This window comes from Amycolatopsis dongchuanensis (genome assembly GCF_039542405.1).
Classification (GTDB): Bacteria; Actinomycetota; Actinomycetes; order Mycobacteriales; family Pseudonocardiaceae; genus Amycolatopsis_E; species Amycolatopsis_E sacchari.
Genome location: NZ_BAABIB010000058.1, coordinates 1 through 45,666, shown reverse-complemented (window position 1 = coordinate 45,666; position 45,666 = coordinate 1). Strand labels below are relative to the sequence as shown.

The window sequence follows — 45,666 nt, the reverse complement described above, 5'->3', positions numbered from 1 at the left end:
CGGAGGACCGTTGACCACCTGTCTCGCTCGCCTGATCGCCCGGTTCGTCGCCACCTGCTCCGACTGCGGAGCCCGCATCCCGGCCGATCAGGTCATGTGCTCCATCTGCGCCAACAAGTAGCCGCCACCGTCTGGAAAGGACACATCACCGATGGGAAGCAACAAGGGACTCGTGCACCGCGGCTCCAAGTCCTGGTGGACCGGTGACTTCAAGACTCTGTGCGGCCTGGTGATCCCGGCCGGGACCGGAAAGTCCCCGTGGTTCACCAAGCCCGCCTGCCCCACGTGCGAGGCCGCCGTCGCGGCCCGCAAGCGCAAGTAGCGCACCGACCCTGCCGGGCCGTCCGTCCGACTCGCCTCCGGGCGGCCCGGCAGCACCACCCCGTCGTCCGCGTTTCGTTGCTAGGAGAGGTTGTTCGATGAGCACCGCGACCACCGCCGATCGGAACCCGTTGCAGGAGTGGGCGCTGTTCCTCGCTGAGCAGGGCTGGCCCGTGTTCCCGCTCCGTCCGCTGACGAAGCGGCAGCCTGCCGTGAAGGACTGGGAGAACCGCGCCACCGCCGACCCCGCCCGTATCCGCCGCTGCTGGGAGGCCGACCGGTGGAACATCGGCCTCGCCACCGGTCCGGCCGGTCTGGTCGTGGTGGACCTCGACCTGCCCAAGGAGGGGGAGTCCGGTCCGGATGGCGTGGCCGCGCTCGCCGAGCTGGCCGCCGAACGGGGCGGCCCGGTGCCGGACACGTTCACCGTCGCCACGCCGTCAGGCGGTCGGCACCTGTACTACCGGGCCCCGGCCGGGGTGCGGTTGCGCAACAGTCAGGGTCAGCTCTGCCCGTGCGTGGACACGCGGGCTGGGGGCGGATACGTGGTGGGGCCGGGGTCGGTCACGGCGGAGGGCGGCTACGAACTGCTCGATGAGCGCGCCCCTGCCGAACTGCCAGGGTGGTTGGTCCAGGTGTGCGCCGAAAAGGCGTCTCCGGCGATCTCAGCGCCCGTTCAGATCCGCTCTGCCAACCCGACCGCGTACGGGTTCGCCGCGCTCCGGGGTGAGTGCCAGCGCGTGCGAGACGCCAAACCAGGCACGCACAACGGCGTGCTCTCGTCGGCTGCCTACACCATCGGCCGCAAGGTCGGGGCCGGGCTGGTCGACCACGCCACCACCCGCGCCGAGCTGATCGCGGCCGGGGAGACGCTGATCGGTTCTGCGCACTGGCCGCCGAACGCGCGCGAGGTTGCTCGCGTGGTGGACGCCGGACTGGCCAAGGGCGCGAGCAATCCCGTTCGTAGGAAGGAGGTCGCCTGATGACGCATCCCACCGACGCCACGTTGCATGCGATCGACGACGCCATCGGCACCGACGACACCGACCCGCGCGGGACGTGCAGCCAGTGCGGCCGGCCGCTGGGCAACTCGCCCTCGGACGACTTCTGCTCGGAGAACTGCCAAGCCGTCTGGCGCGCTGCGAACGCGACCGTCCTGCCCGGACATGAGGTGCTGGACCGGGTGCGGGACATCGTGTCCCGGTTCAACGTCTTCCCCTCCGAGCACTGCGCGCCGATGCTCGCGCTGTGGTACGCCCACACCCACGCCGCGGACCACTTCTACGTCACGCCCCGCCTGATCCTGTCCAGCGTCGAACCCGGGTCCGGCAAGACGCGCGTGCTGGAGGTGGCGCAGTACCTCGTGCGGGCACCGGAGATGACGTTCTCCGCGACCACCGCCGCCCTGTTCCGCATGGTGTCCGAAGGCCCGATCACCATCCTGTTCGATGAAGTGGACACCATCTTCAACGCCAAGGGCGGCAACAACGAAGACCTCCGCGGCCTGCTCAACGCCGGGTACAAGCGCGGTGCGGCCGTGGCCCGCTGCGTCGGTGACGCCAAGGCCATGAAGGTGCAGCGGTTCCCGGTGTTTGCTCCGGCTGCGCTCGCCGGGATCGCCGGGAACATGCCCGACACCATCACCACCCGCGCCATCACCATCCACATGAAGCGCCGACGTGCCGACGAAGAGGTTGAGGAGTTCTGGGAGGAGGACGTCGAACGCGAGACCGCACCGCTGCGTGAGGCGCTGGCGACGTGGGTGGGGTCGGTGACCGACAAGATCAGCCGGGGTCGCCCGACGATGCCGCCTGGGGTGCGTGACCGCGCGGCGGAGATCTGGCGTCCGCTCATCGCGATCGCCGACGCGGCAGGGGGGCACTGGCCGGACACGGCCCGCGCCGCCTGCGTGCACTTCATCGAGGTCGCCAACGCCGACCACAACGGCGGCGGACAGCGCATGCAACTGCTTGCCGATCTGCGCGACCTGTTCACCGCCCGCGACACGGACAAGCTGCCGACCACCGAGATCCTCGCCGCGTTGCACGAGATGGACGAAGCGCCCTGGGGCGACCTGGACGGCAGGCCGCTCGATTCCCGACGCCTCTCCGCGTTCCTGAAGCCCTACGGCGCGAAGCCGAAGGACATCAAGCTCCCCAACGGCACCGTCGTCAAGGGCTACCGCGCCACCGGTCCCGGCGGACTCGCCGACGCCTGGCAGCGCTACCTGCCTCCAAGCGCTACCTCCGCTACCTCCGCGACCGTGCAGGTCAGGACGGTAGCGGATACGGGGGAGGTAGCGGATACAAGCGCTACCTCCGGAGCGTCACCACCGATCACGGACGGTAGGTAGCGGATCTAAGCGCTACCACCCCCGTATCCGCTACCCCTCTGACCTGCGAAGTAGCGCAGGTAGCGCAGGTAGCGGCAAAACGCCGCCAGCCCATCCGCTACCCCGACGACGGGAGGACCGATGACGCGATTCGCCGACCACGCCGCGCACGTCCGCGAGGGAGTACTACGCACGATGGCTACGCCAGCCCGCTACCTGACTGTCAAAGCGTTCTGCGATCTGATGGGTATTTCACGCCGCACCTTCCAGGAATGGCGAGCAAAGCAGACCGCGCCGAAGTGTCTGAAGCTGCCGAATGGCGAGCTTCGCATAAGTATCGCTGAGTACGACCGTTGGGTTTCCCGTCTTGAGGAGGCAGCTTGAGTTTCGATCAAACCAGTTTGTCCGTGCGAATCTGGGGCATCGAAACGTACAAGGGCAAGACGAAGTCGACGTACTGGGTGCGCTGGCGAGTTTCTACTAAGCGGTTCAAGGAGCCTTTCAGTACGAAAGCGCTCGCCGAAAGCTTCCGGTCGAGGCTTCGCACTGCTGCGAGCAATGGCGAGGCGTTCCGCCTCAGTGATGGTCTGCCTGTCTCAATGGTGCGCCCAGAGCAGGAAATGGACTGGTACACGTTCGCTCGCAAGTACGCGGACATGAAGTGGCCGAAGGCTGCTGCTACATACCGGCGGACCATTGCGGAGGCGTTAACGGCGATTACGCCGGTTATGTTGAGTAACGGTGCTGGCCGACCCGATGAGAAGAATATCCGATCGGTCCTGAACCGCTGGGGATTCAACACCCAAGCGCGCGACGGTGAAAAATCCGAGTGGGCGGAAGCGACGTTGCGATGGATCTCTCGGAACTCGCTTCCGTTGGCCGAGGTGATGCGACCCGAGACTGCACGGAAACTGCACGATGCTGCGGTAAGCAGGGTTGATGGGAAACCCCTCGCCCGCTCGGTTGCTCGGCAGCGTCGCATGATCCTCAACAACGCGCTCAGTTACGCTGTCGAACTCGGACTTATCCCCGAAAACCCAGTAAGGGAGATCAAGTGGACGGCACCGAAACCGTCCCGTGTCATAGATGTCCGGCGAGTTGCGAACCCCGTGCAAGCACGCACCCTGCTGCACGCGGTCAAGAGGCAGAAGCCGAGCGGGGAACGGTTGTATGCTTGCTATGCGACGATGTATTTCGCCTTGGCCCGTTCTGAGGAGGCGCTGAATCTTCGCGAACCGAATCTTTCGCTGCCGCAGCCAGAAGTGGACAAGGAAACCGGGGAGCTGGTTTACGGGTGGGGAAAGATCTGGCTCGAAGAGGCGACGCCTCACGCTGGAAAGGCGTGGACGGACAGCGGCAAAGCACGCGACGAGCGCGGACTTAAACACCGGGAACGAGGCGAAGGACGCTGGGCACCTTGTCCTCCCGAGCTGACCGCAATCCTTCTCTGGCACCTCGAAACCTTTGGGGTCGACGATGAGAAGCGTCTGTTCCGTGGCGTTCGTGGGGGAGAGGTTCCGCTGATCACCTGGAACCGCGTGTGGCAGGCCGCTCGGGGGTATGCGTTCACCGAGGAGGTAGCGGCGACCCCGCTGGCACGTAGGCCATATGACCTCCGGCATGCGGGAGTTTCTGCGTACCTCGGCGGCGGAGTGTCGCCGACGACGGTCGCTGAGTGGGCTGGGCACTCGGTGGAGGTGCTGTTGCAGGTCTACGCGAAGTGTCTCCACGGCCAGGATCGGTTGGCCCAGGAGCTGGTTCAGGCGGCGCTTGGGCACCGTCGCCGGTAGCTAGGATCGCTCGGCACGTCTTCGGCACAACCAGCCGCGTACGGCTGCCGTGGGCTGCACTCCACTGCACACCTGGTGATCGCCCCCTGCCAGCGTCCCCGCTGGTCAGGGGGCGAATCGCCGAGGTGGCGAATGGTGCCCCCGGCAGGATTCGAACCTGCGACACCCGCTTTAGGAGAGCGGTGCTCTATCCCCTGAGCTACGAGGGCTTGCCGGCGTCACTCTACCGGCCTGCGGGGCCGCCCACGAGGGGGCTCCCGGTGAAACACGGTGCGGGCGAACAGCGTATCGACTCCAGCGCTACCACTGGGTAACCTTCCGTGACGGACGCGGAAACCCCGCTCCACCGAACCACCGGAGGGCCCGTTGATCAAGCTGGTTTTCGCTGACGACGAGGAGTTGGTGCGGTCCAGTCTGCGCGGGATGATGGCCGGCGCCCCGGACATCGAGGTGGTCGGGGAGGCCGTGGACGGGCGTTCCGCCGTCGAGGCCGCGCGCCGCCTCCAGCCGGACGTCGTGCTGCTCGACATCAAGATGCGCGCCCCCGACGACGGGATCCGCGCCCTCCGCGCGATCCTCGCCCTCCCGACACCCCCGACCGTGGCCATGCTCACCACCTTCGACATGGACGAGTACGTGAGCCTGGCCCTGCGCCTGGGCGCCAACGGGTTCCTCCTGAAGGACATCGAGCCCGCCGCCCTGCTGCGCGCGGTCCGCGACCTCGCCCGCGGCGGCGCCGTCCTCGACCCCGGCGTCGCGGCCCGCATGGTGCGCGCCCACCGCGAGGGCCAGCGCGCCGCCCAGCCCGCGCGCAAGCTCCTGGCCAGCCTCTCCGAACGCGAACGCGAGGTCGTCGCCCTCATCGGGCAGGGGCTGTCCAACGCCGAGATCGGCGGCAAGCTCCACCTGTCCGAGGCCACGGTCAAGGGCTACGTCTCCGCGGTCCTGTCCAAGATCGGCGCCGCCAACCGCGTGCAGGCCGCGCTGCTCGCCTACCGCGGCGGACTCTTGGACCAGCTCTAACACCTTCTCAGGCGAGTCTCAGCACCGTCGGTAACACTGTCCACATGCGCATACTCGTTGTCGACGACGATCGGGCGGTCCGGGAGTCGCTCCGGCGCTCGCTGGAGTTCAACGGCTACCAGGTCGACCTCGCCGGCGACGGTGCGCAGGCACTCGAACGGGTCATCAACGACCGGCCCGACGCCATGATCCTCGACGTCATGATGCCCCGCCTCGACGGCCTCGAGGTGGCCCGCCGCCTGCGCAGCACCGGCGACGACCTGCCGATCCTCGTGCTCACGGCCCGCGACACGGTGTCCGACCGCGTCTCCGGCTTGGATGCCGGGGCCGACGACTACCTCCCGAAGCCCTTCGCGCTCGAAGAGCTCCTCGCGCGCCTTCGCGCCCTGCTCCGCCGCGCCTCCCGCGAGGAACAGGCGGGCGCCAACGCGGAGCAGCTCACCTTCGCCGACCTGACGCTCGACCCCGGCACCCGCGAGGTCCGCCGGGGTGAGCGCGAGATCAGCCTCACGCGCACCGAGTTCGCCCTGCTCGAACTGTTCATGTCGTACCCGAAGCACGTCCTCACCCGCAGCCGCATCCTCGAGGAGGTCTGGGGCTACGACTTCCCGACCTCGGGCAACGCGCTGGAGGTCTACGTCGGGTACCTGCGCCGCAAGACCGAGGCCGGCGGCGAGCCCCGGTTGATCCACACGGTCCGCGGAGTCGGCTACGTGCTCAGGGAAACCCCGCCGTGAGCCAGATCCTGACCGAACCGGTCAGCGTCGTCGACGTCGGCGAACGCAGGCCCCAGCGCCGCATCTCCCTGCGCGCCCGGGTCTCGCTGCTCGCCGCGGCGTGCGTCGCCGGGGTGATGGTGCTGGTGTCGCTCGGCGCGTACATCACGGTCTACAACAACCTCTACCAGCAGGTCGACGACAACCTGCAGGTCCGTGCCATCGCCGCCGCGCAGACCCCGCAGGTCCGGCAGGGCATCCAGGAGTTCCCCGGCGCGCTCCTGAGCAGCACGGACATCCAGATCTGCCTGCTGGATTCCGACGGCAGGCTCACCCTGCCGCCCGGCGGGCGCCAGCCCCCGGTCGGGCAGACCGAAATCGCCGTCGCGCAAGGCGCCGCGTCCTCCTCGATCCGCACGGACGACAAGACCGACATGCGCGTCGTCTCGCTGCACTACGGGCCGGGGCAGGCGCTCGTGCTCGCCCAGTCGCTCACACCGACCGAGCAGACGCTCAACCAGCTGGCGATCGTGCTCATCCTGATCGGTGGCGGCGGCATCATCGTCGCCGCGCTCGCCGGGACAGCCGTGGCGCGCACGGGGCTGCGGCCCGTCGAACGGCTGACGTCGGCCACCGAATACGTCGCCCGGACGGGTGACCTGCGTCCGATCCCGGTGAGCGGTGACGACGAGCTGGCCCGGCTGACCACGAGCTTCAACACGATGCTCGGCGCCGTCGCCGAGTCGCAGGAACGGCAACGCCGCCTGGTCGCCGACGCCGGGCACGAGCTGCGCACCCCGCTGACCTCCCTGCGCACCAACCTGGAGCTGCTGCTGTCGGCCAACCGGGTGGGCGCGCCGACGCTGTCCGAGCAGGTCAGGAAGGACATCGAGACCGACATCAAGGCGCAGCTGGACGAGCTGACGCAGCTCATCGGCGACCTCGTGGAGCTGGCGCGGCAGGACGAGCCGCGCACGGACTTCGAGCGCGTCGAGATGATCGAGGTCATCGAGCGGGCGCTGGACCGGGCCCGCCGCCGTGCCGGCGAGATCGAGTTCGACGTGCAGCTGCAGCCGTGGGTGCTCACCGGCGACCACAGCTCGCTGGAGCGCGCGGTGCTGAACCTGCTGGACAACGCCGTGAAGTTCTCGCCGCCGCGGTCCACCGTGCGGGTCCGGATGTACCCGCTGGGCGACGGCACCGCGGTGATCGAGGTCGCCGATTCCGGCCCCGGTATCGCCGAGGCCGACCTGCCCAAGGTGTTCGACCGCTTCTACCGCTCCTCCGAGGCGCGCACCCTGCCCGGTTCCGGCCTGGGCCTGTCCATCGTCAAGCAGGCCGCGGAACGGCACGGCGGCACGGTCTACGCCGGCCGCGCCCCCGAGGGCGGCGCACTGCTGACCATCCGGCTGCCGGGAGCACCCGCCTGAGCGAGATCCCCGCGATGTTTATTCGTGTAGGATTTTGTGTAGTTGGCGAGCGAGGGAGCGAAGGTGCTGGCGCGGCAGCGGCAAGCGGTGATCCTGGAGGAGGCCCGGCGCACGGGCGCGGTCCGGGTCAGCGAGCTGGTCGCGCGGCTCGGCGTCTCCGACATGACGATCCGCCGTGACCTCGACGTGCTGGCGAGCCGGGGACTGGTCGAGAAGGTCTACGGCGGCGCGACGGCGAACCTCGGCAAGAGCACCGACGAGCCGGGCTTCGAGGCGAAGTCCGAGCAGCAGCAGGCCCAGAAGGAGGCGATCGCCGCGCTCGCGGCCGGGCTGGTCCGGCCGGGCACCGCGATCGGGATCTCCGCGGGCACCACGACGTGGACGTTCGCCCGCGCGCTGGACTCCGTGCCGGGGCTGACGATCGTCACGAACTCCATCCGGGTGGCCGACGTCCTGCGTGAGTCCGGGCAGCCGGAGCGGACGGTCGTGCTCACCGGGGGCGTGCGCACGCCGTCGGACGCGCTGGTCGGCGGTGTCGCGGTGGCGAGCCTGCGGCGGCTGCACCTGGACCAGGTGTTCCTCGGGGTGCACGGCATGGCCGAGGGGCCGGGGTTCACCACGCCGAACCTCGACGAGAGCGAGACCAACCGCGCGCTGGTCGAGGCGGGCCGCAAGCTCGTCGTGCTCGCCGATCACACCAAATGGGGCATCGTCGGCATCTCCACGATGGCCGATCTCGAGGAAGCGGACGTCGTGGTGAGCGATGACGGGCTCCCGGCCGCCGCCCGCGAGACACTGGCCGAGCACGTGGGCGAGCTGGTGGTCGCCGACGTGAACGAGGCGGAGGAAAGTTGATACGCACGGTCCGGCACCTCGCCGACGGCAGGGAGATCATCTACTACGACGAAGCGCCGCACGCGCGCGACGCCGTGGACACGCGCGACCTGCCGCCGGTCGCGGCGAGCTCGGAGATCCGCCGTGACCCGTTGTCCGGCGAGTGGGTCGCGATGGCCGCGCACCGGCAGACCCGCACGTACAAGCCGCCTGCCGACCTGTGCCCGCTGTGCCCGAGCAAGCCGGGCAAGCCCAGCGAGATCCCCGAGTCCGATTATGACGTCGTGGTGTTCGAGAACCGGTTCCCCTCGTTCTCCCAGCACGTCAGCGGCGAAGCGTCCAGTGTGGACGGCGCTGGCCTCGTGCCCACGGCGCCGGGTCGCGGCCGCTGTGACGTCGTGTGCTTCACCAGTGACCACAACGGCTCCTTCGCGACGCTGAGCCCGCGGCGGGTGCGCACGGTCGTGGACGCGTGGGCCGACCGCACCGCATCCATGTCCACTCTGGACGGTGTGGAGCAGGTCTTCCCGTTCGAGAACCGGGGTGAGGAGATCGGCGTGACGCTGTCCCACCCGCACGGGCAGATCTACGCGTACCCGTTCGTCACGCCCAAGACCCGCCGCGCGCTCGACACGGCCCGCGCCTACCAGGCCGAACACGGGCGTCCGGTGCTCGGCGACGTGCTCGCCGCCGAGCGTGAGGCGGGGACGCGGGTCGTCGCGCAGGGGGAGCACTGGACGGCGTTCGTGCCGCCCGCCGCGCGCTGGCCGGTGCACGTGCTGCTGGTGCCGCACCGCCAGGTCCCCGACATCCCCGCGTTGTCCGACGCCGAGCGCGACGACTTCGCCGAGGTCTACTTGCAGGTCCTGCGCCGCTGCGACGCGCTGTACGACCGGCCGCTGCCCTACATCGCGGCGTGGAACCAGGCGCCGGTGCGTGTCGACCGCGAGCTGGGCTGGCTGCACCTGGAGCTGTTCTCGATCTTGCGCACGAAGGACAAGCTGAAGTACCTGGCCGGCTCGGAGTCGGGCATGGGCGTGTGGATCAACGACGCCACCCCGGAGCAGATCGCGGAGCGGCTGCGGGCGGCGCACCCCTGATCTTCCCGGCATACTCATGTCGGACCCTCAGCTTGGGCTCAGCCAGCTCTCAGGACCGACCGACATGGTGAGGACATGACCGAGAACGACCCCAGCGCACCGCACGGCGGCGGTGCCCCCCGGGACCCGCAACCGGAGCAGCGTCCGGCGCAGGAGGACGCGAGCACGCCCCCGCGGGGTACGTCTTTCGGTGGGGAGCAGCCGAGCCCCTGGTCGGCACAGGGCCAGCAGCAGGCGTACCCCTGGACGTCGCCGTCGCAGACCGCACAGCACCCGTACCAGACCGCCGCGTACCCGACGACGCAGCAGCAGGCCGCGATTCCGCAGCAGCGCAAGGGATCCGGCCGCCTCGTCGCCGGTGTGGCGGTGCTCGCGCTCGTCGTGGGCGGCGCGGCCGGTGGCGCGGGCGGCTACTTCGCCTCGCAGAACTCCGGGGGTGGCGTCGCCTACAACGCGCTGAACCAGCCGGTGCCGAACCAGCAGACCAGCGCGGCGCCGTCCGGCAGCGTGGAGGCGGTGGCGCAGAAGGTTTCGCCGAGCGTCGTCGAACTCGTCGTGTCCGGCAGCCAGGAGCAGGGCGAGGGCTCGGGCTTCGTGTTGTCGACCGACGGCTACGTCCTGACGAACAACCACGTCGTGGAGGTCGCCGCGAACGGCGGCAGCATCCAGGCGGTGTTCCAGGACGGCACGAAGGCGACGGCGACGATCGTGGGCCGCGACCCGACGACGGACGTCGCCGTGGTCAAGGTGCAGGGTGCGAAGAACCTGACCCCGGTGTCGCTCGGCAACTCCGACGACCTGCAGGTCGGGCAGTCCGTCGTCGCGTTCGGTTCGCCGTTCGAGCTGGCGGGCACCGTGACGTCGGGCATCGTGAGCGCGCTGCACCGGCCGGTGCGCGCCGGCGGCAGCAGCGGTGACCAGACGACGGTGATGAGCGCGATCCAGACGGACGCCGCGATCAACCCGGGCAACTCCGGCGGTCCGCTGGTCAACCTGTCCGGGCAGGTCATCGGCATCAACTCGGCGATCTACAGCCCGCAGTCCTCCGGCGGTTTCGGTCAGCAGACCGAGGCGACCAACGCGGGGATCGGGTTCGCCATCCCGATCAACCAGGCGCGGCGGACGGCGCAGGAGATCATCGACTCCGGCAAGGCGACCCAGACCTACATCGGTGCCGGCGTGAGCGACGCCCAGTCCGGTGGTGCGCTGATCCAGTCGGTGCAGGCCGGCAGCCCCGCCGAGCAGGCCGGGCTCAAGGCGGGCGACGTGGTGACGAAGGTCGACACCCAGGTGATCAACGACGCGGACGGCCTGATCGCCGCGGTGCGCACCAGGGCGCCGAACGACAAGGTGACTTTCACGCTCAGCGACGGCCGCACCGTGCAGGTGACGCTCGGCGGCCAGCCGGTCGAGGTGAAGTAGACGCTCGGCCGCGCAGGCGGCCGAGACCAACTCCGGGCTCCCGGCGGGTTTTCCGCCGGGAGCCCGTTTTTTTCACCGCACCAGCTCCGTGAAGTGCCGTGAGCCGTGGGCGGCCGTCCACCCGATCCGCAGCGCGGCCGCGTCCGCGATGCCGCCGAGCGCGCCGACACCCAAGCGCGCCCAGGGAAACCAGGCCCCGTCGCCGATGCGCACCCGGTCACGGCTGGCGACCCGGCCGGGTTCGAGCTCGACCAGCACCCGCCCGCCCGGGGCGAGGAGATCCCTGACCCGCCGCAGCAACGCGACGGGATCACCGCCGATGCCGATGTTGCCGTCGGCGAGCAGGGCGTGCCGCCAGCGCCCTTCGCCCGGCAGCCGCCGGAAGACGTCCCGGCGCAACGCGGTGCCGCCACGCTCGCGGGTGAGCCGGACGGCGGTGGGGGACACGTCGATCCCCAGTGACGGGACGCCACGGGCGGTCAGCTCGGCGGTGAGCCTGCCGGGGCCACAGCCGATGTCGAGCGTCGGGCCCGCGCACCGGGTGAGCATCAGCTCGTCGCCCTCGCCCGGTTCGGCACGCCAACGTGCGGTGGGGAGCTCGATCCGTTCGCCCGTGGCGAGTTCCAGCACACAGGTGCGGCTCAGCAGCGCGGCGTCGAAGGGGGTCATGGCGTGACCGCCGCGACCGCTTCGGCGAACCGCCCGCCTGCCAGGCGCGCGACGCGGCGGGCGTCCATCATCGTGTCCACATCGGACAGACGCCGTAGGTCGGTGGGGACGAGACCGGCTTCGCTGAGGGCAATACGGGTGCGTTGTCCGGTGTCGGGGCGGGACATCGGCACCCCGGTGAGCACCTTCGCGTCAGCGGCGTCGGTCACGCCGAGCGCCCACCACCCGCCGTCCTCGGCAGGGCCGAGCACGGTGCCGTGTTCGTCGAGCGCCGCGGCGGCCTCGGCGAGGAGGTCCGGCGTGACCTGCGGGGTGTCCATGCCGATCTGCAGCACCGGGAGGCCATCCGGGCTCGCGTCCTGGTGCGCGTTGGCGAGCCGCTCGCCGAAGGTTTCGCCGCGCTGTTCGACCACGGTCAGCGGCCACAGCGCGTGCACCAGCTCGGCGCCGCGGGCGGCGCGCCGGAAGTCGCCGGTGGCCGCGACGACGGGCACGGCGCCCGGTGTCGCGACGACGGCGTCGAGCGTGTCGAGCAGCGCGGCGGCCGCGATGTCGGCGGCCTGCGCGGGGGTGGCCGGCGGGCAAAGGCGTGTCTTCGCGAACCCGGGCACCGGCGCCTTGGCGACGACGAGCAGGCAGAAGGTCATCGGCGCAGCACCTTCGCCATGTCGCGAACGGCACGCGCGGTGCCGCGGAGCGAACCGGAGACCTTCGACTTCGTGCCGGCGGCGCGCGGCCGGTACGCGACGTCGAACTCCTCGATCGCCAAGCCCGCGCGCCCGGCCTTCACGAGGAGTTCCAGCGGGTAGCCGAAGGCGCGGTCGGTGACGTCGAGGTCCAGCAGCGCCTGCCGTCGTGCCGCGCGGATCGGTGCGATGTCGTGCACGGGCACGCCTCGTCGGCGCAGGAGCCGGGCGAGGATGTGGTTGCCCAGCCGGGCGTGCCACGGCCACACGTCTCGTGCGATGGGCATTCGACGACCCACGGCCAGGTCGGCGCCGCGTGCGACGGCTCCGGCCAGGCGCGGCAGGTCCGCGGGGTCGAGGGAGCCGTCGGCGTCGAGGAAGCAGACGATGTCGGTGGTGGCGTGTTCGAGGCCGGTGTGCACGGCGGCGCCGTAGCCGCGGCGGGGTTCGTGCACCACCTTGGCGCCCAGCGCGGCGGCGATCTCCGGTGAGCCGTCGACGGAGCCGTTGTCGACCACGATCGGCCGGAACCCGGGTGGCAGCGCACGGAGCAGGCGGGGCAGGGCCGCCGCCTCGTCGAGGCACGGCAGGACGGTGTCCGCGTTCATGGGCATCGACGTTAAGTCCGGGGTGGACAGAGCGGAACCGTTGCGGCGCTTACCGAAATCTGACGTGCTCGGGTTCTTACCGTTGTCTTACGGTGGCTGTCGGTGGTGCGGGGTAGCGTGCAGGATGTGGTGGTGACCGAGTCTGGCCGCGTGCTCGTCGTGGACGACGACGAGACGGTGCGCGACGTCGTGCGGCGGTACCTGGAGGCGAGCGGCTGCACGGTCGAGGTCGCCGGGGACGGGGCGGCGGCGCTGCGGGCGTTCGCCGAGCGGCCGGCGGATCTGGTGGTGCTGGACGTGATGATGCCGGGCCTCAGCGGTCTGGAGGTGTGCCGCCGGTTGCGGCGGTCGAGCCAGGTGCCGGTGGTGCTGCTGACCGCGCTCGGTGAGGAGGAGGACCGGATCGCGGGGCTGCGGCTCGGTGCGGACGACTACGTGACTAAGCCGTTCAGCCCGCGCGAGCTGACGTTGCGGGTCGGTTCGGTGTTGCGGCGGGCGCGGATGCCGAGCGTGGAGCCGGTCGCCGCGGAGGTGTCGGACGGCGATCTGCGCCTCCAGCCAGGCGCCCGCCTGGCGACGCTCCGGGGGGTCGAGGTGCCCCTCACGTCGCGGGAGTTCGACCTGCTGGCGTTCTTCCTGGCGCACCCGGGTGTCGCGTACTCGCGGGCCGACCTGCTGGAAAAGGTGTGGGGCTGGGACTTCGGCGACCAGTCCACGGTGACGGTCCACGTCCGCCGCCTAAGGGAAAAGATCGAGCGCGACCCAGCGAAGCCAACCCGCATCGCGACCGTCTGGGGCGTCGGGTACCGCTACGACCCGGTGGGGACGTGAGGGGTTCGCGGGGGTCTGGGGCGTGCGGCCGCCGCTTGCGGAGGCTGGGTGCCGGGGGTGGCTGCCGGGGCCGGCACCCAACCTCCGGGCCCCGGTTCATCCCTGGCGCCGATCGTCCCTCGGCGGCGTGCTGTCGGGGTTCATCCCGGCGCCGACGGCGCTCGGCGGTGCGCCCCTGGTTCATCCCGGTGCCGAAGGCCCGCGGCGGCGCGCCTTGGGTTCATCTTCGGCCCGACCGCCCTCGATGGCGCGCCTTGGGTTCATCTCCGACCCGACCGCCCTCGATGGCGCGCCCTGGGTTCATCTTCGACACCGATGGCCCGCGGTGGTGGGCCCCTGCTTCATCCGGTGCCGATGGCTCTCGGCGGTGCACTGGTTTACCTTCGCCGCCGACTGCCCTCGGTGGTGCGCCCTGGGTTCCTCTCCGGCACCGATGGCCCGCGGTGGTGGGCCCCTGAGTTCATCCCGGTGCCGATGGCTCTCGGCGGTGCGCCCCGGTTCACCTTCGCCACCGACTGCCCTCGGCGGCGTGCTGCGGAGGGGCTGCCTGCCGCGTTTGTCGCCGGGGCGTGCCCCTCGGCTTGCCCCCGTGCCGGGCCTCGGCCAAGGCTTGTTTCCGCGCCAGCGAACCTCCGCCGTCCGCGGCCCGCGATGCCGGTCAGCTTCCGCGCCCGGTTCCACGACCACGTCCCTCAACCGTCCGCCGTCCCCGGTGCCTGCCGCCAGCTTCCCGCCCCGGCAGCCCGGCCCCCGGTCCCCGATCGGCGCAAGATGAGCCTCGCGGGAGGAGAGCGCGATGATCGAATCCGGTGAGTCGTTCGGCCAGATGCTCGCGCACGTCTGGCACATCCTGCCGCTGGCCGTGGCGTTCACGCTGCCGGTCGCGCTCGTGGGAGGCCTCGTCCTCTACTGGCTCCGGCGCGGGTCCCTCACCACGACCCTCACCGTCCTTGTCCTGATCCCCGTCCTCGCCACACTCACGGGTGTACTCGCCATCAGCGGGTTCATGTTCACCCCGGCGCTGATGACCATGCTGCTCGTCTGCCTGCTCGTCGCGCTCGTCACCGTGCCCGCGGCGGTCCTGCTCGGCCGGGTCATCGCGCGGCGCAGCGTGTGGGAGCGCGAAGCCCGCGAGCGCGAACGCGCCGGGGAGGCGGCCCGGCGCGATCTGGTGGCGTGGATCAGCCACGACCTGCGCAGTCCGCTCGCCGGCATCCGCGCGATGGCCGAGGCCCTCGCGGACGGCATCGTGTCGGAGAAGGACGAGGTCGCCGACTACGCGAGCCGCATCAACGGCGAGACCGCGCGGCTGTCGGCCATGGTCAACGACCTGTTCGAACTCTCCCGCATCACGGCGGGTGCGCTGCGCCTGACGATGTCGGCGGTGCCGCTGCAGGACGTGGTGAGCGACGCGCTCGCGGCCCAGACCGTGGTGGCGAACCAGAAGAAGGTGCGGGTCCTCGCGGACGCGGACGTCTGGCCCGTCGTCACGGGCAGCGATCCCGAACTGGCGCGCATAGTCCGCAACCTGGTGTCCAACGCGATCCGGCACACCCCGCCGGACGGCACGGTGGCGATCCGCGTCGGCGTCGAGGGCGAGGAGGCACTGCTTTCCGTCGACGACGGGTGCGGCGGCATCCCCGAGGACGAGCTGGACCGCGTCTTCGACGTCGCGTTCCGGGGGACGCAGGCCCGGACCCCTGACCGCTCGGGTAGCGCCGGCGGCGGGCTTGGCCTCGCGATCGCCAAGGGGCTCGTCGAGGCGCACCGCGGGCGCATCCACGTCCACAACCACGGCGACGGCTGCCGGTTCGAAGTCCGGCTGCCCCTCGCCGCTAGCTGACCGGCGCGCGGAGCGGATCGGTGGCGAAGGCCTCGATCCCCGCCTCGAACGGGACAACCGCGCGGAAACCGAGCAGTTTCGAGGCCCGACCCGGGTCGGCGACGATGTGCCGGACGTCGGCGGGCCGTGCGCCGCCCACGACGCGTGGGGCAGGACCTTCGCATGCTCGGGACAGCTCGCGGGCCAGGTCACCGACGGTGTGCGGAACGCCGGAGCACACGTTGACCGGGGTGAGTTCGCCCGGTGTGCCCGGAGCTTCGAGCGCGAGAAGGTTGGCGCGGGCGACGTCGTGGACGTGCACGAAGTCACGTCGCTGGTTGCCGTCTTCGAGGACCGTGGGGGCTTCACCGCGCGCCAGCGCTGAGCGGAACAGCGACGCGACTCCGGCGTACGGGGTGTTTTGCGGCATTCGGGGGCCGTACACGTTGTGGTACCTCAGTGCCCAGACGGTCGCGCCGGCCTGCCGCGCCCAGGCGGCCGCGAGGTGTTCCTGGGCGAGTTTCGTGGCCGCGTAGGTGCTCTGCGGGCGGAGTGGTGCGTCTTCGGGCACCAGGCGCGGTTGGAGGTCCCGGCCGCACTCCGGGCAGCGCGGTTCGAACCGCCCGGCGTCCACATCGGACTGACATCGGGGTGAGGGTGCGACGATGCCGTGTTCGGCGCACGCGTACCGGCCCTCGCCGTAGACGACCATCGAGGAGGCGAGCACCAGTTTCGTCACTCCGGCGGCGTGCATCTCGGCCAGGAGGACCGCGGTGGCGTAGTCGTTGTGGTAGGCGTACGCCGGCGCGTCCGAGGGGTCGAGCCCGTGCCCGACGACGGCCGCTTGGTGGCAGACGGCGTCCACTTCGGACAGAAGTCCGCGCAGGAGGGCCTGGTCGGAGACACTGCCTTGCACGAACCGGTGCTGGAGGTAGTCCGGCGGGGTCGCGGTGCCGTGGGCCTGCGGGAGGAGGTCGTCGAGGACCGTCACGGTGTGGCCTTCGGTGGCCAGCAGGTCGGCGACGTGGGATCCGATGAAGCCGGCACCGCCGGTGACGAGTACGTGCACCCTCGTCACGCTATGGGGTGGTGGTGGGTACGCGCAGTAGGTCGGACGTGGCCGTCAGAGTTCGGTAACAACGGGCTAACGTGTGCCCCATGGAACGCAGTGCACAGCGGCTTGGCCGCGCCCTCGTGGTGATCGTGGACGACCGCGCAGCGCATGGCGAGCATGACGACACCTCCGGCCCACTGGTCACGGAGTTGCTGGAGGAAGCCGGGTTCATCGTGGACGGCGTGGTCGTCGTGCACGCCGACACGGTCGCGATCCGCAATGCGCTCAACACCGCGGTGATCGGCGGGGTGGACCTCGTGATCACGGTCGGTGGCACCGGCGTGTCGCCGCGGGACGTCACCCCGGACGCGACCGCGGGCGTGCTCGACCGGCCGATCCCGGGGATCGGCGAGGCACTGCGCTCGTCGGGGCTCGCCGCGGGTGCGGTGGACGCCGGTATCTCGCGCGGGCTGGTCGGCGTCTCGGGCAGCACGTTGGTGGTCAACCTCGCCGGCTCGCGCGCCGCGGTGCGCGACGGCATGGCGACGCTGTCCGCGCTGGTGCCGTACGTCATCGACGAGCTGTCCGGCCTCGACGAGTCCTGACCGTGCCCGCCGACGACCGCGACGAGGACGCCCGGCGCCGCCGGAAGCGGCGTTCCCTGGACGCCGTCTTCGGCGAGGTGCTCCCGGAAACCACCACGGACGAACGCGACCCCGACCCCCGCGGCGACGACCGGGAGACGTGGTACCGGGAGAACCGGCCACCACACCACGACCGCTAGGCAGGGGCGACGGCTGCGGCCACGTGCGCGGGTACGCGGCCAGGCGTGCTGCGGGTATGGCTCGGGTGCTGCCGGCACGCCACCGCCGTCGGCTCGGGTTGGCGGCGGCTGGCAGCGGGCCGTGGGCCACGGCCGTCAGCCGGGGATGCCGATCGCGGCCGGGCTACCGATCGCGGCCGTCCGTCTGGGGTGGCGATAGCCGCCAGGGCAGGGGCGGCTGCTAACGGGCGGTCGCTCCGGCGGGCGTCCTCGGTTGCACCCTGGGTTGGGTGGCCCAGCACGCAGGGCTTGCCGCTTGGCCCGGCCAGCCCGGGTTAGTTGGCTGGCCGGGCGGCGCCCTGGCTTGCCGTCTGCCGGACCAGTGCCCTGGGTTTGCCGCCTGGTCGGGGCGGTGGTGGGTTGACTGGCCGAGCTGGCGCCCTGGGCTTGCCGCCTGGTCGGGCCAGCGCTCCGGCTTGCCGCCCGGCTGGGGCAGCGCCGGGTGTGCACCGTGGGTTGATTGGCCGGGCCAGCGCCGTGAAGACGCGCCCTGGTTGGCCCGGCTGGCCGGACCCACGCTCCGGGGATGCCCCCTGGTGGCTGGCCGCTGGCGCCCCGGGGTTGCACCCTTGGTTACCGGGCTTGCGCCGATGCGCGCTGTGCCTTGAGGCTTCGGCAGCGGCCTGCGCCCCCGGCTGTGCGCCGACGTTCGCACCGGTGCGCACCCCCGCGGACGAGCCGGTACTTACCGGCAGCCGGGTGAACGCGCCGGGAACTGACCTTGCAGCCCGGCGAGAGCGCCGGAGTTGACCGGCAGCCGCGGCGGACGGGCCGGTACTGACCGGCAGCCGGGCGGACGCGCCGGGAACTGACCTTGCAGCCCGGCGAACGCGCCGGAGCTGACCGGCAGCGGCGGCGGACGCGCCGGAACTGACCGGCAGCAGCCTGCCAACCCGCCGCGCTGGGGCGACCGTGACCACGCCGTACCGCCGCCCTGGCGGTAGCCGCTCCTGTGCGGGCACTGCCCGCGCTGATCAGGCCTTCGTCGTCTCCTTGTCGTTCTCGTTCTGGGGGCCGCGCTGCTCGCGCAGCAGGTCGCGGATCTCGATGAGCAGTTCGACGTCCGTGGGCTCCGCCGGGCCGGGTTCCTGGCCCCGCTTGCGGCGCTCCTGGATCTTCTTCACCGGCAGCACGATCACGAAGTACACGACCGCGGCGATCAGCGCGAAGTTGATCACGGCGTTGATGACGCCGCCGAAGTCGAGGAACGTGGAGTCGTTGTCGCCCAGGATGTTGAAGCCGAGGCCCTTCGCCGCGTCCGTGCCGCCGATCGTGTTGATCAGCGGTTTGATCAGGCCGTTCGTGAACGCCGTGACGATTGCGGTGAACGCGGTGCCCATCACCACCGCCACCGCGAGGTCGACGACGTTCCCCCGCATCAGGAAATCCTTGAAGCCCTTGAGCATGTGCACTCCTCCCTCGACGGACGCTGTTAGCGGAGGGTAACGGCAACCGGATTCCGGAGTGACGAAGCCGCCACTTGTGTCGCTGTGTCGGGCGGAACGGCGATCAGGACGAGCGGGCCCTTGTCCTCACCCGCGAGGAACCGGCTCGACCCGGCGGGCGGTGAGCGGACGTCGACCACCGTCGCCAGTGGCGCGAGCACCCGGCTCACACCCTCGTCAGCGGTCACGACGTCCACCCGGGTGCCAGGCGAGAGCAAACCGGCCACAGCGGCATCGGCCAGGCGGACGGGAACTGTGGACAACCCGGGGACAAGATTGGGGACAGCGCCGGGACTCGCGCGGGCTGATGCGGCTTCGGGTGAGGGCGGAGAGGCGCCGGGGGAACGCACCGCGAACACCGCGGCGAGCACGAGGAGACCGACCGCGACCAGGCGGCGGAATCGCGAAAAACGCCTGCTGCGCAAGGAAGAACGCAGCCTGATCCAGATCTCCCACAGGCGGATACGCATCGCGGGCACACTCCCTTTCGCCAGTGCGACGGCGGTGGTTCCGCTGTCGTCACTTCGACGTTAGGGGTGTGCCCGCGCGAGGGAAAGGAGCTGATCAAGCACCTGTGGATAACCGGGTGCCCGTGGACAACTCGGCCGTCAGGAAGCGGCGGCGGCTGCCGTGGAGGAGCTGCTCGACGAGGACGACGAGGACGCCGACGACGAAGACGACGAGTCCGACTTGCTGCTCGACCCGTTGGACGACGAACCGTTGCTCGACGCCGAGGACGAGGACTTGCTCGAACCCGACGACGACTTGGAGTCGGAACGCGAGTCGGTGCGGTAGAACCCGCTGCCCTTGAAGATCACGCCGACGGCGCCGTAGAGCTTGCGCAGCGGGCCGGTGCACTTCGGGCACTCGGTCAGGCTGGCGTCGGAGAACGACTGCACGGCCTCGAACTGGTGGCCGCACTCCTTGCAGGCGTACTGGTAGGTGGGCACTGGTGCTCCTTCGCGCATTGGCACTCGATCCGCGAGAGTGCTAACGCTAGACGATACTGGGCCATTCCCCCGCAGGTCAAACGGGGTTTCCGGGGTCACGCCCAGGCCGCGTCCCGATCCTCGCGGTGATCGAACCCGCCGGTAGCCGTGGCCTGCTCGTTCGTCCCACTCTGGAGCAACGACCGGGCGGAGTTCCAGAATGTCGGCCCCTGGTGAGACCTTGGTCACCGGCCGGTCAGTGGAACGAACCCCCGCCCAGGGGTGAGCACCGCGGTCATCCGCACGTCGTGGGGTTCGGCGGGCAGCCGCTCGACGAACTCGTCGTCCCGCACGACGGCGACCAGCGTCGCGTCGGCGGCCGCGTGGCCCAGCGAGCGGTCGTAGTACCCCGCGCCGCGGCCGAGGCGCACGCCCGCGCGGTCGACGGCCAGTGCGGGGATCAACACGAGTCCTGCTTCCCGGACCGCGCCCGGCCCGAGGCGGGGGCCCGCCGGCTCGAGCACGCCCGGCAAGCGGCCAGGTGAAAGCGTTTGCGGCCCGGTGTACTCCGCCCAGTCCAGCGCTCCGGGCTCCGGCGGGATCACCGGGAGCAGCACCCGGGCGCCGGCTTGCCGCGCGACGTCGAGCCACGCGATCGAACCGGGTTCGGTGCCGAACGGCACGTAACAGCAGACGGTCGCGGGCAGGTCCAGCGCGCCGACCGCTTCAGCCAGTGCCCTGGCTTCGGAGACCCGCGTGGCGACGGGGAGGGCTGTCCGTGCCGCGGTCAACCGGGCCCGCCAGTAGCCCTTGTCCAGCTCGTCGTGCCGCCCGTCTCGCATAGTCGCAGGTTAGGCTCTAGCTCCATGACGGGCGCCTTCGACAACCATTCCTTCCGCACCGCGATCGTCCCCGCCGCGGGGCTGGGGACACGCTTCCTGCCTGCGACGAAAGCAGTTCCGAAAGAGCTGCTGCCGGTCGTGGACACCCCGGGCATCGAGATCGTCGCGGCGGAGGCGGCACAGGCGGGCGCGAAGCGGCTTGTGATCGTGACCTCACCGGGCAAGGAGTCGGTGGTCAACTACTTCCGCTCGGCGCCGGAGCTCGAGGAGAACCTGGAGCGCAAGGGCAAGACCGAGCTGCTGGAGAAGGTCCGCCGCGGCCCGGGGCTGCTGGACGTCGAGGTCGCCATCCAGAAGGAGGCGCTGGGGCTGGGGCACGCGGTCGCGCAGGCCGAGCCGAACCTGACCGACGAGGACACCGCCGTCGCGGTCCTCCTGCCGGACGACCTCGTGCTGCCGGCCGGGGTGCTCGAGCGGATGGCCGAGGTCCGCGTGAAGCACGGCGGCAGCGTGCTGTGCGCCTTCGACATCCCGAAGGAGCAGATCTCACCCTATGGCGTGTTCGACGTCACCGATACGGACGAAGAAGACGTCAAACGAGTGCACGGGATGGTCGAGAAGCCGAAGCCCGAAGAGGCTCCCTCGACCTTCGCCGCCGCGGGCCGTTACCTGCTCGACCGGGCGATCTTCGACGCGCTGCGCCGCATCAAGCCAGGCGCGGGTGGTGAACTCCAGCTCACCGACGCGGTGGCACTGCTGATCGAAGAGGGACATCCGGTGCATATCGTGGTGCACCGGGGTGGCAGGCACGACCTGGGCAACCCCGGCGGGTTCCTGCGGGCGGCGGTCGATTTCGCACTCGACCACCCCGACTACGGCCCGTCGCTGCGCACCTGGCTCGCCGAGCGAATCGAGAACAAAGGCTGATGACCCCGTCCACCCCGGAGCCTGCAGAGGCCGCTGAGCAGGAGTTCCGTCCCGTCGACGAACAGCTGGCGCTGGTACTGGATTCGGCCGTGCGGCCGCGGCCGGTCCGGGTCGCCATCTCCGAGGCGCAGGGCCTGCTCTGCGCCGAGGAGGTCGTCGCGGAGCACGCCCTGCCCGGCTTCGACCAGGCCGCGGTGGACGGGTACGCCGTGCGCAGCGTGGACGTGCGCGCGGCGGGCGACGAGCCCGTGCAGCTGCCGGTGGTGGGCGAGATCCCGGCGGGTTCGCGGCAGCCGCGGCGCCTGAACCCCGGCCAGGCGGTGCGGGTCGTGACCGGCGCGCCGCTGCCGACGCTGGCCGACGCCGTGGTGCCGACGGCGTTCACCGACGGACATCCCGCGAACGTGACCGTGCACCGGTCCGTGCCCTCGGCCGGTTACGTGCGGCGGACCGGCGAGGACGTGCAGATCGGGGACGTCGCCGTGCGCCAAGGTGACACCATCGGGTCGGCCCAGGTCGGGCTGCTCGCCGCGGTCGGCCGGTCGAAGGTGCTGGTCTACCCGCGTCCTCGCGTGTCGATCGTGTCCGTGGGCGACGAGCTGGTCGACATCGACCGGACGCCCTCGGTCGGGCAGGTCTACGACGTCAACTCCTACGCGCTGGCCGCTGCCGCGCGGGACGCCGGTGCGGAGGTGAGCCGCGTCGGCATCGTGCCGAGCGAGCCGAAGCGGCTGCGTGAGGTCGTGGAGGGCAGGCTGCTGATGTCCGAGGTCGTCGTGGTCGCCGGCGGGGCCGGGGGCACGACGGGCGACGAGGTGCACGCGGCCCTGTCCGACCTCGGGCACATCGACATGACGCGCGTCGCGATGCACCCCGGCTCGGCGCAGGGGTTCGGCCGTCTCGGGCCGGACTCCGTGCCCACCTTCTTGCTGCCTGCCAACCCGATGAGCGCGCTGGTGGTGTTCGAGGTGCTCATCCGGCCGCTGATCAGGGCGGCCCGCGGCACGCGCAACCCGCACCGGCGGATCGTCAGCGCCCGGCTGCTGTCGCCGATCACGTCGACCAAGGGGCGCAAGGGTTTCCTGCGTGGTCAGCTGCTGCGCGACGAGAGCACGGGCGAGTACCTCGTGCAGCCGCTCGGGACGTCGGGTGCGCACCTGCTGGCGTCGCTGGCCGAGGCGAACTGCCTGGTGAACGTGGACGAGGACCTCACGGAGGTGCCCGCGGGCGAGCAGGTACGGGTGACCTTCCTCGCACAACGGGTGTGACGGTTAAATACGCCGGTGCAGGCAGCGACCTACGACATCGAAGCGCGACACCCCGGCTGGCCCGCCCGGCTCGGTCCGCTGCGCGTCCGCGCCGGTGTCGTCGCCCTGCGGCCCATCCGGCTGCGGGACGCGGGGGACTGGTCGCGGATCCGGTTGCGGGACCAGGAGCACCTGGAGCGGTGGGAGCCGACGGCGCCGGGTCCGTGGGCGGACCGCAACGGTTTCTGGTCGTGGCCGCCGCAGTGGATGGCGCTGCGGGGGCTCGCTCGCCGTGGTCAGTGCCTGCCGTTCGTCATCACAGTGGACGACCAGTTCGCCGGTCAGATCACTGTCGGTAACGTGATCCGCGCCTCACTCCGTTCGGCGTGGGTCGGTTACTGGGTGTCCTCGACGGTCGTCGCGGGCGGGGTCGCGACGGCGGCTGTCGCACTGCTGGTGGACCACGCGCTGACCTCCGGCGGGTTGCACCGGATCGAGGCCACCGTCCGCCCCGAGAACGAGCCGAGCGTCCGCGTCCTCACCAAGGCCGGATTCCGCCAGGAGGGCCTCTTCCAGCGCTATCTCGATGTCGCGGGCGCGTGGCGGGACCACCTGTGCTTCGCGATCACGGCCGAGGAGACGGGCGCCGGTCTCGTCAGCAGGCTCGTGCGGGAAGGCCGCGCCGAGCGCGTGTGAGATCTGCGTTACCACATCGGGTCAGTTTCACCTGATCCGGTGGCCCCATTTCTGTTTTCGAGCGGCGTGGCTCCCGGCGATCTGTTACTCCTGTGACTAGCGTGACGGTATGTAGCAGAAGTCGGGGGAGGTGACAGAGGGAGATGCCCAGCTCGCTGATCATCGTCGCACTGGCGGCCGCGTGGCTCGTCGTGCTCGTGCCCATGGTCGCGCGGAAGCGCCAGGCCGTCGTGCGGACCACGGACTCCGCGCTCGCCGCCCGCGTCGTGCGGAGCGGAGTAGGCACCGACGAGGGGGAGGAGCCCGTCATGTCCGAGCCCGTTCAGCAGGTCATCGACCCCGAACCCGAGGAGTTCGCCGAGCCGGAGCGCCCGTGCAGCCACGAGGAGTCCTCGCGGCGGAGTTTCGACGCCGATGACGACTTCGACGACGAGGCCGACTACCGGTCGGAGCGCGGCGTCGAGGCCGAGGGGGAACGCCGGTACCGGCCTGGGCGCGGGGGCTTCGACCCGGAGGCGGCGGAGATCGCGGCGCGGGCCAAGTACGCGTTCCGGCAGCGGGTCGTGCTCGCCCTCATCCTGCTGGCGGTGGTGTCCGCCGGTGTGGCCGGTTTCCTGTCGAGCCTGCTGTGGTGGGGGCACGGCGCGATCGACCTGGTGCTGGTGGGGTACCTCGTGTACTTGCGGCGGCAGGTGCGCATCGAGAACGAGATCCGGCAGCGGCGGCTCGCGCGCCTGCACCACGCACGCACCCGTCGCCCGGCGCAGCCGCGCCGCGTGATGCGCGACGAGTACGAGGTGCCCGAGGAGCCGCGTCGCGAGCTGGTCGGCATCGAGCGCCGCCCGTCGCCCGCTTCGCGGCTGCGCGGGCAAGCGGTGGTCGTCGACGTCGAGGACGAGGATCCCGCGTTCCACGAGCTGGACGACCCCGGCGCCCTCCCGTTCCGCCGGGCGGTCGGCGAGTAGGACCCCCCTCGCCGACCCCCTGCGGCGGGGTTGCTATGCTCTGCGAGCAAGTTCAAGGGGCTGTAGCGCAGTTGGTAGCGCGTCTCGTTCGCATCGAGAAGGTCAGGGGTTCGATTCCCCTCAGCTCCACAGCAGGTCAAAGGCCCTCCCCGGGTGATCGGGGAGGGCCTTTGCGTGTCCGTACGGCAGCGCCATCCTGTTTCCCCACTCGGCGAACGGCGACACGCCAACCGGTTCGCAGTACGTCGAGCAGGTGCGGACCTGGTTCGACAGCATGTGGTCGAGCATCGGCAAGGACTTCCGGCGATAACCCGTTCGCGGTGCTGAAGTACGCCGCCTCCCTCAGCGAAGATGACGTCCGCTACGTCGAGGCCGCGTTCACCGCACACGAGGTCGAGGCCATGACCACCGCTGAAACGACCGAGGGTGCGCACGAACTCATCCAGGCGTGGCACGCTTCCGGCCGGCCGCTCGCGATCGTGAGCAACAACAGCGCCGCCGCGATCAGCACATACCTCGACTTTCACGGCATCCGCCCGCTCGTCGACGTGGTGTCCACACGCGAGAGTGCAGATGTCGGACTCCTCAAGCCGCGTCCCTACCTAACCCGTGCCCTCGCCTGACCTGCCGCTGCTCACTGATTGGCTCCGCGGCCGCCTCAGCAACGACAAGCTGACCGAGCTACCAGCAGGCGAGCAGGTAGCCCCAAAGGCCGAACGCGTCCGCGCTCTCGCACTCCTCGACGACCTCGCAGCCGACCTGCGCCCCGGCGTCTGCCACGGCGACGCCTCACCCTGGAACGCGCGGGCGCGGCGTGGTGCCGGTGTCTGGCGGCGCAGTCGACGGCAGCGCTAAGCAGCAGCGAGAACAATCATCGATCAAGCGCGCTTCCCGAGCCCTGGTAACCCGCCGGACACTGCTCGGACGCTGATTCGGGGCTCATGCTTGGACTCAGAACGGCGGGTGCGCTTCGTGCGAGGTCTCGTAGCGATCCTCTCTCGTAGCCAGCGTTTGCCTGCCGACTGGGTTCGCAACGCAGCGAGCGCTGCCTCCAGTCTTTTCAGGTAAGCCGTTCTCTCGGTATCGGCGAGATCAGCGTCGTTGATGTCGGTTGCCAGCTGGTCTACTTGCCTCCGGGCCGATGCGCGAGCCGCATCCCGCTTAGCCTGCATAGCCTCGCCGGAGGGAGCACGTACCGTCCAAGCCTGGAGGTAAAGCTCGACGTGCTTCTCGACGCGCCGAACCTCTCGCTCGTGACGAGTTATGCGGTTGGAGCGTCTGGCATTCATATCTGAGATGTCGCGCTCGCGGCGGTCGGTCGTTACTGGCAGCCGCGAAGGTGCAGGCAAAGCCCGCGACCAGCAGCGCCACGGCTGGACTGCCGCGGGGTTCCATTCCCCTCAGCTCCACAAACCACGTTCGACACACGGCTCCGAGTTGAGTCGTCTTCTTCACGGACCACCCACTCCACCTGCCCCGTCGGGGCGTGGGGACGCCTGGACCCCCAACCCCGGTCACCGCGGCCGGGTGCAGCGGTCCTTCCAGGGGCGGCCCGTCAGGGCTGGCGGGTCGGCGGTTTGTGCGTGGAATGCGTTTTCTGCTCTTGTCCGGTCGTGGCGGTCCAGCTGGCTAGCAGCTTCAGGGCGTCCTCGGCGGCGGTTTCGGGGGGTGCGCTGTAGACGACCACGCTCAGGCCGCTGTCGTCGGGCAGGGTCATGGTTTCCTGGTCGAGTTCCAGGTCGCCGACGAGCGGGTGGTTGAGGCGTTTGGTGCTCTCGCGGAAGACATGCACGTCCTGAGACCCCCACAGCACACGAAAGGTGTCGCTGCGGGTGGATAGTTCCCCGATCAGGTTCGATAGTTCCCGGTCGTAGGGGCTCCTTCCCGCCTCGACGCGTAGCGCGCCCACGGCGAAGCGGGCCATGCGCTCCCAGTCGGTGTAGAACCGCCTGGCCGCTGGATTGAGAAACGCGAACCGGGCGACGTTCGCCCCGCAGGTCGGGTCGGCGTACATCTCCGAGTACAGAGCCCGGCCCAGTGGGTTGGCGGCCAGCGTGTCGAGGCGGTTGTTCATCACGTAAGCCGGCATCCCCGGCATACCGTCGACGATCCGCGCCACGCTCGGCCTCACCGTCGGACGGGCCTCCCGCTGCCGTGCCCGTGCCCGCGGCGTCGGCCCGGCAGCGCGGGCGAGGTCGTACAGGTACATGCGCTCGGTGTCATCCAGCCGCAAGGCGCGGGCAAGGGCGTCCAGCACACTGTCGGAGACCCCCTGGAGGTTTCCGCGCTCCAGGCGCGTGTAGTACTCGACGCTCACCCCGGCGAGCGCGGCGACCTCTCCCCGGCGCAGTCCGGGCACCCGCCGCTGACCATACGTCGGCAGACCCACCTGCTCCGGGGTGATCTTGTCGCGCCGGGAGCGGAGGAAAGCGCTGACTGCGTCCCGGTTGTCCATGACGACAGAGTAAATAGGCCACGCGCGCGGTGGGGGACTCTGCCAGTACCCCTCACAGCAGGAACTCCCCCGTCACGACCACCTGCCGTTGCATGGTGCGTGCCCCAGTCCTCTGGGGCCTTTCCCCGTACCGGAACGAAACTGAAGGGCATGCAAGATGAGCAACCAGACGAAGACGCTGACGGAGAGCCCCGCGCAGGTCGTGCGCGAGCTGTACGACGCGCTGAGCAAGGGCGACGTGCCGGGTGTCCTGGCCAAGCTCGCCCCCGAGGTGATCGTCGACGAGCCGGCCCAGCTCCCCTACGGCGGCGTGCACCGGGGCAGCGAGGTGTTCGTGCAGTCGATCCTCGGCGCGATGATGGGGTACGCCAACGTCGTGATCACCAGTGCCGAGGTGTTCGAAGGCCCGACAGGCGTCGTCGGAACGCTCACCGGAACGCTCACGGCCCATTCCACCGGTGAGCAGTTCCCGCTGACCATGGTCGAGATCCACCAGGTCGAGGACGGCCTGGTGCGCAAGATCGACGTCTACACCAAGAACCCCCACGAACTCGCGGCGTTCTACACGCGCGCCGAGGCTGGCACCCGCTGACGGCACCTCGTCAAGATCTCGGCCGAGTTGCCGCACCGCAGCGCGAGCAACTCGGCCGGCCCATCCCCAGCCGCGCGGAACGGCGCCCGATCCGCGCGGCTGGTCGTGGAGGCCCCCTCGTGCGTCATCTCACTCACCACCGCGCCTGCAGGTCTCCGATCAACAGCAGCGGCCAACGCGCAGACCGCAGCACGTCCCGGGACGCACCGGTAAGAGCCGCATACCGTGTGCCGAGCAGCAGCCCGAGGATCGAAAGATCAAGGTGAGGCCGACGACCACGCCCTTGATCACGGTGACTGCGCGAACCACAGCGTCCGAACCTGATCGAGTCGGCATAGCACCACGCGTGGTCATTCGGCGCCATCTGCTTCGACGCGCGGGCCCCTGTAAGGGGTTCGGGTGGGGATGCCGCGTTTGCGGAGCGACTCGGGAGGGCTTTTTGCTTCAGGGCTGCTCGACCGACTACGCGGGATCGCGGTAGCGGTGCAGCATGTGGTTGAACCTCCGCAACTTGTCGACAGCGTCCCCCGGGATCGGGTCCGGGTGGAAGTGCATGACGTTGTTGCGGATGAGGCGGATCTCCTCCAGGCGTGCGATGAAGGTGGGCCGGTCCAGTGGCCATCCCAACTGTTCCCAGACTTCCCTGTTCTCCAGGATGTGCTGGTAGTCGCCGAACGAGAGCTGGTCGGCATTCTTGATCGTCCTGCTGCAGAAGCGCTGCAGGGTCTCCACGTCGAAGGCGCGGCCCAGAATCCAGCGGAGCGTCCGATCCAGCTCGCCCAACTGGAAGAACGGCGTGGCCATCTCACCGTAGCGCTGGGCTACGTCGGCCGTCGTCACGATGCCCTTGATGCTCTTGCTTTCGTCCAGTACGAACACGAATTCGCGCCGTTGCAGGGTGGGCAGGACCTCGAAGAGATCGCGATCGTAGGCGACCACCTCCACGTGGGGCTCGATCGCGTCACCGACGCCCGCGCTGGGCTTCTGGTGCATCGCCTGCGCGATCGATCGCCAAGTGACGGCACCGCGCAAGTTACGAGGGCCACTGAGGACGGCGAGCTGCGAGTAGTCGTTGAGAAGCATCTTGGTGATCGCTTCTTCAAGCGTGCTGTTGGGCGCCACGGAGGCGACGCCGGTGAGAGGAGAGAGGTTTCCCACCGTGAGCCGTACATCCAGGTCGGTGCCTCCCTCGTCGTCCTCGGCGACCGGGAGATCATCGAGGTCAGATCGCGCGGAAAGGGCAGCACTCTCCACTTCGTCGGGTGGTGTCGTCAGCGAAACCACGGTGTCGAGGGTCACCGCTCGGAAGCTCGGGGAGGTCATCAACCCGTGATTGGCCAGATCCGCTTCGATCTGACTGACTTGGTCGCCGCGCTCTGTCGCGCCCCAGAGGGCCAGGAGCTCGCGCACGGAGATCCGCTCTGGGGCATGCTCCTCGGCGCGGTTGCGCGCCTGCCGCAATCGTTCGTGGACCCGCCGCCGGATCGTGTCCTCGCTCGGCGGGTGCGCGGTGGCCGCGGCCCTGGAAATAGTCTGGTCGAGCAACTCCTGGCGCACCGCGTCCAACAGCCGATCCTGGTCGACCACCAGCCATGCACGCCACCCGTCGACCGCTCGCATGCCGGCCGCGACCATGGCAGCCCGCGAAGGTGACCGGAACTCCTCGCCGTCGGGCTCGAGCCGGATCCGGCCCCGGTCGGTCACGGTGGCGTCGTACGTCACCCCGATGCGGTTGCGCTTGAACCTGAGCTTCGTGCCACTGGTGATGAGCCCCGCATCGAGCAGATCGGAAACCGTCACGCGGCGGCCGCCGAGGAGGTACATCGACCGGCCGCCCGCCTCATTGCCGCGGTCCTCCGTCGTTTCGCCCGTCACCGGCGCTCACCACCTCCGGAGTCCGGCGAACTTGCGCCGGGCCGCGATCGCTTGTTTCAGCACCCTTTTTTCCAGTTCTGCCTGGCTGAGCCGCTCCACCCGCGTGAGCTGCAAATGACCCGCGACGGCGAGCAGACTCTCCCGGTCGAGATCCTGCGCGCGGAGGTACGCGGTGCCCTCTTCCTCGGTATCGAGTTGGCGCAGGTGTGAGGCAATGGCCGCTGCCTCCTCGTCGGTCTTCGCGGGTTCGGCGGACGTTCGCGAGACCCGGGTGCTCGCCATTTCGTTCCCGCGGACGTCCGCTCGGCCGGGGCCGCAACGGGCCAGCAGGTCGACGAGTTCGGCACGTTTCAAGGCGCTGTAGCCGGTCAGACCGAGAATCCTGGCCACCTCTCGCAGCTCTTTCACGCGTAACGCGCTCGCGTTCAAGTAGATCCGTCGTTGCTGCTCCGAAGCCAGCGACGACATTTCGTGGGCCACTTGGAGTGGACTGCCCGAAGGAGATGCGGCGAGAACGGGCGGCGCCGGAGCGGGGCCCGCGTGCACGTCTTCGCGAGGTGGCGAGCTGACCGGTACTGCTGATGCCTCCACGCGGACAACGCCCAGCTTCGCTGTACCTCTGGTCAGCGCTTCCAGTGTCGAGTCGTCCTGCTGTTCCAAGAATTCGTAGAGCCGGGCCTGGAGGACGACGAACTTCCTCAAGTCGTTCACCGGTGACCACCCGGCAGCAGGTCGAGCGCGCCCAGGACCTCGTCGGCCAACTGGTCGAATTCTTTGACGACCTCGTCTCTGCCAGTGGCTCGCAACATCGCGGGCACACCACTTTCCCCGGCATCACCGAAGTGTCGGGGGCTGTTTCGGATCTTGCTCTCCAGCACCGGTACCTGCGAATTCAGACGTACTTCCTCGATGTAGGTGTGCTGAGCAAGAGTCACTTGTTGTGAATAGATCTGCACCATCGTGAAGACCACGCCGAGGAACGCGGGATCGATCGGTCGGTGGCTGTCGGCCGTGCGCTTGTGATTGACGAAGTCGTTGAACTGCTGTACCAGCACCGCACAATTACCCACCAGGTAGTCCAAGCCGAGTGTGGACAGGTAGTCGGCCTTGGCTGGCACGAGGATTTGCTCACTGGCTACGATCGCGGTCTTCGTGACGAGGCCGAAATTCGGTGCGCAGTCGATGAGCACCAGGTCGTATTCACTGAAACGGTCGTCCTCGAGTGCGTGCCGCAGACAGCTGTGCAGGTCCAGAAACTTCCGCTTCGACCCGTCGAGGGTGGTGGCTCCGCCCAACCGGGCGGCGAGTTCGAGGTCTATGTCGATCAGGCCGAGGTGAGAGGAAATCAGGTCGAGGTGGCCGCCTGGATGGTCGATGGCTTCGTTGACCGGCTTCGGGGTAACGATGAGATCTGCCAGCGAGATCTCTCGTCCCGGCAGCTCGGCGTCGTACCACCGCTTGATGGTGCGTTCGTCCTTGAGATTCGCATGCCAGTCATCGATCGAGAAGAACGAGAAGGTCAGGTTGGTCTGCGGATCGAGGTCGATGAGCAGCACCCGCAAGCCCCGGCTCGCGGCGACCGCGCCGAGATTCGCCGTGAGGGTGGTCTTCCCGACTCCGCCTTTGTAATTCATGACCGCCACGACCCGCATATGCTCTCCCCGGTGCCCTCGTGCCCGACGGTGACGACGAACCATGATCGAATTCGTCTAGCTGATCCGTTTCAAGACCTTGGCAGAGATCGTGCGTTGAAAGCAATAGGCGGGTATTTGGTTCGACGCAACGTGCGGCAGGTGGTCATCCGTCTGCAGTACTCGTGCGTCCAATCCGGTGGTAATGACGATTCGGTGATTACCGGCGATGATGAGTTGAATTGGCGGTTACTCACCACCCTCCTGTCCGGTTGGGAGGAGGTGGACGGATTTCGGGCACCGAGAACTCACGCGCCCACCGCGGCCGGAACCCGTTCTGCCGCGACCTTCCGCCGCGTGCGGCGGTGGCGGGTGTGCTGGAGCCACCACTCGGCCGCGAGCAGGTTCACCACCCAGCTCAGCCACGCGCCGACACCGACCGCCTGCGCGACTGCCGCCTCGTCGGCCGGGTGGACGATTGCCATGACCAGCATGCCCCACGGGCGGTTCAGGATGATCGAGAAGCACAGGGCGAAGCTGCGCACCATCCACTCGCGGTGTTCGGCGAAACGACGGCGCCTGGCCGTCCGCCAGCCTGCGATCGTCGTCGCCACCCAAAGGACTCCGAGCATCGTGTTCGCCGCCTGCTGGTTCGGACCCCAGTAAGTGACCGCGCTGAACGTCAGCACCGCGAGCCCGCCGGGGACGCACGCGAAGACGTACACCCGGCCGCTCCAGCGGTGCACCATCGGGGACCTGCCCCGCAGCCACGGCCACAGCTGCAGGCAACCGCTGAGCAACGCGAGCGAACCGAGGAAGATGTGTGTGACCAGCAGCGGGTAGTAGTACGGCACCCCGTCCGGCGGAACGGTGCGGGCGCGGGCCGGGTCGAGGCCGAGGTACGGCGGCAGCGAGTAGCCGAGGAACAGCACGACCACCACCATGAGCCCGACGAGCGGAAGGCGACGAAGCTTGGAAGTCATGCTCGGCACTCTTCGCGATCCCGGCACCGGGCGCGTTGGTGCCGGCCTCCCTTCTGGGGTGGGGAAAACCGCCGCTACCGCTTGACCAGGAACGGGTCCAGCAACCCCGGCACCGCGTCGTGGGCCAGGGTGACCGCTTCGTCGGCGGGCAGGTCCTCGCAGGTGTAGTGCTGGCGGCCCGCCGCGGTCGTCGCCGTGAGGGACAGCAGGCCGGAGCGGCGCTGGAAGAACGAACGGTGCATCACCCAGCCGATCACGCCGTCCGAGGACAGCACGTACCGGCGGCGCAGCAGGCTTCCGTGGCGGAACACCAGCGTGCTCCCCAGCAGCACGTGCCCGAGGTTGCGGTACCGGTCCTCCGCGAGCAGCGCGCCGATCGGGAACAACACGAGCGCTGCCTGCCACGGCCAGTTCGGCCACCGGGCGAAAGCGTGCAGTGCCAACAGGATTCCCGTGACCACGGCCGCGAAGGCGAACGCGCGCGTGTAGCGGCGGCGGTGTGCCCTCGGGCCGTGGCGCAGCAGCTCATGTGCCGCGGGCCCTGGATCGCCGGTCACTTCGCCCGCGACGCGCCGGGCTTCCGCGAGCGGCGCCGGTGGCAGCAGGATCGAACCGCCGTGCTCGGAACCGCGGCCGACGCGGAGGCCCGTCGTGATCGCGAGGCACCGGGCACCGCCGGCGGCCCGCAGCAGCAGCGGTTCGCTGATCTCCGCGCCCCGCACGCGCCGCAGCTCGATCGTCGTCGAGCGGGTGGTCAGCAAGCCGCGCGTCACGTGCAGCGTGCCTTCCGTGCGCACGAGGCGGAAATGCCAGAACGCCAGCACGTACGCGAGCGCCGACAACACGGCCACGAGCACCACCGCGAACACCGTGATCTCCAGGACCGCCACGGCGACCGGCACCGCCGTCACCTGCCCGATGACCGAGCGCAGCAACCCGAAGTCGTCCGGGTCGAGCCGGGTCTCGTTGAACAGGTTCACCAGCGAACCGACCACCACACCGATCGTCGCGATGCCCGACAACGTGAACGGCCCGAACCGCACCCACCGCGGCGAAAGCTCCGCCAGCACGACGCCCGTCGGCTCGACGTGCTTTTCCGTGCGGTGCAACAGTTCCTCACGCAGCCGGGCCGCCGCCGGCGTGGCGAGCGCGTCGAGGGTGACCCCTTCGTCGTGCCGGTCCGAACGGCCCGTGCCGATGACGACGCGGCTCAGCCCGAGCACGCGCTGCAGCGGGTGCGCGGTGAGGTCGACCGTGCGGATCCTGTCCCGTGGCACGGAAAGCTCGCGCCGGTTCAGCAGGCCGCGGCGCACTCGGACGTGCGTCGGCGTGATCTGGTACGTCGTGGTGAACCAGCGCAGCAGCCCGCCCGCGATGGCGACCCCGACGCCGACGAGGCTCCAGATGTGCCCCTGCCCCTCGCTGCCGATGAACAGCACACCGATCAGCACGGGCAGGAACCGGACGATCTCCTGGACCGGGTGCACCGCGAGCATCCTCGCGCTCAACCGGTGCCACGGCAGCGGTTCGGTCACGTCGCGTCCCCGACGGTCGCCTGCGTCCGCGTCGCCAGCTCGGCGGCGAGCCGCTGGGCGGTGTCGTGGTCGAGGCCGTGGATGTGCACCGGGCCGCGCGCGGACGCCGTGGTGACGGTGAGGTTCGCCAGCCCGAACAACCGCTCCAGCGGACCGCGTTCGGTGTCGACGGTCTGGATCCGCGAGACCGGAGCGATGCGCCGCTCCTGGTTGAACCAGCCGGACTGCGTGTACACCACCTGGTCCGTCGTCTCCCAGCGGTGCACCCGGTAGCGCCACTGCGGCATGACCACGAGGTGCGCGACGGCGAGCACGGCCGTCACGACCAGCACGACCACCGGTGCGGTCCCGCCGCCGAAGACGAGCCACAGCAGTTCGCTGACGAGCGGGAGGACCCAGCCCAGTGCCGCGCGGGTGGTCCAGAACAGCACCGCGCGGCGGCAGACCAGGTTCGCCGGCGGCCGGAGGTCCAGCACTGGTTCGGTCACGCCGCCCACTTTGCCAGCTACGCGGTGTGGGAGCGGTCCTGCACGCCGAGCCGGAGGTGCTCGATGTGGTAGACGGCCTCGTCGAGCAGCTGGGCGACGTGGTTGTCGTAGAGGCTGTAGACGATGCTGCGGCCGGTCCGCTGACCGGCGACGAGCCCGAGGTTGCGCAGCAGGCGCAGCTGGTGCGACACGGCGGACTGCTCCATGCCGACGGCTTCGGCCAGCTCGCCGACCGAGCACGGGCCTTGCCGCAGGCGGGTCAGCATGAGCAGGCGGCTCGGCGTGGCCAGAGCCTGCAGGGTGGCCGCGACGGTCGCGGCGCTCGCCGCGTCCAGCGTCGCCGCCGGTGCGTGCCTGCCTTCGACTCCGTGCCCCACCCGGCAATCCTAGCAAGAGAACACATGTAGACATCTTCATATGTTCCTGTACGGTGGAGGCATGCTTTCCGAGGTGCGGTGGGCCGTGGTGGCCACGGGATGTTTCTTGGCGGCGCTCGCCGTGGACTTCGCGGGCGGTCCGGCGTGGCCGCTCTACGTCGCCTGTTACGCCGCGGGCGGCTGGGCGCCACTGCTCGACGGGCTGCGGGCGCTGCGCGAGAAGACGCTCGACGTGGACCTGCTGATGATCGTCGCGGCGCTCGGCGCGGCCGCGATCGGTCAGGTCTTCGACGGCGGGCTGCTGATCGTCATCTTCGCGATTTCCGGTGCGCTGGAGGCGGTCGCGACGCGGCGCACGGCCAATTCGGTGCGGAACCTGATGGTGGGCGAGGAGCTGGCCGCGGGTGCGGAGCTGGCGGTCGGCGACGTCGTGCTGGTGCGGCCGGGCGAGCGGATCGCCGCGGACGGCGAGGTGGTCGACGGCGTGAGCGAGGTCGACCAGGCGTCGATCACCGGGGAACCGCTGCCGGTGCCCAAGGGGGTGGGCGACGAGGTGTTCGCCGGCACGCTGAACGGCACCGGCGCGCTGAGGGTGCGCGTGACGCGGACGGCGGAGGACACGGTCGTCGCGCGGATCATCGCGATGGTCGAGGAGGCGTCGGCGACCAAGGCGAAGACGCAGCTGTTCATCGAGAAGATCGAGCAGCGGTACTCAGTGTGCGTCGTGGCGGCGACGCTCGCGTTGTTCTTCGTGCCGCTGGCGTTCGGCGCCGCGTTGCAGCCGACGTTGTTGCGGGCCATGACTTTCATGATCGTCGCCTCGCCGTGCGCGGTGGTGCTGGCGACCATGCCGCCGCTGCTGTCGGCGATCGCGAACGCCGGGCGGCACGGGGTGCTCGTCAAGTCGGCCGTGGTCATGGAACGGCTCGCGACCGTCGGCCGGGTCGCGTTCGACAAGACCGGCACGCTCACCGAGGGCGCGCCGCGGGTCGTCGAGGCGGACGACGAGGTGCTGCGCCTGGCCGCGGCCGCCGAGTACGGCAGCGAGCACCCGTTGGGTCGCGCGATAGTTTCTGCCGCGCAAGAACGCGGCCTGGAAGTATCTTCCGCGCGAGAGTTTTCCGCGGTGCCGGGTGTCGGGGTGCGGGCCGTCGTGGACGGGCGGCGGGTCTTCGTCGGGCGTGGGTCGGCGGTTGATGGGGACGGCGAGGTCGGGCGCAGTGGGCGCGGGGTTGGGCGGGGCGACGGTGAGGTCGGGCCGCTTGGGCTGGGGCTGGCGGTGGACGACGGCGAGGTTGAGTCGGTTGGGAATGGACTGGGCGAGGGCGACGGCGAGGTCGGGCCAGTTGGGCGGTGCCCGACGGCCGACTCGGGGGACGTGGTCGGGCGCAGCGTGCGCGGCGTTAGCGGGGGCGACGGCGTGGCCGGGCCGGTCGGGAATGGGCTGGGCGAGGTCGGGCATGGGCCGCGCGGGGGTGACGGCGAGGTTGGGTCGATCGGGCGTGGGCCGGACGGAGGCGAGGTCGGCCGTGGGCGTGACGGCGAGGTTGGGCCGGTCGGGGATGGGCTGAGCGAGGTCGGGCGCAGCGGCCGTGGGGCGACAGCGAGCGCCGTCGAGGTCGGCCGGAGTGGGCCTGGGCCGGTCGTGTTCGTCGATGGCGTGGAGGTCGGGCGGATCGTGCTCAGTGATCGGTTGCGGGACGACGCACCGGCCGCCGTGGCGGCGCTCGCCGAGTTCGAACCCGTCCTGCTGACCGGCGACAGCGACGAGGCGGCACGCAAGATCGCCGCCGACGTGGGGATCGCGGACGTGCGCGCGGAACTCTTCCCGCAGGACAAGGTCACCGCCGTGCGCGAGCTGGGCGACCGGGTCCTCCTCGTCGGGGACGGGATCAACGACGCGCCCGCGCTCGCCGCCGCACACGTCGGGATCGCGGTGGGGCGGGTGGACCTCGCGCTGCAGACCGCCGACGCCGTCGTCGTCCGTGACGATCCTGCCGCCATTCCGTCGGTGATCAGGCTGGCCCGGCGGGCGCGGCGGCTCGTGCTCGCGAACCTGGCCATCGCGGCCACCTGCATCGTCGGGCTCGTGCTGTGGGACCTGCTCGGCGACCTGCCGCTACCACTGGGCGTCGCCGGGCACGAGGGCTCCACCGCGCTGGTCGCGCTCAACGGGTTGCGGTTGCTGCGGAAGTCGGCGTGGGGCTGACGGTCGTGGCGGGAACGCCGCCGTTCTGATCAACTGGACTGCATGACGGGACACATGACCCCGGAGGAGTTCCGGCGGTACGGCAGGCAGGTGGTCGACCGGATCGCCGACTACCTGACCGGCGTCGAGCAGTACCCGGTGCGGGCACAGGTGCGGCCGGGTGACGTGCGCACGCGGCTGCCCGCGTCCCCGCCCGAACGGGGCGAGCCCTACGAGCACCTCCTCGCCGACCTCGACACCGTGCTCATGCCGGGCATCACGCACTGGCAGCACCCGAGCTTCTTCGCCTACTTCCCGTCCAACGCCAGCGGTCCGAGCATCCTCGGCGACCTGCTGTCGGCCGGGCTCGGCGTCCAGGGCATGGTCTGGGCCACCAGTCCCGCCGCCACCGAACTCGAAACCCTCGTCGTCGACTGGCTCGCCGAACTCCTCGGGCTGCCGGAGCGCTTCCGCACCGACTCGGCGGGTGGCGGGGTCATCCAGGACTCCGCGTCGAGCGGGGCGCTCGCCGCGGTCGTCGCGGCGTTGCACCGGGCCAGCGGTGGCAAAGCGGGAACCGAGGGGCTCACCCGCCGCTACACGATGTACGTGTCCTCGCAGACGCATTCGTCGCTGGAGAAGGCCGGGCGCATCGCGGGATTGGGCGCGGACAACGTCCGCAGCGTCGCCGTGCACCCGGAGACGCTGGAGATGGACCCGGCGCACCTGCGGACGCTCATCGAGCAGGACGTCGCCGCCGGTGCCACGCCCGCGCTCGTCTGCGCGACCATCGGCACCACCTCCACCACCGCCGTCGACCCGGTCCGCGCGATCGGCGAGCTCTGCCGCGAACACGGGATCTGGCTGCACGTCGACGCCGCGTACGCCGGGGTTTCGGCGGTCTGCCCCGAAATGCGGTGGATCAACGACGGCGTCGCGGAATACGCGGATTCCTACGCCACCAACCCGCACAAGTGGCTGCTGACCAACTTCGACTGCGGGGTGCTGTGGGTCGCCGACCGCCGCCCGCTGGTCGACGCCCTGTCCATCCTGCCGGAGTTCCTCCGCAACAGCGCCACCGAATCCGGCGAGGTGATCGACTACCGGGACTGGCAGGTGCCGCTCGGCCGCCGGTTCCGCGCGCTCAAGCTGTGGTCCGTCATCCGCTGGTACGGTGCCGAGGGCCTGCGCGAGCACATCCGGACGGGAATCGCGCTGGCCCAACGGTTCGCGGCGCTCGTCGACGCCGACCCCGATTTCGAGCTGCGCCCGCACCACCCGTTCGGCCTCGTCTGCTTCCGTCCACTGAGGACAGACGCACTTGCGCTGATGGAGCACGTCAACGCCTCGGGACAGCTGTACCTGAGCCACACGAAGATCGGCGACGACGTGTGGCTGCGGATGGCGATCGGCGCGCCGACGACCACGGCCGAGCACGTCGACGCCGCGTGGGAGGCGCTGCGCGCAGCTCAGTCCAGGTAGGCGTTCAGCGTCAGCTCCAGCGTGCCGGGCAGGTCGCGCTCGGCGAGCCCGCCCCACAGCCACAGCTCCGCCAGGCCGTGCAGCGCGGCCCACAGCGACGCCGCGAGCATCCGCGGCTCGGCGTCGGTCCGCCAGCCCTCGGCCTGCGCCGCCTCCACGAGCTTGGTGAACCGGATGAACACGGTCTGGTCGAGCTCGGCGGTGTCGATCAGGTCGTGCCGGAACATCAGCTCGAACATCGCCGGGTTGCGCTTCGCGAACGTCAGGTACGCCCGGCAGGCGGCGCGCAACCGGTCCAGCGCCGACGCCTCCGGCAGGTTCACCTCGCCCAGCTCGGCGAACCCCTCGCTCGCCACGGCCGACAGCAGTTCGGCGCGGCCCGTGAAATGCCGCAGCGGCGCACCGTGGGAAACCCCGGCTTCCCGCGCGATGCGCCGCAACGTCACCGCCTCCACGCCTTCCTCGGCGAGGAGCGTGATCGCGCTGGAGATCAGGCGCCGCCGGGGAGCGCTGTCCACGGGTTCAGTTCGTCGGGCAGCACGGGCAGCAGCTCGGGCCGCTTGGGGGTGAACCCGTCGCCGGGCGAGCGGCCGATGAACCAGTTGCGCGTGCGGCTCACCGCGACCGGCAGCACCTCCTGCCACAACCACCGCGCGTGCGCGCGCAGCCCCGGCTGCAGCGGCTCGCCCGGCAGCGGCGCGAGCCACTCCGGATCACAAGGAACACCCAGCTGGGTGAGCAGGTGGGCGGCGAGGCGGCGGTGCCCGGGTTCGGACAGGTGCAGCCGGTCGGGCCCGAAGTACCGCAGGTCGTGCACGTCCTCGTCGGACAGGTCGACCAGCAGCGCGCCGTACCGGAGCGCCGCCGCGCGGACCGCGTCGTTGAGCGCCTCGATGCGGCCGCGCACCCGCAGCACCCCCGGCATGCGGCTGGAGACGTCCGGCAGGGTGAACACCGCGACGGTGGGCACGGCCCTGGTCAGGATGCGCACGGCCGCGTCCACGCGTTTCGCGACGACGGCGGGACGGAAACTCCTGGTCATCACGTCGTTGGCGCCACCGAACAGGGCCACGAGATCGGGCTGCAGGTCCAGCGCGGTGGGGATCTGCTCGACGATGATCTGGTCGAGCCGCCTGCCGCGGACGCCGAGGTTGGCGTACCGGAACTGGGGGCTGGCCGTGGCGAGTGTCGCCGCGACCAGGTCCGCCCAGCCCCGGTACTGCTGGCTGCCGGGGTACAGGTCGTGCAGCCCCTCCGTGCAGCTGTCGCCGAGGGCGACGAATCGTTCGTACTGCATTCAGGTCTCCGTCATGAGTTGTTCACCCAAGAAGACCTTGTGTACCAAAAGATGTAGACAGTGTCTACCGGACTATTTCCAGTCCACCTGCGGCGAGCGGTAGAAGTCGATGCCCTGCTGCTCCCAGCGCGGTGCCTGGTCGGCCAGGCGCTCGCGGTAGGTGTTCCAGTCGTGCGTCGACCGCGGTGACCAGCCGATCTCCGCGATGCCCGGCAGGCGTGGGAACGCCATGAACTCGATCGCGTCGCTGTTGGTCAGGGTTTCCGACCACAACGGCGCCTCGACGCCGGCGACCTGCTGCTCGCTCACGCCCTGCACGGCCGTCGCCGGGTCCCAGTTGTAGGCGTCCTGGACCTCGACGTAGCCGGCCCAGTGCAGGCCGAGCGGGCTGTCGGGGTTGTACTGCATGTCCAGGTACGCCTTGTTCGCCGGCGACATCAGGATCTTGTTGCCACGCGCGGCCGCGGCGGCCGTCGCGTCGTCCTGGCCGTCGGTGTCCCAGAACTGCGGGACGGTCGTGAGCGGCGGGTTCACCTTGGCGATCTCGTTCCAGCCCTGGGCGAACTTGCCGTACTTCGCGACGATCGGCAGCACGTTGCCCATGAACTTCTGGTAGTCCGCCTCGGTGGTCGCGTGCGCCTCGTCGCCGCCGATGTGCAGGTACTTGCCCGGCGTGATGGCGGCCAGTTCGCGGATCACGTCGTCGAGGAACTTGTACGTGATGTCCTTGTCGACGCAGAACGAGCTGAACCCGACGTCGATGCCGGTGTACAGGGGCGGTGCCACGCCGTCGCAGTTCAGCTCCGCGTACGACGCCAGCGCGGCGTTGGTGTGGCCGGGCATGTCGATCTCGGGGATGACCGTGATGTGCCGCGAAGCCGCGTACGCGACGATGTCCTTGTACTGGGCCTGCGTGTAGTAACCGCCGGGCCCGCCGCCGACCTCGGTGCTGCCGCCGTACGTCGCCAGGCGCGGCCAGCTCTTGATCTCGATGCGCCAGCCCTGGTCGTCGGCCAGGTGCAGGTGCAGGGTGTTGATCTTGTACTGGGAGATCTGGTCGATGTACAGCTTCACCTGGTCGGGGGTGAAGAAGTGGCGCGCGACGTCGAGCATCGCGCCGCGGTAGCCGAACCGCGGGTAGTCGGTGATGCTGCCGCCGGGCACGACCCACCGGCTGTGCTGCACGGTTTTCGCCTCGATCGTCGCGGGCAGCAGCTGGCGCAGGGTCTGCACGCCGGCGAACAGGCCGTCGGTGGTGTTGGCGCGGATGGTCACGCCGCGCTTGGTGACGTCGAGCTGGTAGCCCTGCGCGCCGACCTTCGCGGTCTTCGCGACGTCGAGTTCGATCTTCGGGGTCACCGCGAAGGGCACGACGGGCAACCGGTAACCGGTCGACGGCCGCAGCAGGCCGCCGAGGTAGTCGGCGACCTGCCGGGCGTCGCGGTCGGCGACGATGACCGTCGCCGGGGTGAGCCGGAAGTCGGCTCGGGGATCGGGTTTGGCCTGCACGGGGACGGGAATGACGTCGGCCAGCTGTTTGGTGCTCTGGTCCGCCGCCGTCGCGGGCTGGGCGAAGGCGGTGAGCGTCAGCAGGGCCGCGCCGAACAAACTTGCCAGGGACACGCGTCTACGCATCGGGCACTCCGGCTGTCGGGGAGTAGATCCCAAAGGTATAGACCACTTGTCCGTGGATGGCAATGGTGGCGGTGGGCCCGGTTCCCCCGGACGGCTCAGTTCCTTCGTACGGTGAGCAGCAGCGGGGTCGTGCTCCCTCGCCGGGCGGCGAGATCGGCGAGGAGCCCGGCGAACGCGTCCGGGGACCACTTCGCGTGGTCGAGCGAGATCAGGTGATCGGCGATCGGGGATCGCCCGCCGTCCAGTGTCACGCCGGCGGGCGTTCGTGCGGCCCGATCGCCGTCGTCGAACCAGGCAGCCGTGACCAGCGACGGCGAGCGCCGGATTTCCGGCCGCGATGCGGGGTCGAGGCAGTGGACGGGCAGGAGTACCCGCAGCGCGTCCAGTTCCAGTGCACCGACGCGGGCGACCGTGTCGGCGGCGCAGTTCAGGAACGGCTGCACCGGCAGGGCCGCCCGTCCGGGACGGGCCCGGCCGTGACCTGGAACCACGCGGCGAGCGGCGCCTCGGCGAGGGGTGCTCCCGGTGCGAGGCCGGGAAGCGCTTTCCCGTCACCGACCGTCACGGCCTCCGTTCAGCGGAGGACGGCGCGCAGGGCGTCGAGCACCGACGGGTCCTCGATGGTCGAGGGCACGGGCTCGTCGCGGCCCTCGGCGATGCCCCGCATCGTCTTGCGCAGGATCTTGCCCGACCGCGTCTTCGGCAGCGCGTCCACAATGGACACCTGACGGAAGGCGGCGACCGGCCCGATGTCGCGGCGGACGGCGGCGACGAGCTCCTCCCGCAGGACGTCCTCGTCGACCTCCACCCCCGCCTTGAGCACCACGAACCCGCGCGGCAGCTGACCCTTCAGCTCGTCACGCACGCCGATCACCGCGCACTCCGCCACCGCCGGGTGCGCCGCCAGCACCGCCTCCATCGAGCCCGTCGACAGCCTGTGCCCGGCCACGTTGATCACGTCGTCGGTGCGGCCCATGACGAACAGGTAGCCGTCCTCGTCGCGGTAGCCGGAGTCGCCGGTGAGGTAGAAGCCCTCGTACCGCGACAGGTACGCGTCGATGTAGCGCTGGTCGTCACCCCACAACGTCGGCAGCGTGCCGGGCGGCAGCGGGAGCTTGATCGCGATGGCGCCCTCGCGGCCGGCGGGCAGGTCCTCGCCGGACTGGTCGAGGATCCGCACGTCGTAACCCGGCATCGGCACGGTCGCCGAGCCCGGTTTGACCGGCATCGGCTCGAGCCCGCGCGGGTTGGCCGCGATCGCCCAGCCCGTCTCGGTCTGCCACCAGTGGTCGATCACCGGCACACCGAGCTTCTCGTGCGCCCAGTGCAGCGTCTCGGGATCGAGGCGTTCACCCGCCATGAACAGCGTCTTGAAGTCCGCGAGGTCGTACGCCTGCAGCTCGCGCGCGTCGGGGTCCACGCGCTTGATCGCCCGCAACGCCGTCGGGGCCGTGAAGAGCGCTTTCACGCGGTGCTCGGAGATGACGCGCCAGAACGCGCCCGCGTCCGGAGTGCCGACGGGTTTGCCCTCGTAGAGCACTGTTGTGGCCCCAACGAGCAGAGGTCCGTACACGATGTACGAGTGCCCGACGACCCAGCCGACGTCGGAGGCGGTCCACCAGATGTCGCCGGGCTGGATGTCGTACACCGCGCCCATCGACCAGGCGAGCGCGACGGCGTGACCGCCCGCGTCACGTACGACGCCCTTCGGCTTCCCCGTGGTCCCGGACGTGTACAGGATGTACAGCGGGTCCGTCGCGGCGACGGGCACCGGGTCCACGGGCGGGGCGTCCAGCTCGGTCCAGTCCACGTCACGCGGCCCGAGCTCGGCGCGGAGCGCGTCGCGCTGGAGGACGACGACCTTGTCCGGCTGGTGGTTCGTGGTCTCGAGCGCCGCGTCGATGATCGGCTTGTACTCGACCACGCGGCTCGGCTCGATCCCGCACGACGCGGCCACGATGACCTTCGGCTTGGCGTCCTCGATGCGCGCGGCCAGCTCTTTCGGGGCGAAGCCGCCGAAGACGACCGAGTGCACCGCGCCGAGCCTCGCGCACGCGAGCATCGCGATGACGGCCTCGGGGACCATCGGCATGTACACGATGACGCGGTCACCCTTCGCGACGCCGAGCGAACGGAGCGCACCGGCGAAGCGGGCAACCTCGTCCCGCAGCTGCGAGTACGTGTACGTCCGCTTCGAGGACGTGACCGGGGAGTCCCAGATCAGCGCCGCCTGCTCGCCGCGCCCGCGTTCGACGTGCCTGTCCAGTGCGTTGTACGCCGTGTTCAGCTCGCCGCCCGGGAACCAGCGGAACAACGGGGCGCGCGAGGAATCGAGCGCGCGCTCCGGCTCGCGGATCCAGTCGATCGCCTTGGCCGCGCCCAGCCAGTACCCTTCGGGGTCGGTCAGGCTGCGCTGGTACTCCTCGGCGTAGGTGCCCACGGGACAGACCTCCTCGTCGTCGAAGCCGCTGGTGCACAGCTCATCACCCGGAACCGGGATGCGGCAACCCGCCGGGCGGGCCGCGCGTCCAACGGGCTAATAGGGTGGGGCAGACGGAAACACCCGAGCAGGAGGGACCGGCGTGAACGCTTTCGCCAGCTGGTTGCTGTCCCTCGCGCACTCCCTGTTCAACCCGGGCTTCTGCCCCGGTGACTGGGTGTGGGCGACCAGCGCGGCCGGCGCGATCCTCGCGTTGTTCCCGATCGCGGCCGCGGTGATCGTCGCGCTGATGCGCAAGTTCACCGGGAACACCTACGACGCGGTGACCATCGGTGTGATCGCCGTCACCGGGCTGGTGCTGGTGTTCCTGCTGCCGTGGCTGCTGGCGAACGGGGCGTCCGCGACCTACCGGGCCGCGTTCGCGGGGCAGGGCTCGGGGCTGTCGGCCGCCGAGCTGTCCACCTTCGGGCGGGACTACTGCTCGTTCATCGGCAAGCAGAGCGAGTACCTCGGCGGCGGGCAGAACGTGTTCGAGACGCTGTTCTACCCGTCGGGCAACAAGCTCGCCTACGGCTACTACCTCGGCGCGCTGATCGGCCTGCCCGCGGCGTCGCTGTTCTTCGTGATCCTGCAGGCGCGCACGGCGATGCGGCGCGGGCAGAAGTGGCCGGGCCGGCTGCTGTGGGTGCCGTTCGTGCTGTTCGCGGTGTTCAGCTCGACGGTCGAGGCCAACACGGCGGTGCACCTGTGGCTGGGTTTCCTGCCCGTGACTGTGCTGGGCCTGATCCCGGTCGCGCTCGTGGGGCCGCCGCCGTGGTCGGTGATCAACCGGCCGAAGCAGGAGCGCCGCCCCGAGCCACCGCCCCCGCCGCAGCCCAGGCCGGAATCGAAGCCGGAGCCGCGGCCGACGCCGCCTCCGCAGCAGCAGCCGTACAAGCCGACGGCGATCGCCCCGGCGCCGCAGCTCGCGGCCACGCCGGGCCCGGTGCCGGTGCCGCCGGGCTCGACGTCGAACGGCAGTGACCGGTACCGCCGGATCAAGCGGCTGGGGCACGGCGGGTTCGGCACGGTGTGGCAGGCGGTGGACAACCAGCTGGGCCGCACGGTCGCGTTGAAGATCGCGCACGCGCCGGACCGGGACACCGAGGAGCGCATGCGGCGGGAGGCCCGTGCGCTGGCGATGGTGAACCACCCGAACTGCGTGCGCGTGTACGACCTGGTCGAGGAGCCGGACGGGCTCGCGCTCGTGATGGAGTACCTGGAGGGGCAGGCGCTGGCGACCGCGGTCGACGGCATGGGCCCGCTCGACGACATCGCGGCGGGCAGGCTGTGGGCGACGATGGCCGGTGCGCTGCAGGCGGCGCACGAGAAGGGTGTGCTGCACCGGGACATCAAGCCGTCCAACGTGATCCTGGACCCGAGCGGTATCCCGCACCTGATCGACTTCGGCATCGCCCGCAGCCGTGGCGATTCGACGATGACGGCGACGGGCATGATGATCGGCACGCCGGACTTCGTGGCCCCGGAACAGGCGGCGGGCGCGGAGGCCTCCCCGGCGTCCGACGCGTGGCAACTCGCGGCGACGGTCAGTTACGCGCTGTCGGGCTACCCGCCGCGCGGCACACGCGAAAGCCCGATGGCGGCGCTCATGGCAGCGGCCAGGGCGGAACCCGTGTCGCGGCTCCCGCAGCGCTCGGCGCACGCCCGCCTGCTGATCGCCTCACTCGACAACGAACCCCGCCGCCGCCCCACGCTCAACGTCGTCAGGCGCGAGGTGGAGGGCTGGCTGGCGAGGGTGGGGAAGAGCCCGGACGGCCCGGTGACCCGGATCGTGCCGAGGGCGCAGCAACAGCCCTCGGGGACAAGGGTCATGCCGCCGCGGGGCTGAAGGCCACAAGAGCAACCCGAGAGTTGGGTGATCATCCCGTCGCCTGATACCGGTGGATCACTTTGGGCCAGGGCCGCAACATGCGCCGGAACCGGCGGCCGAAAGACCAAAGCTTGCGGCCCTGGGTCAAAGTGATATGCACAAACCGCAGGCGACGGGATGATCACTCAACTCGACCACCTCGCCAAGGTGAGATCCCTTTGGGCCCCATCATCCTGGAGCCTGCCCGCCGGCCAATACCGCTAAGTTAGGCGGGGGTTGGGGTCTGACACGCGTGGCGGGGCTCCT

General features: G+C 70.2%; 45 protein-coding genes and 2 tRNA genes. 25 read left to right on the top strand and 22 right to left on the bottom strand.

What is annotated here, in order from left to right:
• Positions 1-151 precede the first annotated feature (151 nt).
• From ABFX51_RS13120 to ABFX51_RS13100, 5 genes are all read left to right on the top strand, one after another.
• Positions 152-322: a hypothetical protein gene (locus ABFX51_RS13120; protein WP_346053819.1), complete on the top strand. Its 171-nt coding sequence runs from the start codon at positions 152-154 to the stop codon at positions 320-322.
• Positions 323-419: 97 nt separating this feature from the next.
• Positions 420-1,304 (top strand): bifunctional DNA primase/polymerase, encoded by an 885-nt coding sequence (locus ABFX51_RS13115; RefSeq protein ID WP_346053818.1) that lies wholly within the window; start codon positions 420-422, stop codon positions 1,302-1,304.
• On the top strand, positions 1,304-2,674 hold the full coding sequence (locus ABFX51_RS13110; protein ID WP_346053817.1) for a DUF3631 domain-containing protein: 1,371 nt from the start codon (positions 1,304-1,306) through the stop codon (positions 2,672-2,674). Before ABFX51_RS13115 ends, ABFX51_RS13110 begins: the two co-directional genes overlap by 1 nt.
• Before the next feature lie 120 nt (positions 2,675-2,794).
• Positions 2,795-3,037 carry a helix-turn-helix transcriptional regulator gene (locus ABFX51_RS13105; RefSeq protein WP_346053816.1) on the top strand — a complete coding sequence of 81 codons (243 nt, stop codon included), beginning with the start codon at positions 2,795-2,797 and terminating at the stop codon, positions 3,035-3,037.
• Positions 3,034-4,443, top strand: coding sequence for a tyrosine-type recombinase/integrase (locus tag ABFX51_RS13100; RefSeq protein ID WP_346053815.1), 1,410 nt, complete (start codon positions 3,034-3,036; stop codon positions 4,441-4,443). The genes ABFX51_RS13105 and ABFX51_RS13100 overlap by 4 nt, the downstream gene beginning before the upstream one ends.
• 133 nt (positions 4,444-4,576) lie before the next feature.
• Here the strand turns inward: ABFX51_RS13100 and ABFX51_RS13095 are convergent.
• Positions 4,577-4,652, bottom strand: a tRNA-Arg gene (locus ABFX51_RS13095).
• Positions 4,653-4,809: 157 nt separating this feature from the next.
• Between ABFX51_RS13095 and ABFX51_RS13090 the strand changes: the two genes are divergently transcribed.
• The 6 genes from ABFX51_RS13090 (at position 4,810) to ABFX51_RS13065 (ending at position 10,968) form a co-directional block, all read left to right on the top strand.
• Positions 4,810-5,466 carry a response regulator gene (locus ABFX51_RS13090; protein ID WP_091510932.1) on the top strand — a complete coding sequence of 219 codons (657 nt, stop codon included), beginning with the start codon at positions 4,810-4,812 and terminating at the stop codon, positions 5,464-5,466.
• Between the two features lie 44 nt (positions 5,467-5,510).
• Positions 5,511-6,203, top strand: a complete 693-nt coding sequence (locus ABFX51_RS13085; protein ID WP_091510935.1) for a response regulator transcription factor — start codon at positions 5,511-5,513, stop codon at positions 6,201-6,203.
• 8 nt (positions 6,204-6,211) lie between these two features.
• Positions 6,212-7,612: a HAMP domain-containing sensor histidine kinase gene (locus ABFX51_RS13080; protein WP_091511185.1), complete on the top strand. Its 1,401-nt coding sequence runs from the start codon at positions 6,212-6,214 to the stop codon at positions 7,610-7,612.
• Between the two features lie 63 nt (positions 7,613-7,675).
• Positions 7,676-8,467 (top strand): DeoR/GlpR family DNA-binding transcription regulator, encoded by a 792-nt coding sequence (locus ABFX51_RS13075; protein ID WP_091511187.1) that lies wholly within the window; start codon positions 7,676-7,678, stop codon positions 8,465-8,467.
• Entirely contained in the window at positions 8,464-9,546 is a 1,083-nt protein-coding gene (gene galT, locus ABFX51_RS13070) for a galactose-1-phosphate uridylyltransferase (protein WP_346053814.1), read from the top strand. The genes ABFX51_RS13075 and galT overlap by 4 nt, the downstream gene beginning before the upstream one ends.
• Before the next feature lie 75 nt (positions 9,547-9,621).
• Positions 9,622-10,968, top strand: coding sequence for a S1C family serine protease (locus ABFX51_RS13065; protein ID WP_091510940.1), 1,347 nt, complete (start codon positions 9,622-9,624; stop codon positions 10,966-10,968).
• 72 nt (positions 10,969-11,040) lie between these two features.
• Here the strand turns inward: ABFX51_RS13065 and ABFX51_RS13060 are convergent, their stop codons facing one another.
• Genes ABFX51_RS13060 through ABFX51_RS13050 form a run of 3 tightly spaced genes read right to left on the bottom strand, consistent with a single transcriptional unit; the run spans position 11,041 to position 12,931 of the window.
• The gene (locus ABFX51_RS13060; RefSeq protein WP_346053813.1) at positions 11,041-11,637 is read right to left on the bottom strand and encodes a methyltransferase; all 597 of its coding nucleotides are present in this window, start codon (positions 11,635-11,637) and stop codon (positions 11,041-11,043) included.
• Positions 11,634-12,284, bottom strand: a complete 651-nt coding sequence (locus ABFX51_RS13055) for a TIGR04282 family arsenosugar biosynthesis glycosyltransferase (protein ID WP_346053812.1) — start codon at positions 12,282-12,284, stop codon at positions 11,634-11,636. Before ABFX51_RS13055 ends, ABFX51_RS13060 begins: the two co-directional genes overlap by 4 nt.
• The gene (locus ABFX51_RS13050; RefSeq protein WP_346053811.1) at positions 12,281-12,931 is read right to left on the bottom strand and encodes a glycosyltransferase family 2 protein; all 651 of its coding nucleotides are present in this window, start codon (positions 12,929-12,931) and stop codon (positions 12,281-12,283) included. Before ABFX51_RS13050 ends, ABFX51_RS13055 begins: the two co-directional genes overlap by 4 nt.
• A 132-nt stretch (positions 12,932-13,063) precedes the next feature.
• On the opposite strand from ABFX51_RS13050, the gene ABFX51_RS13045 reads away from it, so the two are divergent.
• Positions 13,064-13,762: a response regulator transcription factor gene (locus ABFX51_RS13045; protein WP_425425845.1), complete on the top strand. Its 699-nt coding sequence runs from the start codon at positions 13,064-13,066 to the stop codon at positions 13,760-13,762.
• A gap of 796 nt (positions 13,763-14,558) precedes the next feature.
• Positions 14,559-15,605, top strand: a complete 1,047-nt coding sequence (locus ABFX51_RS13040) for a sensor histidine kinase (protein ID WP_346053810.1) — start codon at positions 14,559-14,561, stop codon at positions 15,603-15,605.
• On the opposite strand, the gene ABFX51_RS13035 is transcribed toward ABFX51_RS13040, so the two are convergent.
• Positions 15,598-16,653, bottom strand: coding sequence for an NAD-dependent epimerase/dehydratase family protein (locus ABFX51_RS13035; protein WP_346053809.1), 1,056 nt, complete (start codon positions 16,651-16,653; stop codon positions 15,598-15,600). The two genes, ABFX51_RS13040 and ABFX51_RS13035, sit on opposite strands and share 8 nt — an antisense overlap.
• An 89-nt stretch (positions 16,654-16,742) precedes the next feature.
• Between ABFX51_RS13035 and ABFX51_RS13030 the strand changes: the two genes are divergently transcribed.
• Together ABFX51_RS13030 and ABFX51_RS13025 are read left to right on the top strand one after the other, a co-directional pair.
• Positions 16,743-17,243: a MogA/MoaB family molybdenum cofactor biosynthesis protein gene (locus ABFX51_RS13030; RefSeq protein ID WP_091510955.1), complete on the top strand. Its 501-nt coding sequence runs from the start codon at positions 16,743-16,745 to the stop codon at positions 17,241-17,243.
• 2 nt (positions 17,244-17,245) lie between these two features.
• A complete protein-coding gene (locus ABFX51_RS13025; RefSeq protein ID WP_091510958.1) occupies positions 17,246-17,422 on the top strand; it encodes a hypothetical protein in 177 nt (58 codons plus the stop codon).
• A gap of 1,013 nt (positions 17,423-18,435) precedes the next feature.
• On the opposite strand, the gene mscL is transcribed toward ABFX51_RS13025, so the two are convergent.
• The 4 genes from mscL to ABFX51_RS13005 form a co-directional block, all read right to left on the bottom strand.
• Complete coding sequence (gene mscL / locus ABFX51_RS13020) at positions 18,436-18,867, bottom strand: large-conductance mechanosensitive channel protein MscL (protein WP_346053808.1); 432 nt, start codon at positions 18,865-18,867, stop codon at positions 18,436-18,438.
• A 26-nt stretch (positions 18,868-18,893) separates the two neighbouring features.
• The gene (locus tag ABFX51_RS13015; RefSeq protein WP_346053807.1) at positions 18,894-19,376 is read right to left on the bottom strand and encodes a hypothetical protein; all 483 of its coding nucleotides are present in this window, start codon (positions 19,374-19,376) and stop codon (positions 18,894-18,896) included.
• Positions 19,377-19,514: 138 nt separating this feature from the next.
• The gene (locus tag ABFX51_RS13010) at positions 19,515-19,856 is read right to left on the bottom strand and encodes an FmdB family zinc ribbon protein (protein WP_091510963.1); all 342 of its coding nucleotides are present in this window, start codon (positions 19,854-19,856) and stop codon (positions 19,515-19,517) included.
• A gap of 224 nt (positions 19,857-20,080) precedes the next feature.
• Complete coding sequence (locus ABFX51_RS13005; protein WP_346053806.1) at positions 20,081-20,677, bottom strand: 5-formyltetrahydrofolate cyclo-ligase; 597 nt, start codon at positions 20,675-20,677, stop codon at positions 20,081-20,083.
• A 24-nt stretch (positions 20,678-20,701) separates the two neighbouring features.
• Here ABFX51_RS13005 and ABFX51_RS13000 point away from each other — a divergent pair, with 24 nt between their 5' ends.
• The 6 genes from ABFX51_RS13000 (at position 20,702) to ABFX51_RS12975 (ending at position 25,135) form a co-directional block, all read left to right on the top strand.
• Positions 20,702-21,604 carry a UTP--glucose-1-phosphate uridylyltransferase gene (locus ABFX51_RS13000; RefSeq protein ID WP_091510967.1) on the top strand — a complete coding sequence of 301 codons (903 nt, stop codon included), beginning with the start codon at positions 20,702-20,704 and terminating at the stop codon, positions 21,602-21,604.
• Positions 21,604-22,872 carry a molybdotransferase-like divisome protein Glp gene (glp, locus tag ABFX51_RS12995; protein WP_091510970.1) on the top strand — a complete coding sequence of 423 codons (1,269 nt, stop codon included), beginning with the start codon at positions 21,604-21,606 and terminating at the stop codon, positions 22,870-22,872. Before ABFX51_RS13000 ends, glp begins: the two co-directional genes overlap by 1 nt.
• 15 nt (positions 22,873-22,887) lie before the next feature.
• Positions 22,888-23,547, top strand: a complete 660-nt coding sequence (locus tag ABFX51_RS12990) for a GNAT family N-acetyltransferase (protein WP_091510972.1) — start codon at positions 22,888-22,890, stop codon at positions 23,545-23,547.
• A 143-nt stretch (positions 23,548-23,690) separates the two neighbouring features.
• Positions 23,691-24,512 (top strand): divisome protein SepX/GlpR, encoded by an 822-nt coding sequence (gene sepX / locus ABFX51_RS12985; RefSeq protein ID WP_091510974.1) that lies wholly within the window; start codon positions 23,691-23,693, stop codon positions 24,510-24,512.
• 56 nt (positions 24,513-24,568) lie between these two features.
• Positions 24,569-24,641 (top strand) — tRNA-Ala (locus tag ABFX51_RS12980).
• Positions 24,642-24,832: 191 nt separating this feature from the next.
• On the top strand, positions 24,833-25,135 hold the full coding sequence (locus ABFX51_RS12975; protein WP_091510976.1) for an HAD family hydrolase: 303 nt from the start codon (positions 24,833-24,835) through the stop codon (positions 25,133-25,135).
• A 932-nt stretch (positions 25,136-26,067) separates the two neighbouring features.
• On the opposite strand, the gene ABFX51_RS12970 is transcribed toward ABFX51_RS12975, so the two are convergent.
• Positions 26,068-26,967, bottom strand: coding sequence for a helix-turn-helix transcriptional regulator (locus tag ABFX51_RS12970; RefSeq protein WP_346053805.1), 900 nt, complete (start codon positions 26,965-26,967; stop codon positions 26,068-26,070).
• 157 nt (positions 26,968-27,124) lie between these two features.
• On the opposite strand from ABFX51_RS12970, the gene ABFX51_RS12965 reads away from it, so the two are divergent.
• Positions 27,125-27,559: a nuclear transport factor 2 family protein gene (locus ABFX51_RS12965; protein ID WP_091510981.1), complete on the top strand. Its 435-nt coding sequence runs from the start codon at positions 27,125-27,127 to the stop codon at positions 27,557-27,559.
• A 462-nt stretch (positions 27,560-28,021) separates the two neighbouring features.
• Here the strand turns inward: ABFX51_RS12965 and ABFX51_RS12960 are convergent, their stop codons facing one another.
• The 7 genes from ABFX51_RS12960 to ABFX51_RS12930 all read right to left on the bottom strand — a co-directional run bounded on the left by ABFX51_RS12960 (position 28,022) and on the right by ABFX51_RS12930 (position 34,448).
• Entirely contained in the window at positions 28,022-29,434 is a 1,413-nt protein-coding gene (locus ABFX51_RS12960; protein WP_245783199.1) for a CBS domain-containing anti-phage protein, read from the bottom strand.
• Between the two features lie 6 nt (positions 29,435-29,440).
• The gene (locus tag ABFX51_RS12955) at positions 29,441-30,145 is read right to left on the bottom strand and encodes a hypothetical protein (protein ID WP_143249924.1); all 705 of its coding nucleotides are present in this window, start codon (positions 30,143-30,145) and stop codon (positions 29,441-29,443) included.
• Positions 30,142-31,086, bottom strand: a complete 945-nt coding sequence (locus ABFX51_RS12950) for a ParA family protein (protein ID WP_091510985.1) — start codon at positions 31,084-31,086, stop codon at positions 30,142-30,144. The genes ABFX51_RS12955 and ABFX51_RS12950 overlap by 4 nt, the downstream gene beginning before the upstream one ends.
• A gap of 287 nt (positions 31,087-31,373) precedes the next feature.
• On the bottom strand, positions 31,374-32,048 hold the full coding sequence (locus tag ABFX51_RS12945) for a DUF2306 domain-containing protein (protein WP_091510988.1): 675 nt from the start codon (positions 32,046-32,048) through the stop codon (positions 31,374-31,376).
• A 74-nt stretch (positions 32,049-32,122) separates the two neighbouring features.
• Positions 32,123-33,583, bottom strand: a complete 1,461-nt coding sequence (locus tag ABFX51_RS12940) for a PH domain-containing protein (RefSeq protein ID WP_245783200.1) — start codon at positions 33,581-33,583, stop codon at positions 32,123-32,125.
• A complete protein-coding gene (locus ABFX51_RS12935) occupies positions 33,580-34,071 on the bottom strand; it encodes a PH domain-containing protein (RefSeq protein WP_245783201.1) in 492 nt (163 codons plus the stop codon). The genes ABFX51_RS12940 and ABFX51_RS12935 overlap by 4 nt, the downstream gene beginning before the upstream one ends.
• Before the next feature lie 17 nt (positions 34,072-34,088).
• Positions 34,089-34,448, bottom strand: coding sequence for an ArsR/SmtB family transcription factor (locus ABFX51_RS12930; RefSeq protein WP_091510990.1), 360 nt, complete (start codon positions 34,446-34,448; stop codon positions 34,089-34,091).
• A gap of 61 nt (positions 34,449-34,509) precedes the next feature.
• On the opposite strand from ABFX51_RS12930, the gene ABFX51_RS12925 reads away from it, so the two are divergent.
• Both ABFX51_RS12925 and ABFX51_RS12920 read left to right on the top strand, forming a co-directional pair.
• Positions 34,510-36,657, top strand: coding sequence for an HAD-IC family P-type ATPase (locus ABFX51_RS12925; RefSeq protein ID WP_346053804.1), 2,148 nt, complete (start codon positions 34,510-34,512; stop codon positions 36,655-36,657).
• A 54-nt stretch (positions 36,658-36,711) separates the two neighbouring features.
• Complete coding sequence (locus ABFX51_RS12920) at positions 36,712-38,118, top strand: pyridoxal-dependent decarboxylase (RefSeq protein WP_091510994.1); 1,407 nt, start codon at positions 36,712-36,714, stop codon at positions 38,116-38,118.
• On the opposite strand, the gene ABFX51_RS12915 is transcribed toward ABFX51_RS12920, so the two are convergent.
• From ABFX51_RS12915 to ABFX51_RS12895, 5 genes are all read right to left on the bottom strand, one after another.
• Positions 38,106-38,636 (bottom strand): TetR/AcrR family transcriptional regulator, encoded by a 531-nt coding sequence (locus ABFX51_RS12915; RefSeq protein ID WP_091510996.1) that lies wholly within the window; start codon positions 38,634-38,636, stop codon positions 38,106-38,108. The genes ABFX51_RS12920 and ABFX51_RS12915 overlap by 13 nt on opposite strands.
• Positions 38,609-39,415, bottom strand: a complete 807-nt coding sequence (locus ABFX51_RS12910; protein ID WP_091510999.1) for an SGNH/GDSL hydrolase family protein — start codon at positions 39,413-39,415, stop codon at positions 38,609-38,611. Before ABFX51_RS12910 ends, ABFX51_RS12915 begins: the two co-directional genes overlap by 28 nt.
• A 72-nt stretch (positions 39,416-39,487) precedes the next feature.
• Positions 39,488-41,050 (bottom strand): beta-N-acetylhexosaminidase, encoded by a 1,563-nt coding sequence (locus tag ABFX51_RS12905; RefSeq protein WP_091511001.1) that lies wholly within the window; start codon positions 41,048-41,050, stop codon positions 39,488-39,490.
• A 95-nt stretch (positions 41,051-41,145) separates the two neighbouring features.
• Positions 41,146-41,541 carry a hypothetical protein gene (locus ABFX51_RS12900; RefSeq protein ID WP_143249926.1) on the bottom strand — a complete coding sequence of 132 codons (396 nt, stop codon included), beginning with the start codon at positions 41,539-41,541 and terminating at the stop codon, positions 41,146-41,148.
• An 83-nt stretch (positions 41,542-41,624) separates the two neighbouring features.
• Positions 41,625-43,490 (bottom strand): propionyl-CoA synthetase, encoded by a 1,866-nt coding sequence (locus tag ABFX51_RS12895; protein WP_091511006.1) that lies wholly within the window; start codon positions 43,488-43,490, stop codon positions 41,625-41,627.
• A gap of 142 nt (positions 43,491-43,632) precedes the next feature.
• On the opposite strand from ABFX51_RS12895, the gene ABFX51_RS12890 reads away from it, so the two are divergent.
• Positions 43,633-45,378 carry a serine/threonine-protein kinase gene (locus ABFX51_RS12890; protein ID WP_346053803.1) on the top strand — a complete coding sequence of 582 codons (1,746 nt, stop codon included), beginning with the start codon at positions 43,633-43,635 and terminating at the stop codon, positions 45,376-45,378.
• The last annotated feature ends 288 nt before the right edge of the window (positions 45,379-45,666 follow it).

Excerpts from the sequence above, each read along its gene's own strand:
- ABFX51_RS13040 (WP_346053810.1), top strand. The coding sequence starts at position 14,559 with ATGATCGAATCCGGTGAGTCGTTCGGCCAGATGCTCGCGCACGTCTGG.
- ABFX51_RS13030 (WP_091510955.1), top strand. The coding sequence starts at position 16,743 with ATGGAACGCAGTGCACAGCGGCTTGGCCGCGCCCTCGTGGTGATCGTG.
- ABFX51_RS13050 (WP_346053811.1), bottom strand. The coding sequence starts at position 12,931 with ATGAACGCGGACACCGTCCTGCCGTGCCTCGACGAGGCGGCGGCCCTG.
- ABFX51_RS13065 (WP_091510940.1), top strand. The coding sequence starts at position 9,622 with ATGACCGAGAACGACCCCAGCGCACCGCACGGCGGCGGTGCCCCCCGG.
- ABFX51_RS13115 (WP_346053818.1), top strand. The coding sequence starts at position 420 with ATGAGCACCGCGACCACCGCCGATCGGAACCCGTTGCAGGAGTGGGCG.
- ABFX51_RS12970 (WP_346053805.1), bottom strand. The coding sequence starts at position 26,967 with ATGGACAACCGGGACGCAGTCAGCGCTTTCCTCCGCTCCCGGCGCGAC.
- ABFX51_RS12920 (WP_091510994.1), top strand. The coding sequence starts at position 36,712 with ATGACCCCGGAGGAGTTCCGGCGGTACGGCAGGCAGGTGGTCGACCGG.
- ABFX51_RS13085 (WP_091510935.1), top strand. The coding sequence starts at position 5,511 with ATGCGCATACTCGTTGTCGACGACGATCGGGCGGTCCGGGAGTCGCTC.
- ABFX51_RS12965 (WP_091510981.1), top strand. The coding sequence starts at position 27,125 with ATGAGCAACCAGACGAAGACGCTGACGGAGAGCCCCGCGCAGGTCGTG.
- ABFX51_RS13055 (WP_346053812.1), bottom strand. The coding sequence starts at position 12,284 with ATGACCTTCTGCCTGCTCGTCGTCGCCAAGGCGCCGGTGCCCGGGTTC.
- glp (WP_091510970.1), top strand. The coding sequence starts at position 21,604 with ATGACCCCGTCCACCCCGGAGCCTGCAGAGGCCGCTGAGCAGGAGTTC.
- sepX (WP_091510974.1), top strand. The coding sequence starts at position 23,691 with ATGCCCAGCTCGCTGATCATCGTCGCACTGGCGGCCGCGTGGCTCGTC.
- ABFX51_RS12950 (WP_091510985.1), bottom strand. The coding sequence starts at position 31,086 with ATGCGGGTCGTGGCGGTCATGAATTACAAAGGCGGAGTCGGGAAGACC.
- ABFX51_RS13015 (WP_346053807.1), bottom strand. The coding sequence starts at position 19,376 with ATGCGTATCCGCCTGTGGGAGATCTGGATCAGGCTGCGTTCTTCCTTG.
- ABFX51_RS13005 (WP_346053806.1), bottom strand. The coding sequence starts at position 20,677 with ATGCGAGACGGGCGGCACGACGAGCTGGACAAGGGCTACTGGCGGGCC.
- ABFX51_RS13120 (WP_346053819.1), top strand. The coding sequence starts at position 152 with ATGGGAAGCAACAAGGGACTCGTGCACCGCGGCTCCAAGTCCTGGTGG.
- ABFX51_RS13000 (WP_091510967.1), top strand. The coding sequence starts at position 20,702 with ATGACGGGCGCCTTCGACAACCATTCCTTCCGCACCGCGATCGTCCCC.
- ABFX51_RS13110 (WP_346053817.1), top strand. The coding sequence starts at position 1,304 with ATGACGCATCCCACCGACGCCACGTTGCATGCGATCGACGACGCCATC.
- ABFX51_RS12905 (WP_091511001.1), bottom strand. The coding sequence starts at position 41,050 with ATGCGTAGACGCGTGTCCCTGGCAAGTTTGTTCGGCGCGGCCCTGCTG.
- mscL (WP_346053808.1), bottom strand. The coding sequence starts at position 18,867 with ATGCTCAAGGGCTTCAAGGATTTCCTGATGCGGGGGAACGTCGTCGAC.
- ABFX51_RS12945 (WP_091510988.1), bottom strand. The coding sequence starts at position 32,048 with ATGACTTCCAAGCTTCGTCGCCTTCCGCTCGTCGGGCTCATGGTGGTG.
- ABFX51_RS12925 (WP_346053804.1), top strand. The coding sequence starts at position 34,510 with ATGCTTTCCGAGGTGCGGTGGGCCGTGGTGGCCACGGGATGTTTCTTG.
- ABFX51_RS13060 (WP_346053813.1), bottom strand. The coding sequence starts at position 11,637 with ATGACCCCCTTCGACGCCGCGCTGCTGAGCCGCACCTGTGTGCTGGAA.
- ABFX51_RS12910 (WP_091510999.1), bottom strand. The coding sequence starts at position 39,415 with ATGCAGTACGAACGATTCGTCGCCCTCGGCGACAGCTGCACGGAGGGG.
- ABFX51_RS13105 (WP_346053816.1), top strand. The coding sequence starts at position 2,795 with ATGACGCGATTCGCCGACCACGCCGCGCACGTCCGCGAGGGAGTACTA.